This window comes from Bradyrhizobium sp. C-145 (assembly GCF_023375135.1).
Classification (GTDB): domain Bacteria; phylum Pseudomonadota; class Alphaproteobacteria; order Rhizobiales; family Xanthobacteraceae; genus Bradyrhizobium; species Bradyrhizobium zhanjiangense.
The window spans coordinates 6,550,774-6,608,444 of sequence record NZ_CP088150.1 but is presented as its reverse complement, the minus strand read 5'-3'; the positions used below and the strand labels follow the sequence as shown (position 1 = coordinate 6,608,444).

General features: G+C 58.4%; 45 protein-coding genes and 9 pseudogenes (2 of these 54 only partly in view). 21 read left to right on the top strand and 33 right to left on the bottom strand.

Annotated elements, in window-relative coordinates; all coding sequences use genetic code 11:
• Positions 1-282, bottom strand: a pseudogene (locus LRP30_RS31095) (IS110 family transposase) (it extends 780 nt beyond the left edge of the window).
• Positions 283-481: 199 nt separating this feature from the next.
• Here LRP30_RS31095 and LRP30_RS31090 point away from each other — a divergent pair.
• Positions 482-1,503: pseudogene (locus LRP30_RS31090) on the top strand (IS110 family transposase).
• Between the two features lie 679 nt (positions 1,504-2,182).
• On the opposite strand, the pseudogene LRP30_RS31085 reads toward LRP30_RS31090, so the two are convergent.
• Positions 2,183-2,617: pseudogene (locus tag LRP30_RS31085) on the bottom strand (hypothetical protein); the annotation flags it as partial.
• A gap of 29 nt (positions 2,618-2,646) precedes the next feature.
• Positions 2,647-3,015 carry an antibiotic biosynthesis monooxygenase family protein gene (locus LRP30_RS31080; RefSeq protein WP_249757258.1) on the bottom strand — a complete coding sequence of 123 codons (369 nt, stop codon included), beginning with the start codon at positions 3,013-3,015 and terminating at the stop codon, positions 2,647-2,649.
• Positions 3,016-3,112: 97 nt separating this feature from the next.
• Between LRP30_RS31080 and LRP30_RS31075 the strand changes: the two are divergent.
• The 3 genes and pseudogenes from LRP30_RS31075 to ltrA all read left to right on the top strand — a co-directional run bounded on the left by LRP30_RS31075 (position 3,113) and on the right by ltrA (position 6,260).
• Positions 3,113-3,585: pseudogene (locus LRP30_RS31075) on the top strand (MarR family winged helix-turn-helix transcriptional regulator).
• 66 nt (positions 3,586-3,651) lie between these two features.
• A protein-coding gene (locus LRP30_RS31070) for an IS5 family transposase (protein WP_249757257.1) occupies positions 3,652-4,471 on the top strand; the annotation gives its coding sequence in 2 pieces (ribosomal slippage) (positions 3,652-3,876 and positions 3,878-4,471; 819 coding nt in all).
• Positions 4,472-4,937: 466 nt separating this feature from the next.
• On the top strand, positions 4,938-6,260 hold the full coding sequence (gene ltrA / locus LRP30_RS31065) for a group II intron reverse transcriptase/maturase (protein ID WP_346016183.1): 1,323 nt from the start codon (positions 4,938-4,940) through the stop codon (positions 6,258-6,260).
• Between the two features lie 98 nt (positions 6,261-6,358).
• Here ltrA and LRP30_RS31060 read toward each other — a convergent pair.
• A pseudogene (locus LRP30_RS31060) lies at positions 6,359-7,707 on the bottom strand (IS701 family transposase).
• 1,715 nt (positions 7,708-9,422) lie between these two features.
• Here LRP30_RS31060 and LRP30_RS31050 point away from each other — a divergent pair.
• A protein-coding gene (locus LRP30_RS31050) for an IS630 family transposase (protein ID WP_249761866.1) occupies positions 9,423-10,542 on the top strand; the annotation gives its coding sequence in 2 pieces (ribosomal slippage) (positions 9,423-10,339 and positions 10,338-10,542; 1,122 coding nt in all).
• Between the two features lie 136 nt (positions 10,543-10,678).
• On the opposite strand, the gene LRP30_RS31045 is transcribed toward LRP30_RS31050, so the two are convergent.
• From LRP30_RS31045 to LRP30_RS30965, 16 genes and pseudogenes are all read right to left on the bottom strand, one after another.
• Complete coding sequence (locus tag LRP30_RS31045) at positions 10,679-11,428, bottom strand: NTP transferase domain-containing protein (protein ID WP_249757255.1); 750 nt, start codon at positions 11,426-11,428, stop codon at positions 10,679-10,681.
• Positions 11,425-12,138: an HAD-IA family hydrolase gene (locus tag LRP30_RS31040; RefSeq protein ID WP_249757254.1), complete on the bottom strand. Its 714-nt coding sequence runs from the start codon at positions 12,136-12,138 to the stop codon at positions 11,425-11,427. Before LRP30_RS31040 ends, LRP30_RS31045 begins: the two co-directional genes overlap by 4 nt.
• Positions 12,090-14,045, bottom strand: coding sequence for a 2-phospho-L-lactate transferase CofD family protein (locus LRP30_RS31035; RefSeq protein WP_249757253.1), 1,956 nt, complete (start codon positions 14,043-14,045; stop codon positions 12,090-12,092). Before LRP30_RS31035 ends, LRP30_RS31040 begins: the two co-directional genes overlap by 49 nt.
• On the bottom strand, positions 14,042-14,773 hold the full coding sequence (locus LRP30_RS31030) for a glycosyltransferase family 2 protein (protein ID WP_249757252.1): 732 nt from the start codon (positions 14,771-14,773) through the stop codon (positions 14,042-14,044). The genes LRP30_RS31035 and LRP30_RS31030 overlap by 4 nt, the downstream gene beginning before the upstream one ends.
• Positions 14,774-16,287: 1,514 nt before the next feature.
• Positions 16,288-17,208: an NAD(P)-dependent oxidoreductase gene (locus LRP30_RS31025; protein WP_249757251.1), complete on the bottom strand. Its 921-nt coding sequence runs from the start codon at positions 17,206-17,208 to the stop codon at positions 16,288-16,290.
• Between the two features lie 47 nt (positions 17,209-17,255).
• On the bottom strand, positions 17,256-17,627 hold the full coding sequence (locus tag LRP30_RS31020) for an EamA family transporter (protein ID WP_249757250.1): 372 nt from the start codon (positions 17,625-17,627) through the stop codon (positions 17,256-17,258).
• A gap of 286 nt (positions 17,628-17,913) precedes the next feature.
• Complete coding sequence (locus tag LRP30_RS31015; RefSeq protein WP_249757249.1) at positions 17,914-19,722, bottom strand: hypothetical protein; 1,809 nt, start codon at positions 19,720-19,722, stop codon at positions 17,914-17,916.
• 814 nt (positions 19,723-20,536) lie between these two features.
• Positions 20,537-21,291 (bottom strand): annotated as a pseudogene (locus tag LRP30_RS31010) (IS3 family transposase); the annotation flags it as partial.
• Positions 21,292-21,546: 255 nt separating this feature from the next.
• Positions 21,547-21,855, bottom strand: a complete 309-nt coding sequence (locus tag LRP30_RS31005; protein ID WP_249757248.1) for a hypothetical protein — start codon at positions 21,853-21,855, stop codon at positions 21,547-21,549.
• 269 nt (positions 21,856-22,124) lie between these two features.
• Positions 22,125-22,322: a hypothetical protein gene (locus LRP30_RS31000; protein WP_249757247.1), complete on the bottom strand. Its 198-nt coding sequence runs from the start codon at positions 22,320-22,322 to the stop codon at positions 22,125-22,127.
• A gap of 76 nt (positions 22,323-22,398) precedes the next feature.
• A pseudogene (locus tag LRP30_RS30995) lies at positions 22,399-22,787 on the bottom strand (transposase); the annotation flags it as partial.
• Between the two features lie 74 nt (positions 22,788-22,861).
• Positions 22,862-23,981, bottom strand: a protein-coding gene (locus LRP30_RS30990) for an IS630 family transposase (RefSeq protein WP_249761866.1) whose coding sequence is annotated in 2 segments (ribosomal slippage) — positions 22,862-23,066 and positions 23,065-23,981 — 1,122 coding nt in all. Because the reading frame shifts where the segments join, the coding sequence is not laid out codon by codon here.
• A gap of 378 nt (positions 23,982-24,359) precedes the next feature.
• Positions 24,360-25,331: a patatin-like phospholipase family protein gene (locus tag LRP30_RS30980; protein ID WP_249757245.1), complete on the bottom strand. Its 972-nt coding sequence runs from the start codon at positions 25,329-25,331 to the stop codon at positions 24,360-24,362.
• 48 nt (positions 25,332-25,379) lie between these two features.
• Positions 25,380-25,613 (bottom strand): DUF3551 domain-containing protein, encoded by a 234-nt coding sequence (locus tag LRP30_RS30975; RefSeq protein ID WP_249757244.1) that lies wholly within the window; start codon positions 25,611-25,613, stop codon positions 25,380-25,382.
• Positions 25,614-25,795: 182 nt separating this feature from the next.
• Positions 25,796-27,974 (bottom strand): annotated as a pseudogene (glgX, locus tag LRP30_RS30970) (glycogen debranching protein GlgX).
• A 12-nt stretch (positions 27,975-27,986) separates the two neighbouring features.
• Complete coding sequence (locus LRP30_RS30965) at positions 27,987-29,282, bottom strand: hypothetical protein (RefSeq protein WP_249757243.1); 1,296 nt, start codon at positions 29,280-29,282, stop codon at positions 27,987-27,989.
• Between the two features lie 88 nt (positions 29,283-29,370).
• Here LRP30_RS30965 and LRP30_RS30960 point away from each other — a divergent pair.
• A pseudogene (locus LRP30_RS30960) lies at positions 29,371-29,792 on the top strand (alpha-amylase family glycosyl hydrolase); the annotation flags it as partial.
• Between the two features lie 35 nt (positions 29,793-29,827).
• On the top strand, positions 29,828-30,223 hold the full coding sequence (locus LRP30_RS30955) for a hypothetical protein (protein WP_249757242.1): 396 nt from the start codon (positions 29,828-29,830) through the stop codon (positions 30,221-30,223).
• A 382-nt stretch (positions 30,224-30,605) separates the two neighbouring features.
• On the opposite strand, the gene LRP30_RS30950 is transcribed toward LRP30_RS30955, so the two are convergent.
• Positions 30,606-30,869, bottom strand: a complete 264-nt coding sequence (locus LRP30_RS30950; RefSeq protein ID WP_249757241.1) for a GlsB/YeaQ/YmgE family stress response membrane protein — start codon at positions 30,867-30,869, stop codon at positions 30,606-30,608.
• Positions 30,870-30,908: 39 nt separating this feature from the next.
• Positions 30,909-31,364 (bottom strand): YidB family protein, encoded by a 456-nt coding sequence (locus tag LRP30_RS30945; protein ID WP_249757240.1) that lies wholly within the window; start codon positions 31,362-31,364, stop codon positions 30,909-30,911.
• A gap of 1,041 nt (positions 31,365-32,405) precedes the next feature.
• Here LRP30_RS30945 and LRP30_RS30940 point away from each other — a divergent pair.
• From LRP30_RS30940 to LRP30_RS30905, 8 genes are all read left to right on the top strand, one after another.
• Positions 32,406-34,928 carry an MBL fold metallo-hydrolase gene (locus LRP30_RS30940; protein ID WP_249757239.1) on the top strand — a complete coding sequence of 841 codons (2,523 nt, stop codon included), beginning with the start codon at positions 32,406-32,408 and terminating at the stop codon, positions 34,926-34,928.
• 45 nt (positions 34,929-34,973) lie between these two features.
• Positions 34,974-35,258 (top strand): hypothetical protein, encoded by a 285-nt coding sequence (locus LRP30_RS30935; protein ID WP_249757238.1) that lies wholly within the window; start codon positions 34,974-34,976, stop codon positions 35,256-35,258.
• 390 nt (positions 35,259-35,648) lie between these two features.
• Positions 35,649-36,014, top strand: a complete 366-nt coding sequence (locus tag LRP30_RS30930) for a hypothetical protein (RefSeq protein ID WP_249757237.1) — start codon at positions 35,649-35,651, stop codon at positions 36,012-36,014.
• 15 nt (positions 36,015-36,029) lie between these two features.
• Positions 36,030-36,428, top strand: a complete 399-nt coding sequence (locus LRP30_RS30925; RefSeq protein WP_249757236.1) for a helix-turn-helix transcriptional regulator — start codon at positions 36,030-36,032, stop codon at positions 36,426-36,428.
• A gap of 918 nt (positions 36,429-37,346) precedes the next feature.
• A complete protein-coding gene (locus tag LRP30_RS30920) occupies positions 37,347-37,862 on the top strand; it encodes a hypothetical protein (protein WP_249757235.1) in 516 nt (171 codons plus the stop codon).
• Entirely contained in the window at positions 37,862-38,533 is a 672-nt protein-coding gene (locus LRP30_RS30915) for a restriction endonuclease (RefSeq protein WP_249757234.1), read from the top strand. The genes LRP30_RS30920 and LRP30_RS30915 overlap by 1 nt, the downstream gene beginning before the upstream one ends.
• 342 nt (positions 38,534-38,875) lie before the next feature.
• Entirely contained in the window at positions 38,876-39,385 is a 510-nt protein-coding gene (locus LRP30_RS30910; RefSeq protein ID WP_249757233.1) for a HEAT repeat domain-containing protein, read from the top strand.
• Positions 39,325-39,573 carry a HEAT repeat domain-containing protein gene (locus LRP30_RS30905; protein ID WP_249757232.1) on the top strand — a complete coding sequence of 83 codons (249 nt, stop codon included), beginning with the start codon at positions 39,325-39,327 and terminating at the stop codon, positions 39,571-39,573. The genes LRP30_RS30910 and LRP30_RS30905 overlap by 61 nt, the downstream gene beginning before the upstream one ends.
• A 265-nt stretch (positions 39,574-39,838) precedes the next feature.
• Here LRP30_RS30905 and LRP30_RS30900 read toward each other — a convergent pair whose 3' ends face one another.
• From LRP30_RS30900 to LRP30_RS30885, 4 genes are all read right to left on the bottom strand, one after another.
• Positions 39,839-41,575 (bottom strand): ATP-binding protein, encoded by a 1,737-nt coding sequence (locus tag LRP30_RS30900; RefSeq protein ID WP_249757231.1) that lies wholly within the window; start codon positions 41,573-41,575, stop codon positions 39,839-39,841.
• Entirely contained in the window at positions 41,572-42,621 is a 1,050-nt protein-coding gene (locus LRP30_RS30895; protein ID WP_249757230.1) for an SIR2 family protein, read from the bottom strand. Before LRP30_RS30895 ends, LRP30_RS30900 begins: the two co-directional genes overlap by 4 nt.
• 62 nt (positions 42,622-42,683) lie before the next feature.
• Positions 42,684-45,320, bottom strand: a complete 2,637-nt coding sequence (locus tag LRP30_RS30890; protein ID WP_249757229.1) for an AAA family ATPase — start codon at positions 45,318-45,320, stop codon at positions 42,684-42,686.
• Positions 45,314-46,438: a DNA repair exonuclease gene (locus tag LRP30_RS30885; protein WP_249757228.1), complete on the bottom strand. Its 1,125-nt coding sequence runs from the start codon at positions 46,436-46,438 to the stop codon at positions 45,314-45,316. The genes LRP30_RS30890 and LRP30_RS30885 overlap by 7 nt, the downstream gene beginning before the upstream one ends.
• 224 nt (positions 46,439-46,662) lie before the next feature.
• On the opposite strand from LRP30_RS30885, the gene LRP30_RS30880 reads away from it, so the two are divergent.
• Positions 46,663-46,971, top strand: a complete 309-nt coding sequence (locus LRP30_RS30880; RefSeq protein WP_249757227.1) for a hypothetical protein — start codon at positions 46,663-46,665, stop codon at positions 46,969-46,971.
• Here LRP30_RS30880 and LRP30_RS30875 read toward each other — a convergent pair.
• A complete protein-coding gene (locus LRP30_RS30875) occupies positions 46,928-47,293 on the bottom strand; it encodes a hypothetical protein (RefSeq protein ID WP_249757226.1) in 366 nt (121 codons plus the stop codon). The genes LRP30_RS30880 and LRP30_RS30875 overlap by 44 nt on opposite strands.
• Before the next feature lie 21 nt (positions 47,294-47,314).
• On the opposite strand from LRP30_RS30875, the gene LRP30_RS45045 reads away from it, so the two are divergent.
• Positions 47,315-47,437 (top strand): hypothetical protein, encoded by a 123-nt coding sequence (locus LRP30_RS45045; RefSeq protein ID WP_256477628.1) that lies wholly within the window; start codon positions 47,315-47,317, stop codon positions 47,435-47,437.
• Between the two features lie 239 nt (positions 47,438-47,676).
• Here LRP30_RS45045 and LRP30_RS30870 read toward each other — a convergent pair whose 3' ends face one another.
• The gene (locus LRP30_RS30870; protein ID WP_249757225.1) at positions 47,677-48,000 is read right to left on the bottom strand and encodes a hypothetical protein; all 324 of its coding nucleotides are present in this window, start codon (positions 47,998-48,000) and stop codon (positions 47,677-47,679) included.
• Positions 48,001-48,151: 151 nt separating this feature from the next.
• On the opposite strand from LRP30_RS30870, the gene LRP30_RS30865 reads away from it, so the two are divergent.
• On the top strand, positions 48,152-48,400 hold the full coding sequence (locus LRP30_RS30865; protein WP_249757224.1) for a hypothetical protein: 249 nt from the start codon (positions 48,152-48,154) through the stop codon (positions 48,398-48,400).
• On the top strand, positions 48,397-48,585 hold the full coding sequence (locus LRP30_RS30860) for a hypothetical protein (RefSeq protein ID WP_249757223.1): 189 nt from the start codon (positions 48,397-48,399) through the stop codon (positions 48,583-48,585). The genes LRP30_RS30865 and LRP30_RS30860 overlap by 4 nt, the downstream gene beginning before the upstream one ends.
• Positions 48,586-49,080: 495 nt before the next feature.
• On the opposite strand, the gene LRP30_RS45040 is transcribed toward LRP30_RS30860, so the two are convergent.
• Entirely contained in the window at positions 49,081-49,203 is a 123-nt protein-coding gene (locus LRP30_RS45040) for a hypothetical protein (RefSeq protein ID WP_256477627.1), read from the bottom strand.
• Between the two features lie 896 nt (positions 49,204-50,099).
• Positions 50,100-50,708: a hypothetical protein gene (locus tag LRP30_RS30855; protein WP_249757222.1), complete on the bottom strand. Its 609-nt coding sequence runs from the start codon at positions 50,706-50,708 to the stop codon at positions 50,100-50,102.
• 449 nt (positions 50,709-51,157) lie between these two features.
• Between LRP30_RS30855 and LRP30_RS30850 the strand changes: the two genes are divergently transcribed.
• Positions 51,158-51,484 carry a hypothetical protein gene (locus LRP30_RS30850; RefSeq protein ID WP_249757221.1) on the top strand — a complete coding sequence of 109 codons (327 nt, stop codon included), beginning with the start codon at positions 51,158-51,160 and terminating at the stop codon, positions 51,482-51,484.
• 1,584 nt (positions 51,485-53,068) lie between these two features.
• Here the strand turns inward: LRP30_RS30850 and LRP30_RS30845 are convergent.
• The 3 genes from LRP30_RS30845 to LRP30_RS30835 form a co-directional block, all read right to left on the bottom strand.
• Positions 53,069-54,739 (bottom strand): hypothetical protein, encoded by a 1,671-nt coding sequence (locus tag LRP30_RS30845; RefSeq protein ID WP_249757220.1) that lies wholly within the window; start codon positions 54,737-54,739, stop codon positions 53,069-53,071.
• 303 nt (positions 54,740-55,042) lie between these two features.
• On the bottom strand, positions 55,043-55,435 hold the full coding sequence (locus LRP30_RS30840; protein ID WP_249757219.1) for a hypothetical protein: 393 nt from the start codon (positions 55,433-55,435) through the stop codon (positions 55,043-55,045).
• Between the two features lie 164 nt (positions 55,436-55,599).
• Complete coding sequence (locus LRP30_RS30835) at positions 55,600-56,889, bottom strand: carbohydrate porin (protein ID WP_249757218.1); 1,290 nt, start codon at positions 56,887-56,889, stop codon at positions 55,600-55,602.
• Positions 56,890-57,482: 593 nt separating this feature from the next.
• Here LRP30_RS30835 and LRP30_RS30830 point away from each other — a divergent pair.
• Positions 57,483-57,671, top strand: the 5' portion of a protein-coding gene (locus LRP30_RS30830) for a hypothetical protein (protein WP_249757217.1). 12 nt of this gene lie beyond the right edge of the window; only the first 189 of its 201 coding nucleotides appear in the window; it begins with the start codon at positions 57,483-57,485; its stop codon lies beyond the right edge, outside the window.

The following is a 57,671-nucleotide window of genomic DNA, read 5'->3' as shown; positions in this document are numbered from 1 at the left end:
GCATCGATCGCATCGTTCTTTTGCCGCTTCACGAAACGGTTTTACATAGGCGGACGGGATCAGCCGAACTTCATGGCCAAGCTGGGTCAGCTGACGAGCCCAGTGATGTGCTCCACCACATGCCTCCAGCGCCACCGTGCAACTCGGCTGCGCCGCGAAGAAATCCAGCAGCTCTCCTCGGCTGATCCGCTTGCTGAACATCGCTCGACCCCGCCCATCCGCTCCGTGAACGTGAAAAACGTGCTTGGCGATATCCAGACCGATTTTGATAACTTCTGACACGGACGCCTCCCTTAAGTGGTGCTCAACACCTCCACTTTGGCACATCGATGCCGTCGGGCGGGGCGTCCACATGGGGTAATCGCAGGAGCGAGCTGCCCTACAACCAATCACGAGCCTTGGAGGGCGGCTGTTCCCCGATAGGATGGAAATACGGGCTCACGACTGGACGCCGGGCCCAAGCATCGAATGGAGAACAGCCATGGACGAGTATATTGGTCTCGACGTGTCGATGAAAGAGACGGCAGCCTCAATCCGTCGAGCGGGTGAACGAATCTGGCGCGGCAAGTGCGCATCGGATCCCAGAATGATCGCCGAACTCATCCGCAAGCGTGCGCCGGCCGTGAAACGAGTGGTGTTCGAGACCGGACCGGTGTCGGTATGGTTCTATCATTCTCTGCGCACTGAAGGATTGCCGGCGATCTGCATCGATGCGCGCCATGCTAAAGCGGCACTCGATATGGCGGCGAACAAGACGGACGAACGATGCCGATGGGCTGGCCCAGCTGGCGGAAGTCGGGTTCTTTCGTGAGGTGCGCGTGAAGGGATTCGACAGTATGCTGACCCGCACGCTTGTGGCGGCGCGCACGCGGCTCGTCCGAATCGCTACCGAGCTTTCCAACCAGATCCGCGGTGTCATGAAAAGCTTCGGTCTGGTCGTTCCAGCCGGAAAGGGAAGCACCTTCGAGAAGAACGTCCGGAGCCTTCTTGCCGATCAAGACGGACTTGCATCGATCGTGCTTCCGATGTTGGAAGCCTGGCGTGGCATTCGCATCCGCGCCGCCGAACTCGGACGCCAGTTGGTCGCGACGCGCGACAGAGCCAGGCTTGCCGCATCCTTATGTCCATTCCCGGCATCGGTGTGATCACGCAACCACCTTTGCCACGGCCATTGAGGAGCCGGACAACTTTAAGAAATCACGATCTGTTGGTGCGTGGATCGGCCTGACGACGCGCCGCTATCAATCCGGAGAAGTCGATTATGACGGCCATATATCCCGACGTGGCGACCGTCATTTGCGAGGGCTTCTGTACGAAGCAGCGACGGTCATTCTCACGCGCAGCTCAAGCGAAAGCACGTTGCGCACGTGGGGTTTGCAGCTCCGGGAAAGAATCGGCTTCAAAAGAGCTGCCGTGGCTGTGGCGCGCAAGCTGGCAGTGATAATGCATACAATGCTTAAGACTGGCGAGCTGTTCAATCCGACAGCCGGAGCCATCGCATGAATCCGATTAGCGTTATGAAGCTGAACGCTTGAGGTGTCCCTTGCCGGGACGTGAGCCGAGCCATTCCGCTGATGGGGTTGCACAGCTGACTCAGTAAAGTGCGTCGTCCACATTGAAGGCTCGTCCCGCGAAGCTCCATCATGCGGCGGCTACTGTCGACCGCGAAGACAACCGTGCACCTGGCAAGCACTTCAACAAGATTATATGCTTGACCTTTCAGCAGCGATTAGACAACCCCATCATAAACGGGATGGTGCGGGTCAGAGCGCGTTTAAGGATCAAGAGCGTCATCCTGCATCGGCGCTCGAAGTCGAACGATAATTTCGCCTGCTCGCTTACCGTCCTTAGCGATAGTACCAAGTGCTCGCCGGGCTTCTTCCAGATCTGGCGGTTGAGTGCCCAACCAGTTTAAGGCGGCCTCTGCATTGAGAATCGTGGCTGTGAGCGCGTCGACGACAGCAGCTGAGGTCTGCAATGGCGCTTCGCCCTTCGCCTTGCGCGGATTTCCTTTTGGTTCGCTGAACCGGCTGCGATGCACCTTGCGCCGCCTTAGGTGCAGAAGGGCGTTTGCAGCCTTGCGGATCAGATCGAGTACGAGGTCGGGCTGGGCCCGCTTGGGGACGCGGCGGCCGTCGATCTTAAAGACAGTCGAGCGTTTTGTGACAAGACATTGAAGGGCGCGGCGCAACCATCCCTTCATTTTGAGACCGTCCCGCATGTTGAGAGCAAGAAGCGTAATGTTTGTTGCGCCCGCGACGAGCTCGATCGCCTGCACAGCATAGAACGCGGCATCGAATTCTGCCGCCTGAGCCTTGGACGCAAGGAAGAGCGCAGACGGAATAAGAATCAGGATGCCGTTCCCTGCAATGAATGGCATGCGCTTGAATTTGGCCCCGATCAGTCCGGTCCGGCGCCCCTTTGCCAAGATGACACCTGTACCACCGGTCGCAGCGAGCGCCGGAATCAGCAACAAGAAACCCCACGGTATGGTGCTCTTAACCGCTGCAACTGTGGCATGGGACGCGAACAGCTCGCTGAGTACCGTCGATAGCCAAAATGTGCCGATCGTTGCGATAGCCAAGGCGCCAGCGACAGGATGGATCAACTTGATCATGAGTATCTTCCCTTCCTAAAAACGCAGGGCTAGGCAACGCAGATGCCGGGCACGGCAACTTTCTGGAACAGATGAGGGGAAGCTATCGCCGAGGCCGGATAGCTGGCGATTTTTGCTAGAAAGTCAGGATGGGTGAAGGCCGCGCGGAAGTGTGCGGTGGATTCCCAGACGGCGTAGTTCAGATAGGTCGAGCTGTCGCCGAGAGCTCTGTGCAGCTGAGTGGAAATGAAGCCCGGCTGTCGCTTCATGAACGCTGCGTCGTCCTGCCAGGTCTTGAGAAAAGCCGCCTCATCGGCTTTGTCGAGAGTGAATGGGTTCACCAGGACGACCGAATTTGCCTCGATAGCGTTCTGGCGGTCGATCGGGAATGAAGGGTCGAGTGGGCGTAGCAGCGACATGAGTGCCTCCATCGCTATTTAATATGTGATGCCTAATTGGTATTATGATTACATGACATATTGACACTATGATGTCAATATAAAACAATGGTGACAAATGAAAAGAGCCGAGCGAACCCCCGAGGGTGACGCCCTAACCGACCTTGTTCTCGATCTATTCAGGCTCGACAGCCTACTTCTGACGGCCGGCGACCGTCTGGTCGCCCCGCTTGGCCTAACAAGCGCACGCTGGCAGGTGCTTGGCGCCATTGTGTCCGCCGAACGTCCTCAACCGGTCGCTTGGCTCGCACGCGACCTCGGCGGCAATCGTCAAAACGTGCAGCGGATTATCAATGATCTGCACAGGGAGGGCCTCGTATCTTTTGAGGTCAACCCGCATCACCGACGGGCGCAGCTCGTCGTGCTCACTGAGAATGGACAGCGCGCCTTCGAAGCCGCAATGGAATTGCAGGCTCCCTGGATCAACGATCTTTCAGAAGGGCTGTCGGTCAAGGATATACGGATTGTCCATCGCGAGTCACGGCCTTGCGAGATAAGCTTGAGGGCAGCCGTGAGGACAAGTCGGCCTGACATGGCAAAAGCATTATGCTCGCCCCGGCGCCCGTGATTCAAGCTCCCAAACTGAGGCTTCGAATCATGCGCCATGAACTAACGGACTACGAATGGGCATCTATCAAGTCTATGCTACCAAACAAGCCGCGTGGAGTTCCTCGGGTAAACGACCGACGCGTCCTCAATGGCATCTTCTGGGTCCTGCGATCTGGGGCACCTTGGCGCGATTTGCCGGATCATTTTGGCCCTTACACTGCCTGCTATAATCGCTTTGTTCGCTGGCGCCGGGCCGGTGTCTGGAGCCGAATCCATAGATGCACTCGCCGCTGCTCACGATGCGGCGGTCCAGATGATCGACACCTCTATTGTCCGTGTTCATCAGCACGGAGCGTGCATCGCCAAGAACCAGAGGCAATCGATAGGACGGTCACGCGGCGGGTTCACCAGCAAGATTCATGCGCTTGTAGATGGCAATGGCCTGCCCGTACGGCTGGCACTGACGCCGGGTGAGCCCCATGACAATCGACTTGCCGGAAAACTTCTGTCTCGTCTGAAGCCTGGATCGATGCTGCTCGCCGATCGTGGTTACGACGCTGACTGGATCAGAGATCTTGCCATGAAGAAAGGTGCATGGGCAAACATCCCGCCAAAATGCAATCGCAATGATCCGATCTGCTTCAGCCCGTACCTTTACCGCGCTCGAAACCAGATCGAAAGATTCTTCAACAGGATCAAGCAATGTCGTCGGGTCGCAACGCGCTACGACAGGCTCGCCGCCAACTACCTTGCCTTCGTGCAACTCGCGTCAATCAGATTATGGCTGCGTCTTTATGAGTCCGCGTGCACTACTTTGGGTGCGCCGGGAGACCGGCAAGGAGTAGATGGTGAAAGTCCATTGCGATGAAGGTGTAGCGAACTACATCGGCCCCGAGCCGTGCGCAGGCCTCCGCGAGGGGGTCGGCGAAGCGTCGGTAGGGGAGCATGCAGGCCAGCCATTGAGCCGCGAAACAGTGTTATCCCGGGCGTCGACGCTGTCCAAAGAGCGGAAGGCAACATGGGCGAGTGCGCAAGCGCGAGCACCCGTCCAGCCCGGCGTGGTCGTAGACCCTGGCATGCATGGAAGCTCCTTGTACGGGAACCGGGATATCTCCGGGTCGGCCACCTTCCTCCTCCGAGGATATGGTCCGCAGCGGGAAGGCGAGGAGCCGTAGCCGCTGATGCACGACACGGAGAAGTCTGACTCTGGCATAGTAGCTGAGAAGCCGACGAACAAAGCCGGATTACCGGCGGCGGAGTGGGTGGAGCCAAGGCTGGGGACCAAGGGAAACGCGGAACAGCAGCGCATACACCGGACACAGGGCCGGGCTCGCATGACCCAGTCGCTGGACCGCGTACGGACAGCCGCAAGGCTGAGGAAGAAGGACCGGTTCACCGCGCTCCTTCACCACATCAATGTCGATACACTGCGGGCGGCGTTCTTTGCGCTCAGGCGCAGGGCCGCTCCCGGAGTGGATGGCATGACGTGGCAGGACTACGAGGAAGATCTCGAGCCCCAGCTCGCCGATCTGCACAAACGGGTCCAACGAGGAACGTACCGCCCGCAACCGTCTCGCCGGACGTACATACCAAAGGCAGACGGCAAGCAGCGGCCGTTAGCGATCGCGGCTCTCGAAGACAAAATCGTCCAGGGCGCCACCGTCATCGTGCTCAACGCCATCTACGAAGGAGACTTCTGTGGCTTTTCCTACGGGTTTCGGCCCGGCAGAGGGCCACATGATGCGTTGGACGCGCTCTGCACAGCGATCGAGACGCGGCAGGTGAACTGGATCGTTGACGCCGACATCCAAAATTTCTTTGGCGCAGTCAGTCAATCTTGGCTGGTGCGCTTCTTGGAACATAGGATCGGCGACAAGCGCATCATCCGCCTCATCCAGAAATGGCTGAAGGCAGGTATTCTCGAAGACGGCGTCGTAACCGCTGATGACAGGGGAACGGGTCAAGGTTCGGTGATTTCACCGCTCCTCGGCAACATCTACCTGCACTACGCTCTCGACCTGTGGGCCAAGCGCTGGCGACAACGCGAGGCCTCCGGCGGCATGATCATCGTGCGTTACGCGGACGATGTAGTGGTCGGCTTTGAGCGCGAGGACGACGCACGTCGTTTCCTCGATGCGATGCGCGCGAGACTGGAGGAGTTCGAGCTGACGCTCCATCCGGCCAAGACCCGCCTGATCGAGTTTGGTCGCCATGCGGCGGTTCAACGTAAGCAGCGCGGACTCGGAAAGCCGGAAACCTTTGCGTTCATGGGGTTCACATTCATCTGCGGCAAATCACGCCAAGGGCGCTTCCAGCTTCAACGGAAGACCCGTAGCGACCGCATGCGAACCAAACTCCGCGAGATCAAGGAGGAGCTGAGGCGCCGAATGCACTGGCCGATCCCTGCACAGGGGAGATGGCTCAGGCAGGTCGTGACCGGCCACTTTGCGTACTTTGCTGTCCCGACGAATGGCCGAGCGCTCAATGCGTTTCGGTTCTATCTGACCGACCTCTGGAGGCGTACGCTTCGGCGGCGCAGTCAGCGGAACTGTCTGACCTGGGATCGCATAACGCAGATCACCGACGACTGGCTCCCCAAGGCTCGCATCCTTCATCCATGGCCGAAGCTGCGCTTCGCCGTCAAACACCCGAGGTAGGAGCCCGGTGCCTTAATTGGGCTCGCCGGGATCTGCGCGGGGGGCGCCCAGTGATGGGTGTCCCTACCGCGAACATAATGTGTTTTCGCCACTGCTTTTCAAGGAGTTGCTTTCGGCAATATGGGCACTGCTGAGACCGCGGCCGAAGGATGAGATCGACGATGGCGTGACGTACGGCGGGCATGGTTGGTTGAGGCGGAGGCCCGTTGATTCTTTTTTTCCACCCCGCGTATGCGAGGCGACGATGTTGCAGGAAGGCGTAGGCAATCATTGTCATCAAGGCGTGGCGATGAAGACCTTGCCATGATCGTCCTTCGAAGTGATCAAGTCCAAGCTCCTCCTTCAACTGCTGATGCGCCCGCTCACAAATCCACCGTGCCTTGATGGTTGCGGCCAGCGTGCGCAGATCCGTCTCCGCCGGAAGATTGGCGAGATAGTATTTCTTCTCCCCGGAGGCACGTTGCTCGCCAATGAGCCAGGCTTCGTCGCCTGGGAGATGCTGCTGACCTTTGTCCCATATCCGCTGCGGAGGGCCGTCGGCGGTCCGGACACGGAGAGCAGCAAATTGGGCTTTGAGCCGACCTTTCGTCCCGCTACGCCAACTCACGGTTTTCCATTTGGCGCTGGCCAGCATTTGTTCTGCCGCAATCGATAAGATATCAGGGACGTGGTGCTTTCGTGGTTTCCCGCGGACTTTGGTAATCGGCCAAATGAGCTTCACATCGACCGGATACACTTTCAGTGCCGAGGGATGCCGACAGCCCAGGCCAGCCCGCGCTCTGTTAGACCTTGTCGAAACGGTGCGCTGAGGCCGTATCCTGCATCCGCCAGCACACATCCAAAGCGCAAGTTGGCTGCCATCGCGCGGTCAATCTCGGCCAAAGCAATTTCCGGCTTGGACCGTGGCGTTCGGTGTTCGACGGGCACGCGAGCGCGCTTCAAACGAGACACGTCGCTTGTCCAACTCTCAGGCAGAAAGAGACGCAGTGCGACCATCACTGGCACTTCGCCGCGCGCAAGCGTTAAAGACACCAGCGTTTGGCAATTTGCCGTTTTACCGAGAGCCGACGCGTATTGAGCCGCAACACCGACCGAACGCTCACCCTTCTTCGGCAGTGAGGTGTCATCAATAACCAGCACCGCATCGCTGCCGCCGACAAGTCGGTCCGCCTGGTTGAGCAGCTCTGTTTCCAGCGGCGTCGCGTCCCAGACACCGTCCGCAATGAAATGGTGCAATTGGTCGTAGTTGCTCGTGGCAAGGCGTTCCGCCATCGGCTGAACGCTCTTGCGATCGCCAGGACCGATCAATCCTGCAACATACAGAGGACACATCCGCTGCCGGGTCTTATGACCCAGCCGGTCCAAGAACGGCATCAGCCAGCGTTCGAGTTCGTCTTCCCATCCAGGCATTGGTCAGCCCTCCAAGAGCCGACCACCCATGAATCATTGAAAAATTGATTCGGGAATCCTAAAACGCGACAAAATCAACAATCTGCCAAAGTAGTGCTAGCTAGCTGTCCGGCTTCAGCCGCACGTAGATAACGGTCTCGGTCAAGATCGGCTCCGTCAGCTTCGCAGAAACCAAGCCAAAGCCGTAAGTAGATAACCTTGCCTCCTCAACCGACGTCTCGTTGCCGGCCCCGTTTGGTAACTCCAAGCTATGGCCCTACGTGAGTCGGGGGGATTCATGAAACGGGAGCGGTTGCAGAGCATGTCTGTGGAGGAGCTGTGGCAACTCCACACGCTAGTCAATGACATTCTCTCGCTGAGGCTCTTAGCGAAAAAAGAAGAGCTGTAACGACGGCTTGGGCTGCTTAACCGAGGCGAAAACATTTCCTTAACTCGGTTTGACCCGGAGGAGTGAGGTCGCAGAAGTGTTGCCTCCTAAACTAGATTGACAGCCGATTCCGTCGACTTCCGGCCACGGTGAGCAAGTGGACCGCGTCTCATTTGAAATCACGGCGCCTGCGCCGGGCCGCTGCTCGACGCCTTGCGGAAATGAGTGCCCTAATGGAATAGCCAGCGATGACGCCGATGGTGAATGCGGCCGCCACTATCAAAGGTAAAGAGAACCGCTCCATACCAGCGAATGCGGTACCAGGCTGCAGCGTTCCTACCTGGGCCACCGAACGGCTCGAATCGCCGAGGCTTAGTGCAAAACGCGAGCGGCTTCTGCTAGCCGGACCTTCTCTCTCTCAGCCCATCGAGGTGCTTCATTGCTTACGCGACCTCACCAGATCGGAGACCATGTGTACCAGACGGGGCTTTAGGACTCGAGACTTCTGATTCATCGCGAAACAGCTACTTGCCAGGGCCGCCGGAAGTAGGGGGGTCGGCAAGGACCGTGCCAGCGAAGTGCAACCAGTCACGCCAGAGAGCGCGGGAGGGCCGGCGGGGTCATCGCGTCGGCAGCCGGTCAACCATATTTGCCAAGACCTTCGGCGGCAGCCCAATCCCCGAGAGCTTCCTGCCGATCGAGCAGCTTACTACCTGCAATGGCTATGCGGGTTGCAATGTGCAGCGCTCCGCGACTTGTGCTTCTCTACGGACGCATTGATCTAGTCGTCCAACACAACGAAGCGCCGAAATACGTTCAACGTCCTTGCCCTAAGGAGCGGGCATCGGTTGCACAGCTCGGGTGCCAGGAGCCCTGAAAAAGTTAGCTACCGAAACTGAGACATCTTTTTGGTCAATTTTGTTCGAAGCCATATTGGGAAATGGGGCATTCACAACCATTGCCATCGACGGGTGGCATCGCTGCCGATGATGATCTCATGCGGTTTCTTGGGGATTTCCACCAACTCCTCGACCGAGAGAACTAGTGGCTCTGCACAGTGATTTTGACAGGTTGCGTCGGGCGATCAGATTAGCTCCGGCAGGAGTTTCGGATCAACGAGTACCTCGATGCTGCGAGGAGTTCTTGGCTGCCTCCTGATGAGGCCGGCTCGTTCGAGCGTCAGCACCATCTGGTGGACCGAAGGCGGGCTGACGCGGAAATATTCCTGCATGTCGGTTTCGGCCGGAGATCTGCGGTGGAGCCGCGTGTAGAGGTGGATAAAGGCCAAATACTGCCCCTGCGTGGGCGTGAAGGGTTTTGCCGAACGACTCACGCCGGCCATCCGATTCAGTTGTTTGTGCGTGCCTCGCACATGGAGGCACGCCATGAATGTACGCTATCGGGTCGATCTCAGCCAAATCGAGCGCACGGAACTCAGGGCGCTGCTCAGCAGCGGCAAGCATGCGTCGCGCAAGCTCAAGCGAGCACAGATCTTGCTGGCCGCCGATGCCGGTGCCGGCGACGAGGAGATCGCAAGGAACGTCGGCGTGGGCGGCTCGACTGTGTACCGGATCAAGCGCCGCTTCGTGGAGGGCAATCTGGAACGGGCGCTGAGCGACGAGCCGCGTCCCGGGGCGGAACGCAAACTCACGGTCAAGGAAGAAGCCCTGCTGGTAGCGACGGCCTGCGCCAGCCCCCCGGAAGGCCGCGCTCGCTGGACGCTCGAGCTGCTGGCAGGTGCGATGGTCAAGCTCACCGAACACAAGAGCCTGTCGCACGAGACCGTTCGGCGGCGCCTGGCCGAAAATGGCCTCAAGCCCTGGCGCCAGGACATGTGGTGCATTCCGCAGGTCGATGGCGAATACGTCGCCCGAATGGAGGACGTCCTCGACCTCTACGCCGAGGCGCCCGATCCCAAGCGGCCGGTGGTGTGCTTCGACGAAAGCCCGGTGCAGCTCATTGGCGAGGCGCGTCAGCCCATCCCGGCCAGGCCGGGTCAGCTCGAACGTTACGATTACGAGTATCGCCGCAATGGCACGGTCAATCTCTTCGTCCTCCTCGACGTGCATCGTCCCTGGCGCAAGGTCAAAGTCACCGAACGGCGAGCGGCGGAAGACTATGCCCGATGCATGCACGACCTCGTCGACATCCATTATCCCGATGCCGAGATCATCCGGGTCGTTCAGGACAATCTATCGACCCACTCCGCCGGCGCCCTGTATCAGGCGTTCCCGCCCGCCGAAGCCAGGCGGATTTTGCGACGGCTCCAATTCCACTACACTCCCAAGCACGCAAGCTGGCAACATGGTCGAGATCGAGATCGGCGTGCTGCGCGGCCAGTGCCTGGATCGCAGGATCGACGATCCCAAGCGACTGCGCCGCGAAATCGCCGCTTGGGAGCGGAAGCGAAATGCTGCCCGCTCCCGCATCAAATGGATGTTCACAACAGACAAGGCCCGCACCAAAATGGGCCGCGCCTATCCCGCGACTTCCAAAGAGTCATAATCACTGTGCAGAGCCACTAGTTCATCCCGGGACGCCTCCGCCGACATGGTCGGCTCCTATCACAGACTGGTAAACTGAGTCCAACACTCGAATGTCTTTGATTCGGCTTCACCAACGGGTCGGCCGGCTCTCAAATTTATCCCAACGGGATCGATCGAAAGAATATCAGATCGTCAATGGAATTGACTCCCCGTGCTTCGCGGGCATCCTTCACGATCAGACGCCGCACAGCCCAGCCATTACTGGCGAGGAACGGCAGGAACGGCAGGAAGTTTATCTCGCCAGTCGCCTCACCAGGTGATGCCCGTGGCAGATACGCATCCCACGCCTGTTTCAACGAGGTCACCGACAAGACAAATGTTCCGACGTCGTTCCAGCCACCCGACGCGCAGGTATCGCCTTCTCGGGATTGACGAACGGCGATCAGGCTGGCGTCGGCGTCAAAAACATGCTCGGCGTAGGGCTGGGCGACCGACGCAACAGGCAACACGACTGTTTTCGGTGATCCCCCGTGCAGCGATAGTGCACCGGACAGCGTTTGCGGCGAGACGAAAACCTGATCGCCCCAGATGACAAGAAGGCATTCTGCGATTGACCAGACATCATGGCAACCGAAGACAGCGTCGCCCATTCCGGTTGGCCTCGGTTGTACGCTGGTCGAAATGCGATCTTTTCCCGGGTCGTTGTTCAGGGCCGCGCGAAAGATCTCTTCGCCTTCGGGAGAAAGCACGACATGGACGCGATCAACAATGCTCATGAGCTTGCCCCGGAGCACCGACCAGATCGTCTCGTACTCGTTCAACCGTGTAAGAATCTTAGGATGATCCAGCCCGAGACGAGTGCCTCGCCCAGCCGCCGGAATGACAGCACACGATTTTGGCTTCACAAGACCTCCGCGTTCCTGTTTGCGATCGCCGCATGTAGCTTTCTCAAATCTGGGAAGAAATAATCGACGATAGGTTCAACTTCCCGATTGTTCACGCCGACGACCGCCAGGTTTGCGGCGCGCGCTGCGATCACTCCTGATTCCGCATCTTCGATCACGATCGATTCCGGCCCGCCCAGGCCATTTCGTTGCAGGCACATGAGGAATGGATCCGGAAAAGGCTTCCCCAATTTCACGTCGTCGGCGGTGACAACGTCGACAAAAACATCGAGGAGAGCCATTGCAGCCAAGGCTGCCCGAACCGTCGGACCCGATCCGGATGTGACAAGAAAGAGCCTGTAACCTGCGCTCGCGCCTTCTCGCAAAAGTTCGCGCGCGCCGGGCAGAAGAGATACGCGCCCCCTGTCGACGAACTCCCGATACTGCGCTCGTTTTTTTGCGCCGAGCTTCCGAACCTCGCCTTCATCAACAATTCCAAGCTGCCGAAAAGCATCAGCTGTGGTAAGTCCCTTCAAAGGCTCGTACGAGAAGCCGGAAAGAAGAGCGGGGCGCTCCTGTCGCAATACATCATAAAATGCCTCGGCGTGAAGTGGTGCCGAATCGGCAAGAGTGCCGTCGAAGTCGAACAGAAGATTACGGGCATGCGCTGGGTCGACCATTCTCAGCTCATCAGCCCGACCAGATTCAAAAATCCACGTTTCAGTCGCCATCGCGATTTGCTGAAGCCTTTGAATGTGCGATAGCGGACAGGGAGTTCTGCAATCTCGACGTAGTTTGCGATGAGTTGTTTCGATATCGATGCCGGCGTCAACCTGACGGAGTCCTTAAGCTGAGCAAGACATTCCACATGTTTGCGTCGGTAGACCCGGAATCCCGTCAGCGGATCGGAAAAGATCAGGCCAAATCGCATGACAAACAACACGGTCAATAAGAAGGCGCCGGTACGGCTCAACCAAAACAGCAGATTTTGTTCACCGTAAGCCGCTCTCAAGGACGAATTGAACTGACGTCGACTCTGCGTCCTGGAGCCATATACAGCGCCAAAGATGCTGTCCCGAAGGGCCGCAACACTTGTTTTAACATCGCCAAAGCGATATTCGCCGTCACCTATGAGGGTTACCAGGAAATCGGTATCACCGTCGTCGATCCAGCTCTTGACCTCGCTGACCTCTGGGAATGACCCGCGGTGATGCGTGGTCTCGATCGAGACGTTGGGTGGCAAGTTTCGTTTATCAACCGATATGACGTTGAAACGAAGGCAGACTTTGGAAAAGTCCGACCAGCTTATTTCAAGAAACTCCTCGATGAGCCCCTGCGCTGCGGAAGTGCGATTGAACAGGTCGACGAAGATGCGAAGTGAAGGTTTGTGTTTCACCGCACCATCATCTTCCCAGATATCCAGCAGTTTCTGAACCAGCGCATAGCCATTGTGGACCTTGTACGTATCACCGAGGCCGAACTCGTCCACTATCAGCGATGCGCCGCGATGTACCCCTGCTTTCGCAAGTGAATCATCCGAAAAGCGGAGCGCGTTAACGAGAGTGCCAGGGTTGTTGATGAGCACGTGCGTGATTGCCTGATGCCGGTTTTCGCTATCTCCGGCGTAGCGGAGTGCCTGGTCGACGAGAGACTCCACCGTCCATTGCTGGATGTCGTTGTCGGGCTCCAGATTCGTGACGAAAGCCTTCATCTTTGCTGGTGCTCGTCGCAGCGCATCGCTGGCGATCCGATAACTCGGGAGCAGGGAGGAATGTTGGGTTCCGGGTCCATAAACGATAATGTCAGCCTGCTCGATGGCGTACCTGGCTTCCGGTGAAAGCTGAATGGGTGCTTCTCGTTGCTTGAGCCATGATACTTTTTCAGACAAGGAGCGGTTTGATACTGCGTCCCATTCATGAGGAAGTATCGCTGATTCCAGAAAGAAGGTATCGACGATTGGAACCTCTGACTGTACACCGACAACGTCTGCTTCACGTGGCAGTAGCTGGCCGTCTGCCTTCAACCCAGCCAGAATCCTGTTTTCGCCATTGCTCACGTTCACGAGCACCGCCTGGGAGTCGACCAGCCTGCCTATCTCGCGCACAGCCGCATTGAAATTCCGGCCATTCTCAAGATACGCGCCGGCGAAAATCAGATTTCCTACTGAACAGTCGCGAAAATCGAATCGCTCCGGCGAACTCTGGGCATAATCCAGAAAAATCCCTAAATGCCGACGGAGCCCCGCTAGCGTCGGCGGATCGAGCTTTTTGACGAGCGCGACAAACTGCTCGTCTAGGTCTTCATGGCTCTCTGTCCTAACGAAGGTACGTAACGCGGCTTCGTCGGCCTTGCCGAACTCGGCCGACAGCCGTAACTCGACAAGAGATCTGAGAGCGTACTGCTGGTCAGAATACAGATCCAGTAAATAGGAGAGATTCTTGCGAAAGTCGGATGGTCCCAGCATTCCAGGAATAAACTTGCGCAGCGCTCCGGTTGAGAGTCCATCGTCATAGGCATTCACCAGCAAGGTTAGCTCGACGTCTGGCTGCCTGAGAAATTCCCGAATGATGGTTGCACTGCCGCGCCCTCCGCAGAACAGCGCGACCTTGACCTGTTTAGCGTGTGCTGCCGTTCTCATGGACATCCAGTCTGTTTCAAAGGTTGCTGCAGGATACCAAGCCGGATCAGTAGCCGGCGAAAAGCCAGGTAGCAGACAAAGAGCAGACGGTGGCTTGCATCCCTAACAAGCCTGATACTGCTGGTCCCGGACGTTCGTGGACGATGAAGTATCTCGACCTGCACGATGTCGATTTCGGCTTCAAGGAGCTTGCCGGTGATTTCGGTCGAAGAGTTCATCCCCTTGGCTTCGAAGTTTAAAGAGCGAAGCAGCGGCCCGCTGACGAGCTTGCAAGCCGAGTTGAAGTCCTTCAGTCGGGTGCCGTAGACCAGGTTACAGACTACCCCACTCGACCATGTGCCGAAGCGCCTGAATGTCGAATCCTTCTTCTTTCGAGTTCCGATCACGGCGGATGTTCCATCCCGGCGGAGTCCTGGCAGAAGTAGTGAGAGGTTCTCGATAGGAAATTGACCATCCGAGTCGATCAACATCACCCAATCCAGCAGCGTTGCCTTGATGGCGGCCGTTAAGGCGACGGCGGCTCCCTGATTCTGCTTGAAATCGACCAGCCGCAACTCGGGATTTGCATTGGCAAGTTCGCGGAGTATCTCTCCAGTGTTGTCATCACTGCCGTCGTTACACACGACGATTTCAAAGTCGTGGACATCTGATGACTTGCGAAGAAACCCTATCCACGAGTTCACCACCTCGCGGATACCAGCTTCCTCGTTGTAGGCCGGCGCCGCCACTGACAATCGAACTGGATCATTCCGCGATATCAGCAACAGGCGTCCTCCACATTGTTCACAATTCATCGATACAGATCGTCACGTGAGAAAGCTGAGAGTCCTAAGGGGACCGGTGCTCAAGACAGCAGCTGTATGTGCAGGTCACCGAATTCAGCAATCGCCAGATGCTCATCGGCATGCCTTGTCGCCATTCACCCTTCGCTGTCGCGTGCCCAGCAGGGCATGCTGATCCGCGTGTGGAGCGGCTCTTCGGGTTCGCGAGAGCTTCTCTCAACTGATTTCCTCCGGGCGGGACGGCTCGGCCGGGAGAAGCGCCTGAAGCGCTCGTATTGCGTGATCTGTCCATAAATTGGTCCGCACGCTTTGGAGGTCAGTACAGTCTCACTGCCCATGTTCTGCCTCGGATTGTCAGAGTTCCGCAAGCTCGGTGTAGTACCTGGCAACAGGCGTAGTCGTGCTGGCCGGTTCTGCGTTGCCGGGCATCAATCGCGAAAGCTTCATCGGCAGCTCTTCGAACCATCCTGATCGCTTTGGTGGCCTCCTTTCGTGTTCAGAGTCAGCAAAGGCAATCAGGCAAGTCGGACGTCGCTCCGCAGAGTGGTTATCTCCACGGGCGACTTCTGCCAGCCTCCTTGAGGGCGCGCCTGGGTTTAAACTTGAAAACTTCTAACCGATCTGCAGCCCGCGATCTCCTACAGGAACTGGTAGAGTGGTTATTGCTTTGCAGCGCGACCGCGCCTCGAGAAGGTCTCGACGATGCGGCAGGGGCAGTCGGTGTTATCGCGCTGCTGCGATCGGCTGCTCGCAGGTGATATGGAGCCTAGCTTTGTGGCAGCGGTGCTGGGACCGTGAAATGTTAGGGAGATGATGTCGAGGAGTCACTTCTTGGTACGTTGATCAAGGCCTGGCATCCCTTAAAAACGCCAGACCGAAAGCCATGACACCTGATCTGTGCGGGTTATGGCCGAACGGTTGGACTCGGACTTTCCGAGAGGATCAGGAAGCTGACTTCAGTGCTGAACTCGGAAAACGTGGGTTCGAAAGCGGAATGACACGGGCGGCAGCGCAGCAGGTAGCGCTCCGGTTTCTCCTTCTCCCTGGGATGATCCGACCCAGCGCTCTTGGCGGGCGACTTCCGCGTTGCGAGTGACGAGGTCGTGGATCGGTGCCCCTCTGTTTGGCAAAGATACGTTCCAGCCAGCACCGCGCCGCGGCGGATCGCCGGGCGAAGGCCTCGTCTCGATCAGGATGAGAGGGAAGTAAGTAACCGCGTAGCAGCGCGGCTTGGCCCCGCGGATGAGGAGCGTCAGTGGTTATACTTGAGGTCGCAGGGCGCATTAGTTCCGGCGGTATCTTGGGCGGAAACTGCTGACGGGCTAATTGCTACGCGCCGGTCGACGCACAAGGGCGCAGGAGACACATCTGCCCTTGAGTTCATCCGGAAGTGCACGGGAGCAGGCTGGCGGGCTTCTTCTGTGCTAGCCGAACTGCACGCGACATCGCGGTATGGCCCGTCAGGACCTCAAAAATTCCGTGTAGGCCTCGAAAATGATATCCGTATCGTTCTTCAACGGTTTCCACCCCAGACACTCAGTCACGCTTTCGGTGCTGAGAACATAATCAATATTCGCAACAGTAAACTGCTCCGGATAGAGTAATGTCATACCTGCTCTGTCGAGCAACCAGAGTGCAGGTTGTAGAACAAGGGCAGGTATAGGAAGAAGAATCGATTTTGAACCGGCTCGCCTGATCAATTCTCCGAGCAGATCTTTGACTATTGGTGGATCATCAGAGCCGAGATTAAATGGCCCAAGTGGGCAATGCGCGTCTACGGCAGCTAGCGCAGCAGCGACACAGTCCTCAACCGCGACCAGCTGATAACGATTTTTTCCTGCCCCGATCAGGGGAATCGGCAGCCCTGCTCTGATTAGTCGAAAGAGCTTTGTCAGCACTCCAAGTCGCCCGCTACCAGCAATAAGCCTTGGACGGAATATGCTGGCATGCAGGCCAAACTCTCTGCGGGCCTGCACCAGGAGCCGCTCTGCTTCAACCTTGCTCCGACCGTACGGTCCGAGAGGGCGTTGCCTGTCGGTGGGATGGACTGGCACGTGATCGGGTTTTCCGTAGGTCATGTCCGTGGAAAAAAAGACAATCCGGTGTGTGGATCCTGCCGACATTGCTTCCAGCACACGCCGAGTGCCGCTCACATTGACGTCAGCAAACCATTCGTCCCGATTTCGATACGGTACCGGGCCGCGAAGTTGACGAGCTGCAAGATGATAGACCACGTCATCGCGATCGAGATGAAGTTTCGCTAGGTCACCTTCTTGCCGCACGTCACCTCTTACGAAGTCTACCGCGTGATCGGTTGGAATCGGCTCATCGAGATCGAATACGAGAACCTTTTCTCCCCTGGTGGCGAGGGCTGATGCCAAGTATCTTCCGGTAAAGCCAGCCCCCCCAGTTATGATGTGTCGCATGACTACGCTGTCCTGCCAATCAAAACGACACCAGCGCAGATCAAGGCTATGCCAGCCAGTCTTGCAGGCGGTATGGTCTCACCGAGTATGAGAAAGCCAAATATGGCCGCGATCACATACCCGATCGAGAGCATGGGATAAGCAACGCTAACCTGATGCATTGAGAGAACAGCTAGCCAGGAAAGAATACTTATCGCACAACAGACAAGACCGCCCCACAAATAGACATTGCTGACCAATGTCCAGGCGAATGCTTTTGGCTCGCCGATCGATGGTATCCTGCCGATGGTCAGCATGGCCTTGCGCAAGGCAATCTGGGCGAAGGCATTCGTGCATACACTGATAGCGATCAGTGCGAACGATGAAGCGGTCAAGGCGTGCTCCCGGTCGAGCCATGCGCATAGTGATGTTCTATTCTGTAGCTGGAGATCCGCCCTAGCCCGGTGCCGGGCACCTGGCCGCTGGATGATGTCCACTGGGGATCCGTTTCCTCGATCAGATAGCGCGGTGCACGGCAGATGACGAAACATCCGATGCCATCGTGCGGGTAGATTTTGAGGGCGTCGGACAGAACTTGCCTAGCGCAAATGTCGATCCAGGGCTTGAACGCGGGATCCCGTAGATTCGGATTCCGGGTCCAGCCGGGAGGAATCAAAGGCTTCACCATTGGTTCGCCTTCTGGCTAAGCGGCCGCTGTCGCCTGATTTCGCGGCAGGACTGCTCCGCCAGCGCCGCGGAGCGTAATGGCTTGAGCAGAAGCTGCCTGGCCGCATTCGAATACTCGCCTTCAAAGACAGGGGGGGCGAACGTAGCGACGGCGACATAGTTCTCCTGCGCGGCTCCAAAGGAAGCCATGACACTGGCCTGGTCAAGATGACGCTCGCCCTCTGGCTCTATCAATACCCAAGCTATGGCCAGATCGGCGCAGTTCTCGCTTCCGAGCGTTTCCACCGCAACTGCGTTGCTGCCGGGATGTCCTCCGGCCAGCCATGGTAGACCGAGTGCTCGCGTCTCGAGGACGTACAGCAGGCTTGACGCGCGGCCAGTGAGACAGATCAGCGGGAGTCCGGCCTCGAGACCGGCCGTACGAGCCTGGGCTCTGGCCGTGGAGAGATGGTCGTGGAAGGACTTCGACAGCACCAGTTTTCCACTGCGTGGCATCGAAATCACCTTAGAATAGGTGCGAAGATCTTTCACCTGCGCGAACGGCTTGATAACGGCATCACTTACGACGGGTGCAACGAGCAGCTGCGCCAATACTGACAGCGGCAGCAGGGTCGCGACGCCGCAGCCCTGTTGCGCGAGAGGGCTCAGGAACGCAACGACCGCGAGCATCCAGAACAGGACCTCCATCGAACCAACGGACCAATAATTGAGACGGGAGCCCAATGCGAACACTAGCGGCAAGACAAAAAAGGTTAGCGTCAGGGCGGTGCTGGAGGGGGTCTGGATGCGCACAATCAGCCCCCTGCGATAGAACATCGCGCCAAGGCATGCGAAGGCCGGCGCCAGGAACAGGAGCGAGGGCTCGACGCTGATCGGATCGATCTGCAGCAACGCAATTGCCAGTGTTATGATCAACGCCGCAATGAGAGCTATCGAAATGAGCAACTTCTGCGTATCTCCGATGAGGACGCCAAGCAGAAGGCCTACCGCCATGATAACCGCCATGGCGACTTGGGAGCGACTGGTGGCGAGAGCGTCGATGCGAAGAATTCCACTCATGTCGTGGCCAGAACCCAACGTGGCTTCCAGCTTAACGCTGTTGACCATGCGGCTCACCAGCCCGATGATGCCGCCATCAAGCAGGTAGGCAGTACTGACCAGCAGAGTAAAAGCGACCAGCGCAGCGCCAAGCATGTGCAGCAGCGACTTTCGCCGCAAAATGACAACATAGAGAATAACGACGAGGGCAATGGCCGCAGCGGTGGTCGGCTTGGCCATGAAGCAGCACCAGCCGCTAACGCCGACCAGGATTGCCCCCAGGACCTGGCTAGCGGTCTCTTGCCGCTCGGCGAGCAGCAAGCCGATCATCACCAGCATGAGAGATTGAGACGCTAGTGAGTAGTGGTTGGGGGTGAGCCCCCAGCTCAGCCGAAAGTGGTACAATGCCAAGCTGGCGATCCCAGCCGATAGCACCGCAGCATGCGGCCAGTCTGCTTTCCAGAGGCGCCGGATCACAAGGAAACCAAGAATCCAGCCTAGCGCCGTAGTAAGCACCACGTTCGCCATCCGAAGCACTGCGATGTCGCCACCCACCCACTGATACGGCCAGTGATAGACGAAGCCGAAAAGGGACGCGGAATTATTCATCGCGTAGGGGAACGGGTTCGCGATGAAGTTGAGGTAGAAACCTTCATCGCCGAGGTTGAGACCGTAACCGCAGTAATATAGCAGCCGAGCGAAAAGGATTGCTGTAGTCACGACGGAGAGAGCAAGCAAAGCCCAATAAAGCAAGGCTGACAACATTCTGCCATTCGCGGCGTGGTTGTTTGGTGGCATAGGCCCTTCCTGCCAGCCTCGTAGTGCAGGTCCATTCCAATGGATTTCAGTCTCGAGGAGCTTTTAGCTAAGCTGAGCCTCGCATTCTCCTCCAAGAAATGGTAGAGCCACCTCGTGCAGCGAAACCGAACTTTGGGCGATGATGCCGAAGGTCCAGCGCGCAAAACCAGCACCGGATGGTCGGTAAGGCGATCCCAGCTTGCGAGGCGGGAGGCAAACAGGCGATGTTGACACGGCTGCTGCCGGGAACGCGGTGTCATCTTTGATGTCTTCGCCAGTGTCCAGGGATAGCAGCTGTGTGGCAGTCGCGTGTCGCATCGCGAGTGCCTGTGGCGCGGCGGCCGCGCGACCCGAGTCTTGAGGCTAAGTCGACGATAAGTGCGGAGGGCTACAGGGATGACGTGCCGTTCAAGCGTTGTCGATAACAGGTCTATCCGCAGTGCCGTTGGTCGCAAGCAAACCCAATTGAGTGAGATAGCTTCCGTCGGCAGGCTGGATACTCCGAAAGCCATTTAGAAGATCGAACCATGCGACATGCGCATATCCAGCTGCTTTTGAACGTCCGGTAGCGGCGCTACGGTCACCTCACCCCGGACGACCTCGTGCATCTAAAGGTCGCGGGTACTGCCGGAGAGCACGAATTGGCTACGCAGACGCAGAAAGCGCAGCAAATCGCGGAACGATCTGGCTCTTTCCACCGAACTATCAGGCACTCTCCGAATTGAGCACGAGAGTGCCGTGTGTGCCAACTACAGTAGTGGGGGAGGCTGCTGGTTTTTGTATCCCGCGCCACCCGGGCGCCCGAGAGCGAGGTATCGGCCACCAGCGCCAGACACTCGCGGGTGCAATCGTCGACCACGGTCAGAATGCGGAAGCGACGGCCGTCGGTCAGCTGATCCGACACGAAGTCGAGCGACCAACGATCGTTGGGAGCCATCTGCGCCATCATCGGTGCCCTGGTCCCAATTGCCCGCTTGCGGCCACCACGGCGGCGTACCGCGAGCCTCTCTTCCCGGTAGAGCCGGAAGAGCTTCTTATGGTTGACCAGATAACCCTCCCGCTTGAGCAGCACGTGCAGGCGTCGGTAACCGAAACGGCGACGTTCCTGGGCGATCGCCCTCATGCGCTGGCGAAGGCCGGCATCATCTGCGCGGGTCGCCTTGTATCTCATCGTCATGCGGCAGCAGCCGATGGCTTTACACGCCCGCCGTTCGCTCATTCCGTAGACGTCCACGAGATGGGCGACAGCTTTCCGCTTGGCAGCGGGCATCACCATTTCTTTCCCAGGAGATCTTTCAAGGCCACATTGTCCAGCATGGCGTCGGCCAAGAGCCGCTTCAGTCGTGTGTTCTCGTCCTCCAGGGTCTTCAGCCGCTTGGCCTCCGACACCTCCATCCCGCCGAATTTTGCCTTCCATTTGTAGATGCTGGCGTCACTGACGCCATGCTTGCGGCACAGATCGGCGACCGAAACGCCAGCTTCGTGCTCCTTCAAAATCCCGATGATCTGCTCTTCCGCAAAGCGACTGCGCTTCATGCTCTGGTCCTTATGTGGGCCAGAGCGAACTTCAAACTGGATTAAGCCCGTGGGGCAAGGTCACTGCAGGCGCGCGCCAAAACTATGGGCGTATCGATCGCGCTCTCAGTCCACACGACGGTGGGCGAGCCAATCACACTCAGGAATGTTCGGTCTAGGTGCCTGCCGATCACATAGACGCTACCGCTTGAAATAACGGCGAACTCAGTACATCGCCGTTTTGTGGGCAGCTGTCAGGCGCTAAATTGCGCTTGTTTAAATTTGACGCTCATTTTCGCTAACGTGCAAGGAAAAATTGCGCGCCGTGATCGCCGCTTCACCATACTGAATTACCCGGAAGGGATTGTCGTTTGATCCAAAGAACGTGAGTGCCAAGGCAGCTGCATCAAACAGGCCCGCCCGGCAATCTTCGCTCATCCAAGGTTTGCGAGGTGGCGGAGCGTATTGCTCGAAAGCCGGAATTTGATTCGCAATCAGCTTTGCAAGGCTCTGCTTGTTCGGGCATCCATAGCTCTCGAATTTTCCCGACTCGTTCGCGCGAATATGCAAAAACGGAAATGCCACTGCCTTTCGCGAGCGTAGCGATAGACGCATTAAGGCGGGTTATCAACCGAGCACGTTAGGTGCCCTTGTCGGAGGTGTCCTGGATGACAAGAGCGTCAGGAGCCTAGCAGTCGAGGATTTGCGAGATGCGTGGCAGGCATGTTTCTCGCTTCCGAGGCTCTCGCGCCTCGCGTATTCCCCAATCGTATGGCGACAGATATCCCTCGAATAGAGTGAAGGAGAAACCGCGGGTGTTTACGTAAATCGACAGGGCAAACGTGTTCCGTCGATCATATTTCGGGCGCGACGCGATTTTCTTCAACTCGCTCCAACAGCCGCTCCAAGAAGTCGAGCTTCAGGCGCGTTGTGTTCGACGGATCCCCTTGAAGGAGTTCGTACAGCTCACTGCCACGTTCGCGTATACCGCGATGAAACTCGGACATGAGCCCCGGAAACAGCTCCAATGCTGGTATGTTGAAGATCATCATGCATATGAATGCCGCGTCGATCTCAACGACATCAAACTTCGCGAGCACTTCCGGCCTGTAGCGCCAATATGCCTGGAGGGCGGCTGGAGTTATAGCGGATCATCTTCCGGTCCGCGCCGACGATTGAGCAGGTCTGCCGCTCCGACAGGCTCATGACGGCCTGCAGATGCGCGACGGCAGCGCGCTTGGCGGCGGGCCCTACCATTGTTTTGAAAGCAGCTCGCGAAGGGCGGCCGCGTCGAGCATCTCCTCCGCCAGAAGCTTCTTCAGCTTCGCATTCTCCTCCTCCAACGCCTTCAGTCGCTTGGCCTCGGAGACGTCCATGCCGCCGAATTTGGCTTTCCAGTTGTAGATCGTCGCTTCGGAGATCCCATGCTTGCGAGCCAGGTCGGCTATCTTCGCCCCAGCCTCATGCTCCTTCAACACAGCAATAATCTGCTCTTCCGTGAACCTTGCTCGCTTCATCTGTCCGTCCTTCTTCAGGCCGGACTCTAACTCGATCTGGAGGCCGGCTCTGCACTAGTGGCTCTGCACAGTGATTATGACTCTTTGGAAGTCGCGGGATAGGCGCGGCCCATTTTGGTGCGGGCCTTGTCTGTTGTGAACATCCATTTGATGCGGGAGCGGGCAGCATTTCGCTTCCGCTCCCAAGCGGCGATTTCGCGGCGCAGTCGCTTGGGATCGTCGATCCTGCGATCCAGGCACTGGCCGCGCAGCACGCCGATCTCGATCTCGACCATGTTGCCAGCTTGCGTGCTTGGGAGTGTAGTGGAATTGGAGCCGTCGCAAAATCCGCCTGGCTTCGGCGGGCGGGAACGCCTGATACAGGGCGCCGGCGGAGTGGGTCGATAGATTGTCCTGAACGACCCGGATGATCTCGGCATCGGGATAATGGATGTCGACGAGGTCGTGCATGCATCGGGCATAGTCTTCCGCCGCTCGCCGTTCGGTGACTTTGACCTTGCGCCAGGGACGATGCACGTCGAGGAGGACGAAGAGATTGACCGTGCCATTGCGGCGATACTCGTAATCGTAACGTTCGAGCTGACCCGGCCTGGCCGGGATGGGCTGACGCGCCTCGCCAATGAGCTGCACCGGGCTTTCGTCGAAGCACACCACCGGCCGCTTGGGATCGGGCGCCTCGGCGTAGAGGTCGAGGACGTCCTCCATTCGGGCGACGTATTCGCCATCGACCTGCGGAATGCACCACATGTCCTGGCGCCAGGGCTTGAGGCCATTTTCGGCCAGGCGCCGCCGAACGGTCTCGTGCGACAGGCTCTTGTGTTCGGTGAGCTTGACCATCGCACCTGCCAGCAGCTCGAGCGTCCAGCGAGCGCGGCCTTCCGGGGGGCTGGCGCAGGCCGTCGCTACCAGCAGGGCTTCTTCCTTGACCGTGAGTTTGCGTTCCGCCCCGGGACGCGGCTCGTCGCTCAGCGCCCGTTCCAGATTGCCCTCCACGAAGCGGCGCTTGATCCGGTACACAGTCGAGCCGCCCACGCCGACGTTCCTTGCGATCTCCTCGTCGCCGGCACCGGCATCGGCGGCCAGCAAGATCTGTGCTCGCTTGAGCTTGCGCGACGCATGCTTGCCGCTGCTGAGCAGCGCCCTGAGTTCCGTGCGCTCGATTTGGCTGAGATCGACCCGATAGCGTACATTCATGGCGTGCCTCCATGTGCGAGGCACGCACAAACAACTGAATCGGATGGCCGGCGTGAGTCGTTCGGCAAAACCCTTCACGCCCACGCAGGGGCAGTATTTGGCCTTTATCCACCTCTACACGCGGCTCCACCGCAGATCTCCGGCCGAAACCGACATGCAGGAATATTTCCGCGTCAGCCCGCCTTCGGTCCACCAGATGGTGCTGACGCTCGAACGAGCCGGCCTCATCAGGAGGCAGCCAAGAACTCCTCGCAGCATCGAGGTACTCGTTGATCCGAAACTCCTGCCGGAGCTAATCTGATCGCCCGACGCAACCTGTCAAAATCACTGTGCAGAGCCACTAGAGGGGGTTCGCTTGCTGGGTGTACAGGAACGTTGCTATCGCCGCACGCTGCAGATCTCATTCCGGACGGGAGGCCGGCTTGCAGCATGCTGCATGTCCAGAAACCCGGCGCGCCATCGTTGCGCCATAGCAGCTTCCGACAAATCGAAGGATTTTTCGGGGCCGGCTTCTTCGCGGCCCGGCCGGTAGCTCAAGAGATAAACCCGGTCGTTGTGATCCAGGCTCTGAAGCTCGGCGCGAAGCTGGCGCGCTTCTAAGGCGTGGCCAAGGCGCTGGAAGGTTTGGTTGCCGTAGGGCAGATCGCTTTTGCGCTCGGCCGCAGCCTCGAATCCGTCAGGCACCTGACCGTCACGCGCGAAGAGATCGACGACGTAGAGCCGGAGCGAGGCAGGAGTCTCGAGAATCGGATCAAATGGCGCGTTCAGCGAGAACCCGCCATCGCCAAGCCACCGGCCGGCAATCTGCATCGGAGCGAATTCAGGGATGAATCCGCAACTCGCCAGAATATGATCGATTTCGATCCGATCCGACGCAGAATCGAACATCACGGCGTCGCCGCTTTCGAGGTCCGTGGCGCAGATCGTGATGCGGGGATCACTGTCATTCAGACGGCCGAAATCGATCAACTGGCGAAGGCGTTCTCGTGTAGGGCTGAGATCATACAGGCCGCTGAAGTGAGATGCCGGAACGGGCAGCCGGGGCTGGAAGAACCCGCTATGGCCGAACAGGCGCGTATTGATCGAGCTCAGCCAAGCGAAAAGATGGCGACTTTCGTTCGTCCTTGCGGACGGACCGTCTGCATGCCAGTAGCTGCGCAAATTCCGCAGTCGATCGGCACTTGGGCTCCCCGCGATCAGTGCGGCCGTGATCGCACCCGCCGATGAACCGCTCACCCAGTCGATCGGCAGCGCGAGACCGGTCAAGGCTTCGAACACTCCGCCATGATAAGCACCAAGGCCCAGACCGCCGGAGAAGACAACGGCCGTAAGGCATCGCTCCGAGTTCATGATGCGGCTCGGCTTAGTGGAGTAATGCAGCTAGGACAGCTACAGCTCCTACCGGTATCCTCTATAACGGCGTGCATAATAACGCGGATTGACCCCGCAATAGGCGTTCGTTCCAGATGCGCTCGCCATGCACTGAGCATAACTCGCAAATTGGCAATTACCGGGATAGCCCCAAATCCGGCCCTGAAGGCAATAGCGATCCTGTGCGACGGCATCCGTCGAAGCGCCGAAGCTCGCCACGACCGCAGCGGCGGCGGTAGCCATGAGTAAACGATTTTTCATCCGAACCTCCAATTTCGACATTGAACGCCGGCTTTGAAGCGGCGTTCCAAATGCTCCTCAACCCGCATATGGAGTTCCTTGGCAAGGGGCATCTGCTTGCCGAGCTCTCGGCGATCCTGGGGGGCTCGACATCGTGTCCGGCCGAGGTGGATCGCTGATCGGCGGTGTCGAGATTGGTCTATCTAGCCAGACAGAGGTGAGTCTGCGACATCCAACAGTGCGCCAAGACCCTGCCGGAGGCGGCGCGTCGCGATGTTATCGTTGGCAAGCCCAAACACCAAGAGGGATCGCCCGGTCACCACGTAGGCATGCCCGAACTCGAACTCGACCATCCGCGCGTCCGGCTGGTTGGTGTCGATCAGGCCCAACCAACTAAGGCCGTCGGCCACGGCGGGCAAGGTAAAGGTCACAATGTCATGGTGCGCGTTGTACACCAGGGAGCATCCCGAAGCACTTGGTATTACCGTCCTGCCATTGCTCCGTCGTCATCTCCTCGCCGGATGGTGATAGCCAGGTCACGTCCTTGACGTCGAGCTCCTCATTGTGCGAGCCAAACAGGAAGCGACTGCGGTACAGAATGGGGAATGCTTTGCGTGTCGCGATGAGCTTTCGCGCAGATTCGCGGAGGTTGCGGCCGTTCGCGGTGATGCGCATCCAATCGAGCCAGGTCGTGTCGTTGTCCTGGGCGTATGCGTTGTTGTTGCCCTTCTGGGTGTGCCCGAATTCGTCCCCGGCCAGCAGCACGGGTGTGCCATGGGAGAGCAGCATCGTCGCGAGCAGATTCCGTTTCTGGCGCTCGCGCAAGGCCGTGAATTCGGGATCGTCGGTCGGACCCTCGACGCCGCAATTCCAAGAATAGTTGTTGCTGTGACCGTCGCGATTGTCCTCGCCATTCGCCTCGTTGTGCTTGTCGTTGTACGAGACGAGATCATTCAGATTGAAGCCATCATGCGCAGTGACGAAGTTGACGCTGGCCCACGGCCGGCGTCCGCGCTTGTTGAAAAGATCACCCGACCCCGAAATGCGTTTGGCAATGTCGGCGATCGTGCCGGGATCGCCCTTCCAGAAGGCGCGCACGGTGTCCCTGAACTTGTCGTTCCACTCCGCCCATCCCGGCGGAAACTGGCCGACCTGATAGCCGCCCGGGCCGATGTCCCAGGGCTCGGCGATCAGCTTCACGCTGGAGAGCACGGGATCCTGGCGGCAGGCATCGAGAAAGCCGCCGCCTTCGTCGAAGCCGTAAGGCTCCCGCGCCAGGATGGTTGCGAGGTCGAAACGAAAGCCGTCGACCCGCATCTCGGTGGCCCAATAGCGCAAGGAGTCGGCGACCAGCTGGAGCACGCGCTGATGCGAGAGGTTCACGGTGTTACCGGTGCCGGTATCGTTGATGTAGTAGCGCCTTTCGTCCGGCAGCAGGCGGTAATAGCTGGCGTTGTCGATGCCCTTGAATGATAGAGTTGGGCCGAGTTCGTTTCCTTCCGCGGTGTGATTGTAGACGACGTCGAGAATGATCTCGATGCCATGGGCATGGAACTGGTTGACCATGGTCTTGAACTCGTTCGCAAACGGCGTCTTCAGGTAACGCGGCTCCGGTGCAAAGAAGGCGATGGAATTGTAACCCCAGTAGTTGCGCCGGCCTTTCTCGACCAGATAGCTGTCATCGACGAATGCATGGATCGGCAATAGCTCCGCACTGGTAATGCCGAGCGAGCGCAGATAAGTGGGAACCTCCGAATGCGCGAGGCCCGAGAACGTGCCCCGGTCTGCTTCCGGAACGAGCGGATGCAATTGGGTAAACCCCTTGACGTGCATTTCGTAGATGATCGTTCGATCCCAAGGCACTTCCGGCTTGCGCGCTGCGCCCCAGGTGAAGGCGGGGTCGATGACCCGGCACTTCTGCATCAAAGGCGCGCTGTCGCGCTCGTCGTAGGAGAGGTCCTTCTCGGTATGGTCGAGCTGGTAACCGAACAGCTCTGGCCCCCAATGCAGATGCCCGACCAGCTGCTTGGCATAGGGATCAAGCACGAGCTTGTTGGGATTGAACCGGTGTCCCGCATCGGGTTCGTACGGACCATGGACGCGGTAGCCGTAGACGGTGCCCGGACGGGCAGAGGGCAGATAGCCGTGCCAAACTTCGTCGGTATATTCGGGGAGTTCGATCCGCTCCAGCTCGGTCTCGCCTGTGTCGTCGAACAGGCAGAGCTCAACTTTGGTGGCATGGGCCGAAAACAGTGCGAAGTTGACGCCTAACCCATCCCAAGTGGCGCCGAGCGGAAACGGCTTGCCTTCGGTGATCCGGGAGCGGCGCAGGCTTGAGGCCGCCCGTGTCAGGGCGTGGTCTGAATGTACTGGTTGATCCATCTTCCCCCCGAACTAGTCCGTCAGAATGTCGGCGCGGTCGCCGCGACCTCGGTCCGTTGCCGGCTCGCTGGCGGCCGCCGAGGCGATCACCGGGGCGGGAGGCACCTTGGCCGGCTTGGGCAGCGCGGATGCTCTTTGCAGCGCGGCCTCTTTGCTGATAGCTGAAATCGAGTTGCCGATCCGCCCGACGATACTGGTCAGCTCCGCGTCGGATAGTCTGAGACGCTTTTTGACGAGGCGCACCTGGGCGCGGTCGGTCAAGTCGAGTTTGTTGCGGATCGGTTGCGGTTTCGGGCGGCGCATGCGACAGCTCCTGTCCATGACGTAACAGTCGCGCCTCTGATTCCGTTCCTCCTCGTGCTGCAAATCCTCGGCTCCGCACCCAGGAGGAACGAACGCGCACAGCTCCGCTTTGTCGTCCCCTCGGTCTGCCAGCGGACAACCAGGCCGCCCAAGCGTGCACCCTCGCCCAGCAACTTTCGTTGAGACGAAACGAAACCGCGCTTGATCAGCGGCACGATTTTTTTCGCGACGAATCTTCAAGAGTTGGACTGTCAGCACTCGAAACTCGGTGCTGGCTGGAGTCCGATCAATCCGCGTCCAGTCAAGCTTCGATGCCTGGAAGGTTTTCTCGTCACAAGGGTCAGGTATCCGGGCGCGCATCTCTGGTGTCGAGAAAGCCTTGAAATGGGCAAACTCCTTACGCCGTCCCTCGCGTGTCAGTTCGGCAGCCTCCCCGCCCCAGTCCGCGAAGAACAGGAACGGTGTGTCCGCCGCCGCTTCTTCGCCCATGAAAAGCAAAGGAATATGCGGACTCAGCAGCACTAGCGCCAATGTTTGGGAGAGCTTCTCCGGACTGACCAGTTTGGACAGCCGTTCCCCGAAAGCACGGTTGCCGATCTGATCGTGGTTCTGGGCGAAGACGATGGTGGCCTCCGGCGGCAGATGAGCGCTCGGCTCGCCGCGCGGCTTGCCGTGGAGCGGAAAGACCTCGCCCTGATAGGCAAAGCCTTCTGTCAAGGATCGCGCGAGATGTTCGAGAGGCTTATCTGCGAAGGCGCGATAATAGCCTTCATCCTCGCCCGTGAGCAGAACGTGGAGCGCGTTGTGAAAGTCGTCATCCCATTGCGCATCGTAGTATTTCGCGCGCCCCTGTGAGCGCTCGAGCACATGCACCTGATTGGCCTCGTTCTCCAGCATCAGATGCACGTTCTGGCCAGAAAGCTTGTTGCGAACGGTCTCGGCAAGCTCGATTAGGAAGTGCCGCTCGGAATCATCCTTCAGGGCGTGGACTGCGTCGAAACGCAAGCCGTCGAAGCCATAGTCGCGCAGTCACATCGGGGCGTTCTCGATCAGGAACTCGCGTACGAATGCGCCGTTCTGTCCCTCGAGTTTCGTTCCTGATCCCGCCTCGTTCTTCCAGCCCGACGAAGTCGGCGCGCCGAGCGAGGTCGTCGACATGGCAACACTCCACGACTCAGTGCTCTATCGCGGCCGTCCGTGGGCGGAAGCGGTGATCTACGAGCTGCACGTTGGCACGTTGAGCGAGGAGGGCACTTATGCGGGCGTCGAGAGGAAGCTGCCCTATCTGCGCGAGTTGGGCCATCACCGCGATCGAACTGATGCCGCTCAATGACCTCCCTGGCCGTCATAATTGGGGCTATGACGGCGTGCTTCTGAATGCGCCAAACGCCCGCTACGGGAGACCAGAGGACCTCAAACGGCTCCTGCGTGCCGCGCATGCCCTCGACATCATGGTCTATTTCGATGTCGTCTATAATCATTTCGGACCACAGCTGCTATCTGCATAGCTACGCGCCATACCACCCGCTGGGGACCTCCCGTCACATGGGGTGTCGTTCAACCTGTGGGCGCCGACGGCCCGATCGGTCGAGCTGCTCGAGCTCGACCAGCCGCCCCGCAGCATGCCGCGCGATGATGATGGTTGGTATCAGTTACTGAGCCAAACGGCGCGCGCTGGCACACGTTATCAGTTCAGGATCAACCAAGATCTCATCGGATGGAGATGCTTTGCAGATCGTGGCCAATTTCGCCGATCGGGAACTCCCCATGCCGGCGGGGGGACGGCGAAACCCTGTGGCGATTGCACCCACCTGGCACCGAGGGACTATTGCCGGGCGACATTACCGTGCGGCTGGGGCAGCAGGCGTGACAGGCCGGCAAGGAGCGCTTGCGGTGTCTTTCCGTTGAGGTGGCAATTTACTGCCGTCTCGCCGGAAAGAAGGTGAACATCACCGGGAGCTACAGCGGCACGGCCGCGCGGTGGCGATCGCCTATGCCCGGGAGGCGCGGATATCGTCATCTTCTATTTGAGCGAGGACGCGGATTGCGGAAGAGGTCAAGGCGGTGGTGCCGCGAGAAGGGGCGCAAAGCCGTCTTGATGCTAGGTGACATCCGCAATCCCGACGCCGGTCCATCGTCGCGTAGCTTGGTGACATAGACAGGGCATCGATCTCAATGCGGCTGGCGCCCGTGAGCGGGCGCCCTTGCTCTGATTGCAGTCTGACAGTTGAAAGGCCCAAGTCCGGGGAAAACTTGGGCCTCTGCCCCTTTGCTTGAACTTGATCGCGCAGTGCGTCCCTTGCGGGACAAAGCCAGGTCTTCTGCTCTTCAAATCGCGCGCCGTTGTCGTCCGGCGACGAGACCATACACCAAGAGCACGATGATGGCGCCGACCACCGCACCGATGAGTCCGGCACCTTCTCCCGGACGGTACCAGCCAAGGGCTTGGCCAAGGTAAGTGGCAACGAAGGCGCCGACGATCCCGAGGATCGTCGTCAGGATGAACCCGGAAGGTTCGTTGTCACCTGGCATGATGAATTTTGCGATCACCCCCGCGAGAAAGCCGATGATGATGGTCCAAATAATGCTCATTCTCCGCTCCTCCTGAATAAAAACAGCCCAGTTTGAAGGCTATGAGGTCGGTAAACGCTCCTCGGGTGTGTACTTGTCGATCGCCTGTTGAAGCTCGCGCGATAAACTTGCGAGAATCTCCACCTGAGAAAGCCCGGTTTCCTTCTCAAGCTTGTCCAACACGTCGGGGCCGATTGCTTCCCGCAGCTGCGGGGGCGATATGTCCTTGTTCGGCCCCGAGCTGACCCAAGACCGAGCCTCGTCCCCATGGCCGTTTTGGTTGAATTTCTCCAGTAGCTCGCCAATTCCTCCCTGGAGTAGTCCTCCGACACCCGCCCCGCTGCGCATGCCTGTGAGATTGCCGAGCAGACCTCCTAGCGGTTGTTGGGCATTGGCCGGCTCTAAAGATCCGGATCCCGGACCTCTCAGCAATTCCGCCAGCTTGTCTCGATTCTGATAGCCCGCAATAGCGAGCAGCCCAAGAAGCGCAGTCATGGACGGCATTCCGCGGCTCATCGCGTAGCTCCCTGACAAGGTTCGACAGCTCGAACTCGGACTGTCCACTTCTGTTCCTACGATTGTTGTCCGTCAGTTGAATTTGGGTCTGTGTCGATTGCCTCTGGTGCGAGTGGACGGCACGATACTCCACGAACACTGGGCGATAGAGGAGCGACACATGGGGGAGGGGATCTTCCTGGCCAACCAGAAGCTTTGATGCCGGGCTCTCAAGGGTCGATCACGATGGCCGAAAGACCCAAGAGCCGTTCCCGAAAAGTTCAACGAGTGGCCGCCGCTCTGAGGAGGGGCGACGTCTCTAAAGAACGCTCACCGGCCTTGCACTCACTAGGGCTCGAGAAGTCCCAGAAGGCGCTGCCGGTCTCGTTCAAGAACGCCCTCAAGCTCTGCTTGGGGCGCCCCGTCTCCTGTTTACTTCGCTTGAGTTCAACAATACGCGCTTCGCACACGGCCAATCGCCCTCTCCTTCAATGACCTGGCGTTCGACGCGTCTCAGTTGATCTGAAAGCGCCGCTTTAAACGTGCGACGCTGCGTTGCCGCGGAAACGCCTCCTGACCAAATACATGATCCCGAAAACGCCAAACAGCGTTTCACTGAACGCTCGTCTTAAAATAAGTACGGAATGTACGAAGCGGCGGCCGTTCTTGATCCGCTTCCTCGGTCATCTCTCTAGCGCTTGCTTGAAGTCAGCCGTCCGAACTGAGCGACAATTGCGGTTGTGAAACATGCGTTGCGTCTCTCTCGCGGCGAAGAAGATTGCCGCGGGCTTGACGAATGAAATGCAACAATGACTTGAAGTAAGTAGCAGTTATATTACGATACAACCATCGCCGCCGGCTCGCAAGTGTGCTGACTGCGCTATCATCCGTCTCGTGATGAGCTTGCTAGGCGGATTTAGGTTAGACAGTGAGCGGGGCGAGAGGCACGCGTCACGAAACTGTCTTGAGCAACATTGTATCGAGATTTGAAGCTGAAAGTACTTCCAGATGGCTGAGGCACTGGCCGCCTCAACATCATGGTGTTTGCGAGGGGAGCATTTGATGAAGCTGTACCTGCTGGATATGGGTTCGAAAATCTATGGAGACTGCATTCTTGCCGTAGAGGGCGATCGAAGCATTCTCATAGACGGAGCGCATCCGGGAGATTGGAATTCGAGCGGAGATACTCCGTCTATCCCGGATCAGATTTCTAAAGTGCTCGGTAAGTCTCCGTTCAATGTCGACCTGCTGGTCGTCACTCATTGCCATTCAGACCACATCGGATGCCTGCCGAAATTAGTACAGGACGGGACAATCACCTTCGAGCAAGCGCTGGTGGCCGATGGGAACCTCGGTTTTCCAACCGATGGCGAGGATGCCCCGATGGATGCCGAAACGGCAAAGGTCGTGGCTGCAATCGTCGAGGAGCCCCAACCCGAACTGGACGGTCCAGCATTGGACCAATTCCTCGCAGATGCCGCGAACCTTTCGGCGAACTATTCGGCGATGCTCACGAAACTGAAGACCGATCGGACAAAGATCGTACGCTACACCGGCCCATCAGCCAAGGTGACTCAGATCGAGAAAGACTTCGCGGATTTCAATTTGAAAATTCTCGGGCCGAGCGCCAAACACCTCAAGATTTGCAGCGACGAGCTCAGGAGGCTGAAAAACAAAGCTCGACATGCGAGCGACGCTTTGAGACATACCGACGCCGCCCTGCAGGCTGCGGATATTTACAAGAAATTGCTCTCCGCCTCCGGCGCGAAGGGAGCCGACGCTGCTGTCGACGACATCCAGGAGTATTTGGACAGAGTCGGCCCAGGCGCTGCCTTAAACGATCAGAGCATCGTCCTCAGTCTCGGAAAGACCGGGCAGAGGATCCTGCTCACCGGCGACATGCAGCTCGCAGTGCCTGAGGTCCCCGGGCTGGACGAAGAAATGGCCTCCATGATTGAGGAGATCAAGAAGGGCGGGCCATACCAGTTCGTCAAGTTGCCGCATCACGCGTCATATAATGGCTTTGACGAGGAGGTCCTGAAAGCCTTTGAAGAGGCCCAAGCCTTCGGAATTTCGACGGGCAGGGGAGACCCTGGCCACCCGGACCCCGGCGTGCTGAAGCTGCTCGAAAGCATCAGCGATAAGTATCACTGGGCAAGAACTGACAAAAACGGGGTCATAACCGTTTCCTTCGTGCGCACCAAACTTAACGTCGGCATTTCCGAGGGCGACCTCGACGATCCGGCTCCCAACGCAAGGGATGTCGCCCCAACGGAGCAGGAGCAAAATGAAGAGCCGGGCGGGCCTCAACCCCCGCCACCTGCCAAGCCCGTCCTTTCCGAACCTGCTCAACCCCCAGCGAAACGCGGCGAGGCCGTCGTGCGCCGGATCGTGGGTGAGGAAGTGGAAGTCATCGCAAGGATCCCGCACACCAAGACAAAGGTGACGATCACGGTTGAGATCGACCCAGCCGATTCAGGCGCCGCACCAGGTGCGGGACAACACGACTTTGGAAAAAAAAAGATTCCTCCCAACCTGCCGCCCCTTCTGTTCGTAACAAATTCAGAGCGTCTGACTGAGAACATCGGCAAGGCGGAGGCAGCTGGAATTCTCAGTGCGATCGCCCCGGCGCAGCCGATGGTGGACTTGGCACAGGAATCCGATGCGTTCGCTGCGATCCAGCGGGAAGCTCGCAATGCCTCTGTGAAGGGGGTCGTCATTGTCGGAGGCTATGACGTCGTTCCATCCGAGCGATACGACACGCTCCCTCCAAGCTTGCGCGGCAGTATCGGACCAAGCGCTCGCAACGATCCTGATAACTTCATTGTCTGGAGTGACCAGAGCTATGGAGACCTGGATGGTGACCATTTGGCTGACGTGCCGGTCTCCAGAATCCCCGACGGTCACACGGCCCGCGTTGTGGAGGCAGCGTTCAAACCCGGCGCATCGCCGCCAACGAGCCGCTTCGGCTTGCGGAATTTCGTGCGCCCGTTTGCTGACCAGATCTATTCAGGCGTTCTGGGCGCCGAACAGATGCTTACATCCGAACAAGTACATTCGACGGCAATCCCCGGTAATCTATCGGCAAAGCTCATCTACCTCATGCTTCACGGCTCAGACACCGACACCTCGCGTTTTTGGGGCGAGACGCAAGGCGACATGCTTGAGGCGATGACGGTCAACAACGTTCCTGACCCCTGCGGAGCCATCATATTCGCCGGATGCTGCTGGGGTGCGTTGACCGTACGCACGCGGGCAGCGGTATATAGGGCCGGCGATCCGATCCAAGTGGTCACCCCGGCCCAGTCCGTCGCGCTCTCTTTCCTGGCGGCGGGGGCTAATGCTTTCGTGGGGTGTACCGGCGCGCACTACTCGCCAATGGACGGGGACCTCAACTTCTTCGGTGCCCCCATGCATTCAGCGTTCTGGAAGCACGTCAACGCGGGAAAGCGGCCCGCAGAAGCGCTCTTTCAAGCCAAGATCGATTACATAAAAGGCATGCCTCACGGGCGAACGAAAATCGAGGAAATCGCGATCGAAAACAAGATTCTGAGACAATTTACCTGTCTTGGACTAGGCTGGTGAACGAATATATGATGGCAACGAACCCCGTTTCGCAAAGGTGACATCATGGCGGGAAAATCAGACCTTTTCAGTGGCCCGCTCGAAGATTGGGAACCCTTGGATTCACCCCCAAAGGGGCTTGATTCCAATGCTCCGCCCCCCAAGCCAGACCGAGTGGCTCAGGAATGGAGTAAAGTTGCTCGGAAGTATGCCGCAGATTCCGGCGGCTCCGGTTCGCCGTCTGAACACTCCACCCTGGTGCGGGCGAAGAAGAAGGGATCCCGGGATACCGACGTGAACGCCAAAACCTTCGTCTTGTCTGGAAACAAGATCGTCGGCTCACAGGGCTAATTGCTGCAATGCAGCATTATGACCGTCGCCGGTAGCAGGCGGCGGCTTTTTCGTACCGAGTTTCCGGTCTCGGTTTCGCGTCTCTTCAAGTGACGCTTTCCGGATGACCGCGCTCGCGGAAAACTTTGTCAACAGACTGAATCCCAATCAAGTTTGAGCGGCGCCGTTCAGCGAATCTGCTGAGTTTGCGCGGGAGCTCGGCGGTTCCGGCCGGTTCATGTGGATCAACGAGCCCTTATCACAAGATATGATAGTACGGCTCGACCGGGTATCCGGTGTCTGAAGCGCCCTATAGTTGCACCCTATGGGGCGTGTATTTTCTGGTTCCTTTCTGTCTCACGCTGAACTGGCAGTGCCGATGGGCTTGACAAAATATAAGGAATTCCTTATATGCTTGTTTCATTCGAAGATCCCCAATTGGGAGACGCGGCTGATGAGTTGGAGCAGCTTGGGCACGATTTCGCCTGCGAGGTCCTGCTGTACCTCCAGAAAATTCATAGCGGAGCGGTGGACGCCAGAGATCTGTCGCCCTTCTATACGTATAGGGGCATTGAGATGTTCCATGCGGTCGGAGCGACCAAGTTTGCAATCTTCGCTATCGAAATTGATGATGATGGCGACGTGGCGGTGACGCTGATGCTCGCGGCTGAGCATGGCGTGCCGATGTATGCTGGAGGGGCCTCCTGGAATGGCAACGACTATAGTGCATTGAAGACCGGAATACTGAATGCGCGAGCTTCAGTTTGGTTTGTATGAAGAGTGGAGGCTGCAATGGTCAAACTCAAAGTCGAAAAAAGCCACGAACGTAGACCGCAAGCCGTTGCTGAGGTCAGCAGCAAGGGGCGCGGTCGCCCGCTCGCCGACCTTGTGGAAAAAATCGAACATGCTGATCCAGGCCTTGCAACTGAAAAGAAACTATCGAGCGCGGCGATGCGTGCTGGTGAGTTGGTTCGAGCCATGCGCAAGGATGCCGGACTCTCACAGTCTCAATTGGCAGAAAAGCTGGACGTAAGCCAAGCTCGGGTTAGCGAAATTGAATCGGGAGTCGGAATCCAAGGACCAACTTGGGATTTGATGGAACGAATTTCAGTTGCATGCGGCAAAACGCTTGGGGTTGCTGCGTCCAGTGATGATCTAGAACTCGCGGCTCACATGCCTATGGCTATGTAGTCTGGGTCTGTCGATGAGAACCTGAAGTAGATGGGGTACTCTTGGTGGGACGCACTCAAAGATTTTCTGGGCGCCGCGAGTCCAATATTCATTGCAGTGCCGTGGCTGAGAGATTTCTGGCTGCGTCATCGGAAGTCGCAGGTCGAACAAGTCGAAGCAACCGGGCGCCTCGGTCGGTTAAAAGTATCGATCGAAGGTGCAATCCGGCAAAAAATCGAATCGCCGAAAGTCGCAGACTTCGTGTGGACCATCCTTGGTCTCGCGCTGATACTCGCGAGCTTTTTAATCGCGTTTGTTCGAGGTCTCAGTGATCTCCTCGGACCCAGCTAAGTCTCGCGATGGTGCCTCGCATTGAGGCGGTGTAAGTCGTCGGTACCTTCCGGCAATGTCTATGACAGCTGATTGCGGAAAGCGGTTTGTGGACTCGTCCGATCGAGCGGGGCAATTCGCAAATCCAGGCGAAAGCTTCCCTACCTGTTTTCGGTAAACCCGCGGACGCCTGATGATTGGGCCGCATGTACGTCGTTGACATCGATACCGCACCAGGATTGGTGCCGCGCGCGCTTTCGAGAACCGCACGATAGGAACATCGTCGCGCAAGCTCGAACCATCCATAAACGCCTGCAGTGTGGTCATTCGCCCCTTGATTGAGCGGAATCGAACCTCGATCGGCGTCTGCATCGAGGATACCGTTCGCGCCCCAAAGTTCTGTTCCCCAGACGCTCGCCGATCAGCCCGTGTTAGCGATGGCGCACGCGGCGATTCGCGCGGGACTGGATGTGGATTATGTGTGCTCCTCAGCCCGCCAAAATGTAATATCGAGACGGTCACGAGCGTATCAGCCGCCTCTCGGCGCGCTAGAGTTGCCCGTGTGATTTTTGAGAATGTGATGCGATAAGTTGAATTGGGGGCAACGCAATGAAAAAACCTACTCTTTACGATGCGCTCGAACAGTTCGAGGCAATAGAAGCAAATCTCGCGAAGCTTGAAAGACTTTGCGGCGATGTTGAGAGCTTGATTCCAACCGGAATTTCATTTGGTTCGGACCCAGCCTATGAAGACAAATGCCGTGCAGCGGCTGCAATTCTCGAGCACATGCCCGCTATCGACGGCTGGCAGCTCAAGCTTGAGTTCTTCGATCTGGACGAGATTGCGCAGATCAGGTTTGATTTGGCGGAAATTATGGAGCCCGCCGCCGAAGCGAGTTTTGAAAATAGCCTACAGGAGCCTTCCCGGCAACTTCGCGAATATCGGTTCAGGTTCAACCGCAAGCGCCGGCAACTAATAAGACACGCCCTTGACGACGCAATCGATCAAGTCGATCGCCTAATCCGGGCGACTCGTCCTGCCATCGAAGCAATGGAACCGCGCGATTCGATCCCGAAGCCGCACTTGCCGAGCTGCGCACCCATTTCAAGGAAATCACCACGCTAATGGGCAGCAGTATGCCGCGTCCCGATCGTTGGAATGAAATGGGCCGCCATCTGCATTTCGGGCAGGCTTGTGACTTCGATGATGTCGAACGTGTTGACTGGCCGGCCGCCAAGGCGAGCCTACGAAAGAGCCTTTATGGTCAGGATGACCCGATAGCCGTTAACGTCGGCGATCTCCGGGAGTTGATAGCGAGCAAGCCGTCTGGACCGATACCGACGAAGCTCAACTGGGCGAAGCTGACCGAAGAACAGTTCGAACGGCTGATTTTCTCGTTAATTGCATGCGAGCCTGGCTACGAGAATCCGGAATGGCTGACGCAGACCCGCGCCGCCGACAAGGGGCGGGATCTGTCCGTCACCCGCGTGGCCAAGGATGGGCTATCTGGCCATTTACGCGCGCGGGTCATTATCCAATGCAAGCACTGGCTGGAGCGCAGCATTTCGCCAACTGATGTCGCTCTCCTTAAGGAGCAGATGGCCCTATGGGAGCCGCCGCGCGTCGATGTACTCACTATCGCAACAAGCGGCCGCTTTACGACGGACGCAGTGGCGGCCATCGAAAAGCAGGGGCAAGCGGACCGGGCGCTCAGGATCGAAATGTGGCCGGAAAGTCATCTAGAGATGCTCTTGGCGGCGCGTCCGGCCTTGATTGCTGAGTTTGGACTTCGATAGCGCGAACATGATGTCCTTCGCTGAAAGCCCTAATCGGCGCCGATTGGGAAGGTCTCAATTCGTAATTCATCAAAGCCTCGTTGTACAACCTTGGCAGCCTCCGCACTGATTGAGGCTCTTTCGAACTATCTTGCCATCGCTCGATGGGCCGGAGGCTGCCGGTTTGCGTCGATGTCTGCCCGCTCGACGTGCTCAGGATCAGCGATCTCACCGGCAAAGCCCCGGATGACGCCGATGCGGGGTCCGGCTGCAAGCCGCGCGTGCGCTGGGGGACTTTGATGCCGTCGACATCGCCAAGGCGCTGACCGGCATTCTTGTCGATCCCGACCCTGGATCGCGCAGGTGGCTGCGGACATTCTGGGTGAGCTTCGCGACCCTGCGGCAAGTGCGATCCTGCTGCCACTGGTGGTGCATTCGTCCAGCTTCGTTCGGGCGGCGATCCTCCGCGCTTTGAAAGCGCTCCAGGTCGGCGCATCGCTTGGACCGGCCATTGCGGCACTCGGTGACGATCACCCTGCGGTGCGCGCGCAGGCGGTCGGCGTGATCGGCTACCTCAAGCTTACCGAAGCGCTGCCTTCTCTGATCCATGCGACTAGGGACGGACATCCCAACGTTAGGCTTGCCGCGATCGATGCGCTCTCATTTGCACGCAACGACGCCGCTGCCCAGGCGGCCGCCGACGCGCTTTCAGACCCTGAATGGCAGGTGAGGGCAGTCGCCGCCGAGACGGTCGGGCGGATCGGTCAAGCCTCAGTGGCCAAAGTGTTTATCGCCGCGTTGAACGACAGTTATTGGCTGGTTCGTCAAAAGGCGGTACAAGGCCTGGGCAAGCTCCGGTTCGAGAGGCCGTAGGCTCCATTATACCATTCCTCGATCATCAGCTGCCCTCGCTCCGGAAGGACGCCGCTGCCGCGCTTGGCGAGATCGCCGATCCCTCAGCTCGCGACGCGCTAGTCGCACGTTCGCGCGATGACGATCCGGATGTGCGCAAGACCGTGAGCTGGGCGCTGGGACAGATCCGGGCGCGAGTTAGTCCGTGATCGGCAAGTATCGAAAATCGGGAGCATTTTCCGAATGGCATGACTTGGGGATCGAGTCGCGATCAATAAACTCAGTGCTGTGTGCTCGGAGTGCCAAGCGCCGCAGAATCAAACTTTCCGAGCGGCGCCGAAAGCTGTCGTCGGACTTCGGTGATGTGATGCGGTTATGACAGATGACGACACTCAGGTGCCCCCGAAGCATCAGAGGGTCGTGGTGGGTCGATAGTCGCATGCGCCGCCTTCACGGATCAGTGCATGACAATTGCTATTTGACGAGCGTCTGACGACGCCAACTCTCGACGGCCTTGTCGAGCGCGGCTGCAGCCCCTGAACCGGCCCAGCGATCCCAAAATTCGATCGTGCCGCTGAGCGGCTCGTTGACCGGCTTGGCGATCCGAATACGCGTGGGCAACAAAATAGCATCGCCCACCACCAGAGCCTCGCCAGTGTCGAGTACTGGCAGCAGATCACCGAACCCACCAAGGCTGTCGGGCAACAGACGGCGCACCACTGCCTGATCGTCCCCATTGGTAAGCCGCATGGCAATCAGATTGTTGCACTGACTGACGACGGTACGATTCACCTCGGCAGGCCGCTGGCTAATCACAACGAGGCCAACGCCGTATTTTCGGCCCTCCTTGGCGATGCGCTCGAAGGTTGCGATCGCATTCTCAGCAGCGCCGGAGGTGGCATCCTGGGGAATGTAGAGGTGCGCCTCGTCGCAGAACAACGCCACGGGATGGCGGGCGCCCTGCGCGCTCCATTGCTGCACATGAAAGGCCATGCGCGCGACCATGCCAACGATCAGCGGCAAGATGTCCGAGGGCACCTCTGAAAAGTCGATCACTTTCACCCCGCCGTGACCACCCTTGGCGGCGCGTCCGCCCAGTAAGAACGTCACGGCTTCGTCTAGCCACTTATAGTTATCGGCAACGCCCGCGGCCGGAAACAGGAACCCAAGTCGGCGGTCTGTGCGCTTGCCTTCGAGGCGCTGGATCAGGCGGCTGAGCTTGCCGTGAAAGTCGCCTTGCTTCTCGGTTCTAGCGCCTGGGACCATTTCCGTGTTCAGGCGATTGAGCTCAGCAAGTACCGACGCCATCGCGAACGGGACGGGACTGTCGATCGTGAAATTGGCGAGGACTTCGCTATGGCCTCCGGCAGTCAGAAATTTGGTCTTCGCATCAACGATCGCGCGGGACATGACCATGGCCTGATTTGGCGCGTTCTGGTCGCTGCGGTCGACGAACATCGAGACGAGCGCCTCGTAGCTCATTAACCAGTAGGGAAGATGAAGCACGCCGTCGGCGAGACCCTTGCCCGCGTCAATATCGCCCGGACCCGCGACACGAAGGTGTACGAAACCTTTGCCGGCCATGGATGCATATTCGCCGTGCATGTCGAACACTATCGCATTGGCGCTCTCAAGCTCGGCCACTTGTTCGAGGAGACGTGCGGTCGTCCATGATTTACCAGAGCCAGTACTGCCCACGACCAGGGCGTGGCGCTGGAAAAGCTTGTTGCCGTTGACGTAAGCCTCGGCGTTGGGATCGAGAGTATAGGCGCCAAGCGACAGACGCTGGGCTCCCCCAGTCACCTCGGAGATGACGCCCATGAAGCGGGTCAGCCGTTCGCCCTCAAGCGCGAAACAGCATGCATCGATTTCCGGAACCGTTTCGAGCGTGCGCCGGAATACGTTGGCGCGTGTTCCGTCCCGGTCGAGCAGTGTGCCAATCAACGTGATACGGACCAGATTGACCTCGGGATGGGCCTCGTCGGCACCTTCCACGTCCGCTACTTTTGCTTCCTCGAGCGCGGTGCGCGTGATCTTGTGGATGACGCCGATCAGCTTGTGGCCTGCCATGCTGCTCTGGAGTGCGACCAGCCGATTGACCTGTAGTGCGCGCAACGCCTCTATGTCGTCGACACGAACAATCACGGTTGCGGTGTCGACCGATTGGACGCGACCGAGCGCCTCTTCATCAGCAAAGTTGAGGATGCTCATGGGCGTGTTCCTGTTACGTGATCTAGAAATTGATCGAGACGCCAAAGTGGCTTGTCCAGGTCGAAACCTGCCGGCGCATCGTGCATATACGCGCGCGCCCCAGCGGCACCGTCTTCAATGGCGAGATAGCGCCTGCAACGGCCGCCGGTCAGAAAGGCCTTGGCGGTGGTCGTCAACTCTTTCGTGATTACGACGAGGGGTATGGAATCGCGGTTGCAGCGTTCGATAAGTTTGGTCTGGAGATGCTCGTCATTGAAGCCGTAGCCGACGCAGAAATAGGAGCGAGCAGTTTCCAGCGCTTTGTCGCTGCAGCTGAGGATTGTGCGGAACGGCTCGACATGGGTCAGGCGATACTTGTCAATGCCGGGCGTGATCATGAGCGGAGCGTAGCTCGCCGGGATAGTGAGCGCACTTCTCACGCCGACGATCTGGTTGGCGGCGTCCTGAAACCAATCGAGTGACCCATGGACCTTCCAGATGGCCACCGTCCGTGATGGTCGCCCGTTTACGGTCACGCGGGTGTTGGGGGTCCGTGCCCGGGTCTGAAGATAACCATAATTGAAGCCTGTGAACGTGCTCACACCGACCGCGTCGGCGGCATACTCCGCGAGCCGGTCATAATTGGGCGTGACGACATGAATAGTCGTGTGCGTGCTGTCGAACACGTGCCGATAGAGCCTGGTGAGCGGCAGGGCGTGCCGATCGACCAATAGCGACTCAAGAACGGCCAGATCGAAAGGCAGCAGAAACTCCCGGGTCGCGCCTGCGATGAACTGCGTTTGACGTTCGGTAGGGCGGACTGCCTGCAGCGCAGTTTCAAGGTCAACGCCGGCTTTGAGTCGCCCAAGGAAAGATGTCCATTCCGCATTCTCTTCGCCTGTCCATCCAGGAGGAAGCGCAGCCGCAGACAAATGCGCCGCCAAGGCCCACATACCCGGCACACCATGCGCCGCCGAAGCGCCGCTTCCGAGGATGATCACGGGGGCGGTGCTCAGCGAATTCTGCGCAAATTCCTGCGCGATCTCGGCCCTGCTCTTGGCCGCCATGCGTTTCTTCCTTGATTAGGCTGATTGGAGCTAGGCGATTCGCCGTGATGAGCTTCGCGCCGTCATGCAAGCGTGATCCGGCTAGCCTCAAGACCGCGATAGGCACTAGTGCGGCAGCTCAAGACGATGACTTGCATGCGCTCGGCGGCTTCAGCCAATATCTCGAGCATCACGTCGAAACGATCATCGTCCGCAAACACCAGCGCGTCGTCGAGCACAAGTGAAGCCGGTTTCCCCTTCTCGATGAGCAGGTCTGCGAAGGCGATACGCGTGAGGACGGCGAGCTGCTCCTGAGTCCCCTTGCTGAGATCGTCGGTAGCTTCCTCGCGTCCACCACGCAGCAGCAGCGTCGGGCGGAGATCCTCCGCGAAGGTGATCGACGCATTGGGCAAGAGCCGTCCTATGAAGGGGGCGACGCGCTGCGTGATGGGAGCCACGAACCGACGGGCGGCCGCGCGTTGCGCTTCGCGAATGGCCTCCACCAGCATTGCCAGCATTTCTGCTTCTTCCTTCAGCCTGGCATGTGCTGCCGCTGCGGCATCCGCGAGCTCGACGGCGGCTGCCACCCGACTGGCCGGTCCGATGCCGCCAAGCGTCTTGGCACGTTCTTCGAGCTGGGCAATGTCGCTTACAAGACCCAGCCTGTCATTAGCGAGTCGCGCTCGTCGCTTGCGCAGATTATCGCGACGCTGCACCAACACAATCTCATCGAGCCCCTCAACGGCCCGCCGCGCTTCGTCGCGGGCAACGATCGCATGCGCTTCAGCTGCCTTTGCGTCGGCCAACGCGGCGCCGAGTGCAGAATCGTCCAAGGCTTCGAGCTCGGTCGCGAGCTGGTCGTCGAGCCGCGAAACCTCGGCTGCGGCGCGCTCGAGCCGGCCAGCCAAGCGAACATTCGAAAGCTGTGCCTCCTGCAGCGTCTCGAGCGCAGCCTGTCGGCGCCCCTCAGCTTCGTGTTCGGCGGTGCGTGCGGCCTGCCAAGCCTCATCGATATTGCCGTCAATTCGATCAGTGCCATCCCCGGTGATCTCGGATGGCCGTTCTTCGGCGGCAAGCGCTCCGCGCAGAGGATCAAGGCCTGCAGCAATACGAAGCTCTAAATCCTCGGGGCAGGATGCCACCAGCTGAGCCGACAGCAGAGAGGCTGCTTGGGCCGCCTCCTCACGCACTCGCGCCGCTTTCCTGGCGGTCATTGTATCGGCACAGCCGACATCGGCGAGAAATGCGGCGAGATCCTGCTCTGCGGCACGAAGCCGGGCTTGCGCAGGCGCTCCGGACGCAGGCGGCAAAACTGCCACGCTTCCAATCCCGTCGAACTCGAGGGTTTGGATGTCGGTCACGAACACGCGCGCGCTGCCCTCAACCACAGCGCCGTTCAGGCGCACTTGCGGCGCAAATTGCAGCAAATCGACCTCGAGAACGGCCGCGCCGGCGGTGGCGGCCGCCTTAGCCTCGGCCAGGGCCTGCTCGAGCCCCTGCAACTGCGCGCTCGCTTCCGGCGTCATCCGGGCAGCCGCGACTTCGTCGCGACGCGCCTGCAGCTCGACCGCTATCTTTTCGGCGGCTTCGAGCCGGGCAAAGGCGGCGGCAAGCGCGCGCTGACGTATCCGCGCAGTTTTAGCTTGCTGTGCTGAAAGCCGGTGCTCCTCGGCCGAGCGCAGCGCGGCCCGAGCGATCTCGAGCGCTACGGTCGCCTCGCCTTCGGCCTTCCGGGCCGAATCCAAGACCGCGTCATGATCCGCGGCCGCCTGGCGTGACGTCGCCGCAGCTTTCCCTGCGCGCTCCAATTGGTCGCGCAGCTCGCGCCGAGATATTTCACGGGCTTCCAACCGCGCGCGCTCGCCGGCAGCTTCGCGCAGCAATGCTTCCGCGGTGCGCAGTGCTTGTCCAGCTGACCTGGCGCGATCGATGTCGGATTCCAGCTTGACGAGCCGTTCGCTCTGTTCGAGATCCTCGAGTTCGCGAACCAGCCGCCGTCGCTCGCCGCGCTTCGAATCGAGTCGATCCAGCACGCTGTCGAACTGCTCCAACTCGGCTTTCGCGAGGCGCGCCTCCTCGGCGGCAGCGGTTGCTGTTTCCTGGGCCTCAAGAAGGCGGCGGGCAGGGCGGCCCGTCGGGGTCTGAAAATCAGCGAGATTTCGTTCGACGGCCTGCAGCACCGTAGTCGTGCGCTGCCCGCCGGTCACGGCGCCGACTTCGCCGGCCAAGACTTCTTCGAGCGTCCGACGGGCACCTTGCCCCGGGGGGCCAAGCACGAAGGATTGGCCTTGCTCTACCCATAGCAAACCAAGCGCCCCGCGACTGTCATCGTCGGCGCCGCGATTGCTGGCGCGGCTGAAACCGAGCAGTGCTTGCAGGCGTTCTTCTGCTTCGTCGCCTGTCGCGCGCCCATTGGGGCCCTCAAGCTCCACAGAAGCGTTCTGAAGGAAGCGTTTGCGCAGCTTCCAGACCTTGCCACCAATCTCGAAGGTCAGCTCGACGGTGGGCGCCACGTCATCGCCATGCGGCCGAAACGATCGAATGCGATCGCTTCGTGATCCATGCCGTTCGAACAATACGGCTCGCAACGCCTCAAGTGCTGTCGACTTGCCTGCCTCATTCTGGTCGCACACCAGATTCAAGCCATGCTCAAAGCCGGCTAGGCGAATTGGCCGGCGGAACTTGCGGAAATTCTCGATGGCGAGTTCCCGGATCAGCATCGGCGCGCCTCCACGCGGTCGGCCCGGTGCTGCTCCACATAGAGGCGTTCGAGCGCGGCAGCAGCGCGCTTGCCGAGCACACCACCTTCCGCCGCCAACGCCTGCAGACGTTCAGCAGCCCCGCGCAGCACTCCATTGGCATCGATGTCCGCGAACTCTGCATCGGTCGGACGCGCATGAAGATCATCGAGATTGAGGTCGAGCCAGCGCACTTCGTGTGCTAACTCGCTTTCGATCCGGTCGCGTAGAACGACCCGATCTGTGAGCGTAATCAGGCCGGATAGTCTGAGGCGCAGGACAAGGTTTTGGCGTTCGCCGGCGCCGGCGAGGCCAGCGAGCAACCCCTCGAGGTCGGCCCCGCTGCTAAGCGACCAGCTTTCCGCTGTCCACTGGTAGCGTCCGATCGGCAAGTCCGCCACCCTCGGAGTTTCGGCCCGTAGGTCAACGCAAAGCGCGACACCGCTCACTTCGCGGTCAAAATCGTCGGGTTCAGGCGTGCCCGAATAATAGGTATTGGGATCGATCTCGCGTCGGCTGTGCCAGTCGCCGAGTGCAAGATAGGTCAGGCCGGACCGGCGCGCTCGATCTGCCGCAATCAGGTTAGCAGCCATTTCCCCGGAACCGAAATCACGGATCGGGCCATGTGCAAGGCCGATGCGCTTGGCGCCGGCTGGAATCTCCGCATGATCGAACCAGGCAGTTGGATCGTCGAGCGCCCGCTTGAACTGCAGCGGTGCAGGAAGGAGCCAGAATCCTTCTATGAGTTCGAAGGGCTGCGGCTCGAGGCACACGGTCACGTTCTCGGGCGCCTCGCCAACGAGGCGGCTCCAGAGACCATAGGCACGCGCCGGATCGTGGTTGCCCGGCAACAGCACCCAACGGATGTCTGAGGCGGCCTTCATACGCGTAAGCGCCTGACGATAGACGCGGTCACCTGGTTCCGGACTATCGAACACATCGCCGGCCACCAGTACGATTTTCGCACCTTCGCGCCGTGCCGCGGCGGCAAGCGTGTCAATCGCATCGAGACGCGCTTCGAAAAGAGCAGCACGAGCCTGGTCAGGCACTCGGCCAAACGGCTTGCCGAGCTGCCAGTCCGACGTGTGTATGAAGCGCATTAACTTCCCCTACCCAAGCCTAAGCATGCGCTATAGCGCGTCGAGTGAATAGTATGAAATGTCATCCCTCCCGATTTTCTGTTGAAAGGGAGCATTCCGATCGTGATCTCAGTACTGCTTTTTAGTTGCGAGCACCAGGAAGCAACTAGCCCACAGCAGGCATGTGCTCCTACATAGACGCCATCGGTCCGGTCGGTTGAAATGCGTCGAAGAAGGGCATCGAAATGAAGAATTTCACCGTCAATGCGCGGATCATTGCATCAATTTGGATCCAAGAGGACCGCCGCCAAAACGCTGGTGGCGCTGACTTGGCGGCGGGCTCGGATGCGGGCTTGCGCAAGGAGCGCGACCCGACTCTGGTGCACCACATATATGATCTCCACGAAACCGGCTGGCACTACGATACGGCTAAAGTCGCCGCACTCACGCATGACGTGATAGAGGCGGATGCGCAATCGCGGGATATGCGGAATCCCAGCGCGAAATGGTTCATGATGACAAGCCGGATTGCGACACAGCGGTGGGATCGCTGAGTTCATGGCGCGATAAACTCGCGGGTCTTTTTGATTTAACAGAACCCGAAATGGCCCGCTTCATCGCCTGCACGGAGATGCCTACCGGCGAGCCGGAGTGACGCACCTTTGGCTCGTCCTTCACCCAGTTCTGCGCAACGCGGCCGAAATCGGAGATCGGCGCGCCGGTGACCGCGTCGTTCGCGCGCAACGGCAAATGGCTATAGTTCTTCAGCTCGGCATCGTAGTCATGTTCGGCCTGCGAGAAGGCGGCCCGGATGCACTTGTCCGTTACGAACTGGTTGATGTCGAGATCGGTGTCGGCGGGCTTGAGCAGCTTCAAGGTCCTTATCGAAGCGGCTCCATGCGCCAATGGGTAACGATGATGCTCAAGCGCTTTCAGACCAAGCACATCATCAGCATCGAGGGCAGTGTAATCCGCATCAGACGGTTCGATCTGCTCGAGAGACTTCTGTTCAAGGATTAGCTCGCGCCCCGATCTCTCCCAGCGACCAGCTCACGGCTTGTGCACATCTGATCGTAATCGCGCACGTACGACTTGCGCGTCGCGACCGGCTGGATCGTCGATCTCTAAGCGCGGCCGTGTATCGCGCGGCGAATGCGCGACTGCGCTTGGACGGTTCTAAGCAATCATCAGTTTACGTATCTCAGGTAATCGGCGGTCACTGATTTCCCCTGAGCTACATGTATCTGACCTCCAGACTCTCAAGCTGATGTCGCGACCGCGCTAAGTGCCTTATCAAGAGAGAACCTGGTTACGGAGCCATCCTGAAATCGCACTCCAAAACATTTCGTTGTATATCCTTTTGCCCTCTCATGAGTGGCATAGAATGCAGCGGGCGCCGCTGGCACTGGCCAGTTCGTTCTTTTGCAATACTCTTCATATAGATACTTCAATGCTTGGAATTGGTCGGCGGGGACATCTGCGTCCAGAGGGGCGTCCTTTAGCATTGCGCCGAAGTAGGACTTGGCCGAGGAAATGCTGTCGAATTCGAGGTTTGGACCCAGGTCGATTGCTTTGCGAGCCATGCACGGTCTCCAGTAGGGGATTGAGAAGTGCCGTCCACAACTATAGACTGTACTAGGCAACGGCTACCAAGAACTGCCAATGTAGCAGTGTCGTTCTACCGTGCATAGACGTGCTAAAATGCTCGATCAGCGAATCAGGGAGCGTTGCTTAATGTTTTTGAAGATTGGAAGGGACTACATTAACACGGCGCAGATTCGACGCATCCGTCCGTTCATAAAGGAAAATGATGCTGGACATTATGTCTCGGTAGAGATGCTTGATGCGAAAAGATCGAAGGTCACTGCCACGAAGACAGTATTGCAGCGCTCACGCGACACTATCTGCCGGCACCTGCTGGATTCGAGGTTACAAGCTGGGCTGGCAATCCTGACAAGCATCAATCGATCGGAGAGCCATTGAAGGAGATGTTGGTCGGCTTCGCTTACGATGGCTTTGATGAGTTGTGTCCGGTCACCGTCGAATCCGGTGTGGTGGAATCACCTTACAGTTTGAAATTTCCAAATGGGCGTGTCCGGGCGTCTTGGGGCCAGGAGTTCGAGTCCGAAGCCAAGACGATGGAGGCTGCCCAGAAGCGATTGGGGTAGCCTGCCACCGCAACTTCACGAAATTCGGGGAACGCCTCTCGTGAACCTGAGCGGTGGACGGAGGAATCCGGATAGGACTGAGCCACCCCACGTCAGGCGCACTTTTCATCAATTCTCGCGCGGAAGCTTCGCTATTGCTCTACAGCTCTACACGGCCTGATTTCGATGCACCGAGCGCAGATCGGTTCGCCTTCGCCAAGTGGCGGCGCGAGAACCGCAACACTGGCAAGTACTTTTCTTCGCGGTAATCACAGCGAACGCTTCGGCGTAGAACTGAGTGGGTGTAGCGCTTGCGCCTACAATTTCGACCTCATACCAAAAAACAGCGGCTTCCCACATCGGCGCGGCGCAAACGGACAGCCCATTTCGACCTCCTTCCGTAGCAGCCGACTTTGACAAGGGCTCTTCGATGTATTCGGTGGAGCAGGATCGGTCCGCCGGCGGAGAGCCAATTCCAACACTGTGTAGCCGGCCAGTTCTGCGAGGCCTGTGAACTCATACACGAACCAGGAATAGACGATGCATTGCGGGCAGTACTGAATTCGCGCCTATCTCTTCCGGTAGCGCATCAGACAACTGGATCGGCTCGATCATCGCCTGCAGATCGGCAATAGTCATCGAGCGGGCCCCACTCACGTCTGCCTGATTGCGAAACCGAGTATCGGCTGATGGATCGATGAAATGGATTTAAGCATGCTCCGTCCATCGGCACGTCGTTACGGCGTGAACCGCTTTTTGCGGCGGCCCAATTGGAATCGGCTGCCATCCGACGCAGAATACTCGAATGGGCATCGAAACCGAAATTGAAACCCATATTGCCGCTATCGAAGAGGTTTTAGGGGTTGCATGTCGAAAGCCCGAAGTTCCCTCTCAACTTCGGACTGCCCGTGCCTCGCGCTCTATTGTGCTAGAGCGTACCTTTTTCGCGAGATCGCTTCGACGCCTCGAAATCTCGCCGAAAGGTTTTGTACTCGTAGATCAAGCGCCATGTTGCCGTAGAGCTATCACTGGCCGTGAGGCCGAGTTGAATGAAAAGGTTGGAAGTCTCGAAGTTCGTAAACCACCTGGATTGACCGCCGCGTATACCTGCAACGAAGTAACCCGATTGAGCGTATATCGATTCACCGAGCCTGTGAACTTGAGGGCCTTTTCCGTATTTGTCGGACAGTAGACTAGCTAGCTCAGTGTAGCGAGCGACCGCCGCACTACCTGTCGGGTCCTCGCCGAACGGACGGCTGGTTATTAGGACACGCCAAAGCTTGTCGTTAAACCCAAATGACAACAGGGCGGCGCTCTGGTCGGCTAGCGCCTTCTCCATTTTCGATGCGAGTAAGTCTTTCCGAAGTCGGTTCCTTCAATTTCGTTGAGTTCAATCCCTTTAGCTTGGACCTCGGCGGAGGAGCTTCCCCAAACGAGACCAATCGGTGCGTCTGTTACCGACACTTGCGCTTGTGCGAGCGAGGTGACGCATGATGCTACCAGTGTCGCGGCGGAGAACAGGCTCAGAGCATACTTCATAATGCGTCACGATCCTTTACGTCCTTGCCGGGTGGTTGAACAAGCTTGTTGGAATTCTCGGCAAGATTCGGGAGCGGCATTGGGATTCCATGCTTCGCAGAGTAAAATTTCAACCGGAGTTGCGATACGCTTAATTGGTCAGTTTCTGCCTTTAGAAGAGACATCGCTTGAACCAGCCCTCCGGAGTACCTGGCGGCCTCAAGCTTAGAGGCTGCGGCCTTCTTCTCTGCCTGCGATATCTCTTCAATGATCATGTTGAGTTCTTGGTCGGATGCGCCATGAACCGGCCGGCCGTCCAACCTATAATCCAGCGCGATACGTCTGATGTAAGAAGCTCGTTTTTGGTCGAGCATGGCCAGCGTATTGCGCGCGATTGCTAGCCGAACCTCGATTAGAGATTTGAGGAGTCCCGTTCCGTATTTTTCACTCTCCGTTTGCGTGGCCGATATCTGTGCGGCGAGAGCGGCCCTGTCTCGATCGATTTCGATTGTCGAGACCTGTGTCTCTTGAAGTACGACCCCGAGGGTGGCGCTCAAGACGACGCTTACGATTGTCAAAATGGCTATTAAGAATTTTTGCACGTTTGCCCCGGGGTCGCAGATCATCCCGCAACTTATGGGAGTGCACAATAAAAAAAAGCAACAGGCTCGACTTTGGTCGGGGTGTTCTCTTCCCGTGTAGCGCGCATTCATAATCGCATCGCGACCGCTGTACCGAAAACTGCTACAGAATACTCCGACAGCGTTCGATATTGTAGCAATCGTTACATTTTTTTTGCGACTATCACATTGAAGAGTGTCGCCCGTTTCCCGCGCCCTATCACACATAATGCTCAAAATACTGCAAATCTCCCCGAAAATCGCCTGATGCGAACCCGGGCGCCGGTCTAATCTTCCCGCAGGGGCGCTCGCCTCCAGATATCCACGACGCGCTCGTTCGTCGGAGCTTCCGCTGAGGCTGGAGTTGGCAGCCAGGAAATTCACGGTCCGCGCAGCCTGAACCTGACAGAACCGCTTTCGCGAACCCGAGACAGCAACCAATGGGGAGAAACACTGTGGACGGATCAACGGGCATCGTTGAGACCTCGTCCGGCTCTGCGGGCACAAATATCATCATCTTTCCGTTCCGCGAGGCGAGAGGGCATATCTTAGAGACGAGAAGACACTGCGAAACGCTGCGGCAAAGCATTGAGACGCTGCGCGACTCTCTCACGACTATTGAGAAAATCATTGAGAATGTCGACGACCTCCGGGTACGCGAGCGACTTCAATGCCAGATCGCCCGGCTGAATGAGCTACTGCTGCTCAGGCTGGGTCAAGTCGCAGGGATCGATCGCTTGCTGCAGGAGACGGTTCGCAGTTCTTCGCCTCGGGACCGGTGAATGGCGAGACGCGTCTCGTTTCTGCCGCCGAGGCTTCACAGCCAGCAATTACTGGGTGCCTTCACTCCACCCGACAACGTGCCTCCGGCCGCTGTGCGCAGCCGTCGAGTTTTTGGACCTTCGGACGACATACCGCCGTGCACCGCGCGGGCCCGCACCTACTTGATTGAGCAGCCGCAGATAGTCATGCCTCGGTACCGCTGTTGCCCGTACTGGAGCGCGGACGAGAAGGGGCCGATACTTTTCCGATCACATCGGCTCTTCGATCGCGGGCTGACTTAGTTCCTGGAGAACCTGCGTATCCAAGGCGCTGCCGTTTTGCATGCGCTGCGTGGCCAGTCATCTTGCACAAGCAGGCTTTCGATGCGTCCTATCTACCGACGCGAATCATCGAGCCGAGCCGCCTAGAGTAGATGCTTTGGCCGATCACATGCGCGCGCCATTGGCAGTTCGAGACGGATGAAATCAATAACCAGAGCCGTTCGGCGAATGCGCACAGTTCCAAGGCCGTACTTATTCGTCGGGCCGTCGGTTCAGCGTGTCGCCGCTACTGGAGATGATGGCCCAACTTTGCTCTCGGATTGTGCTGAACGACTTGTCGCCGAACTACTGAGAACAATTGACACGGCGGGCTTCAGCACGTCAAGGAACCGCGCCTTGTCGCCTTCGTCGACGACCATGCTCGATTTCGTCAGCTATTTCGCGCCATCGCTCTCCGCTTCCTCAATCTTCTGGCTTTAGGCGATGATCGCCTTGCCCACTGCGTCGTTACTCAGCTTGCTCCAGCTCGCCGCGGCGTTCGCCGGTTGAAACCGAGATATTCGCCACCGGAAACGGCTTCGCGGTGAGAATATCCGACAGCGGATTTCCCAGCCCATCAACTACAACGCCCCTTTGAAGCACAGTGGAGGTTTCTGCCAGAGGATGGGGGGAGGACCTGCACCGAGCTGGCTCGGCCCAGTACTGCCTGGCTCAGCATCCTCAATGAGGCGCCCTGACCAACGGCAGCGGTGGCGCCGGGACGCAACGCAATGGTGATTGCGCGGCACAGGGGCGCATCAGCGTCACGTTCCTGGTAGTCGCCTTTAATCAACTAAAGGAAAATAGCGTCTAAGGTTCGAACAGACATCTCATTGTAGCCTGTTCTCAGCTTCCTCTTCCATTGTTGTCACCATCGAGAGATTGCGAAGATGTTCGATGCTACCACACTGCGCTTCTACGGTCGGTCCCTAACGAAGTCTGCGTGAGCCTTTCCCGCTACGAGACAGGCGCTCGCACCCATGTGGCTTCACAGATTCTGGAAGCCGCCAGCACGGGTGAGACAATGCCCGGCTCGCGTCCGGCACAACCTCTCTCATCAATCCAGAAACGTCTAAAGCTCATGTTGCCAGCTTTCGCTTCATGCACGAATTGCTATGAACTGCATCTAAACCACGAGCGCGTTGCAGCGTCCCGAAATCACGCTTAACAATGTGCTCCTTACGGATTTCGATCTGGTCGAGCTCGTGGACGCACAGACCCAATTCTTCTGGATCAATGGAGACCGAAGGGGCGAAGTGATCGTCCCCTAGTCCGTGAAGCGCGTCATGCAAGCTTTTCCATTTGCTGAAGCTCCTCTGGAGGGACGGAGACTGGCGAGGGGCTGGGTTGATCATCAAGATGATCCGGTACTCGAAGATCTGCCTGAGGGAGCTGCTCCGAATCGGATGCGACTTGCTCCTGGATGAAAGCAGACGTGCCGGGTTGATCAGCTCGCCCTTCAACAAGCTCCTGTGCGTTTTGATCCTCGAGCAGTCGCCGAAGCTCCCCTGGAGAGAGCTGCTCCGGACTGAAAGTAAGCTCTTCCAGATCAATCGGGAACGACAAGACAGGCTGATTGTCCTGTAATCCATGGAGCTCGTCATGCAATTGTTTTTCCAGCCGTTGAAGGTCCTCTGAGGAGACAGAGACTGGCGAGGGGGTGGGCTGATCATCCAGATAATCTAGAACTCGCCGCAGCTGCTCTGAAGGCAGCTGCTCCGGATCGGACGCAACGAGCTCTTGGACAAAAGCCGATCGCGCGCTTTGATCACCCTGATCTTCCTGAAGCTCCTCTGGCGGACTATGGCCTTCGTGCGATGCCTTGTGCGGCGCGGCCTCACCCTCCATGCGGCTCGGTCCAACCAGTGCCGGGCCTTGGGCGCCGAGGATAGTAACGTTCTGGCTGGGAGGGCTGCGCCTCGTGAAAGCGCGTCGTGGGTGCACGATAGCTGCGCCTGAGTTCCGAAAAGTCCGCAGGTGCTCCAATGCTGCAAGTAGTATCTTCTTATGACGATCTTGAGTGAACTCGTGTATGTCACCGCCGTCGCTCAGCGACTTACTGTCCAGCCGAGCAACAATGCCCGGTCTGTTTTTCGCGAACAGCCAACGGCTAAAGCCAATAAGTTTGTTTACATGCTGCTTCGCCGATGTAGCGGTCATGCCACCCTGAATGAGGGTCTCCTCAAGCCTCAGGATATCGGCAGCATCCTCGGGATAAAGAGGCCGCCTATCCCACTGCCCCCGGATTAGGACGCCTGCTGAGGGGACCCGCGTTGCTCCGCTACTTCCTCCTGAACCGGCGTTTGCGCTTGGCTGCCGGTATACCACCACCTCTTCCAGATCGTTCAGCGTCCTCGGTCTCTTCGCTGCTCTCGATTGAGCGATGTCATGCTCATGATTGATGAGGACCTCTTCACTTGCCAGGAGATTGCTCCTGGCACGTGCATCCATCACCGGGGATTTCTGGCTATCGTTAGATGTGTTTTTCGCTGAGGGGAGCGCGCGCGGCCGCCCGCGAGAAACTAAATGGTCGGGTTCATGATACGCACGAAGAATGCTTACGCCTGTCTTCATGGCCGTGTCTTTTAGAAAGTAAGCATTTGCGTGAGCAAGCAAGGACGCGTGGTTCTCTAAATCAGTCGTTTGGCCACGAGCGCGCAGATCATTCGCCAGTCGACGAAGTGCCTGAGTATAGAAACTGACCGTGCTCGGTTGCAGGTTTTTCTGAGCCGCATATTGAGCAATCGCCCTGTCGATAAGGTCCCGGTCTTCTGTAGATAAATGGGGATAGTGGTCGCGAGCGCCGGCGGGAGCGGGATCTGCCTGCCTTGCCTCGGCCAAGTGCTGCTCAAAGCCATCTTGTGCGGCCGGGCTCGTCTGCGGCGCTTCCGAGACGGCGTGCTGCCCCTGCGGCCAAGCTGGTACGTCAAATGGGTCAAAATCTTGCAGGTCCACGCTAACCTCACCTCCAGGATCACCTGAACAGGTCTCCGTAGTCGGGCAAGCTTTCGAGAACCTGACCTCGCCATGGTTCCGAACGGGAATTATTCGCGCTGGCCAACCTCGAAATGACTGCGCTCGGGACCAGCCTCTCCTCAGCAATCAGCCCGATCCTCCCTGGAGAACTAACGACATCCTTTTCCGTAATCTCTTCCAGCTGGCGTCCCGTAACATCCGACTTAACGGCCTCTTCTAGCGGAGATGCAGGCTGATCCTTCGTAAACGGTACGAGAGGGCCACGGACTTGGTGCGGACGGCCTACGCACCGCGCTTGAAGCGTATAGGCATCCAGAACTGGCGCAGGGCCTCGACGGTTGCTGGAATGTCGCGCCAGGCGTTTTGGACAATGGGCTGCGTTCCCAGCGTGCGCCGGGCCGGAGGTAGCAAGGGCCGACCGGCGTCGTCGATGCAATGGACCAAGATCGGCCGCAGCATAAGGTGTTCGGTTCCGTTCGGGGAGAGAAGCCGCGACCAGACGAAAAGCCGAAGCTTCATGACGGCGTAGAAGCCCATGCACCAGGGCTGCGGGTCGACTTCGCCGTCCGGTGATCGCACGAACAGCGGCTCGAAGCTCTCCGGTCTCCCCGTGATCATCTCGATCCGCTGATAGGAGGCGGCATCATGCCTGTCTTGATGTCTGTCTTGATGCATGGAATGAGCGTCCCTCGCGTTGTCAAATCCACGCGCGAGTCTCGCTCATCCCGTCCACCTAAACGAGGTGGGGTCGTCGTACCGCTATCGATCCTTCAAAGAGATCGCGAAGCTCAGGTCCCATGCGTCACGAGAAGGCGGGAACAGAACGGCGCTTGCGATGATCAGAAGAATATCAATGTAGACACCAACAGATTGAGCGCGTGTTCCGTTTCGGGCGTATGTGTGATGCTTGTCGGGTTATGAATGTAAGACAGTCCGACGCTTGCATATATCCCCGGAGCGAGATGCGCGGTGTATGTTCCCGTGATTGCTGTGGTCTCGCGGTGCGCAAGCTGGCCTTTAGCCAGAGCAGCATCCACTGCAAGCTTGCTCCAGGCCGTGTTGGTCGCAACGAGAGCAATCAGATCACTGGGCCGACTATCAAAAGCTCCCTTCGCATAAAGACGCAGTTCGTAATACCGGCTGATCCTGTTGAGGTCAGGTGGAGCTCCCATGACGGAGAAGCCGCCGTAGATGCCGCGAGACGGCGACCCAAGGGCGTCACTCTGCCAGAGCTGCCTGTCCGCAGCGATGTAGTGAAAATTATTTCCGCTCTCCCTTTGTTGCTTGGAATCCGCCAAATTCGTGTAGCGGCTACTGTTCAAACCAACGCCCGCCCGCAGCCACGTGTCGGGTACGCCGGGAGCAGCCTTGCTCTTGTAGCCGGCTTCGTCAACGAGAAGGATGCCTGCATTGGCCGTGCTCCAGTTCAAGCCGGTGGGATTCTCCGTTATCTGGGCATAGGGACCATCTGGACTGATTGAGCGCTGGACCGAGACCTTGTTGTACAAGCGATCGTCAAAATTGTACTTCAAGTTGACCGCCGGCGTGGGCGCGGCATTGGTGCTCATCCCTGCCTGGAACAAAGCAGACATGTTCGATCCTGTAATCCCTCCGAACAATGTGCCGGTGAACTCATTTTGGTTTCTGAGGTAGCCAAGTTTGAGTTCTAGTGTCCTGTCGAAGAAAGTCTGATAGTAGGCGAGCGTATTGATTCCCACTCGATCTGGCCCCGGGCGATCCCACGTCCAGTATTGCTGCTCGGCTCCTACGACAATCTGTCCGTCGGCAATGCCAACCCGGCTGAGATCGTAAGTGACGATCATGAAGTTTGCCGACGCGAAGGTCGGATTTTGGCCCATATAGAGCTGGTTTGCGATAGTGCTTCTGGCTGCGTTCGGCAGCTGGTTGTTTGCAAAGGTGTTGTGTGTCCAGCCGATGTAGCCGATGCCGACATCTGCCAGCGCCGATCTAACGCCGTCCCTGTCCTGATCAATCGTGTCCGCAGGGCCAGGTATGTTGAGCCACAACCCTTTTTCACGCAGATTGTCGTACCTTGCGAAGGGATCGATCGTCTGTTGCGTTCTCGTCTGCCCAGCTCTGTCCGCATTGCCGCGCTTCTCGAAAGCCACTCCGGGACCTGCTGCTGGCGCCGGGGCAGGAGGGTGGATTGCTTGACGGATCAGGTCGATCGGGAGCTTTGCGGCCCGATCGGAAGCCTTTCGTCTTTTGCTGGCCTGATCCACAGGGTGGCTACTAGAATCAAGCCCCCTCGCGGTTTGTGCCAGTACGGAATTGCCGACCAGACAAGCAGCTAGCGAAAGTGCGATAACAAGCCCACTTTGCTTTCCTCTTGGTCTAAAATTGAAACAAAGTGCCGCCGTAGCTGAGTACGTCCGACGTGAGGTTGTCGCAAGAAAGCAATCACGCATGGCGCACTTCGGGTCCATGTCTGTCGGCCATGAGTAGATTGAACTGCGGCCTGATTGGCCCAGAGTGAGCTCCCGGCGTTTCGCATCCGAGGGCGAGGGGGACGAGCAAGAACTCGAGCTATCCGAAGAGAACCACTTAGGCTTCCCGAACCTCTCAGCTCGCGATGCGATGATGATCTGGTCCGAAACTTTGCTTGTGCATGACGCCGGTGCGCCGAGAGCCGGCGGCGAGCGCTGGCTCGGCAAAATGCTCACGACAAGCGCGCGGAGCCTCGCTGTCCTGGCCATTGCGAATGTCCACCTTGCTCACTATGAGTCAGGCGATTCTGGCGGTGCCGCGCATCTGCATCGAAGGCGCTTTTCTCGACGAAACGGTAGCTACCAGAAGGCAAGGCTCGCCGGGCAAGGTGCTTGGCTTCACGAAGCGCTTCATTGGTATCGCTGTCACCAAAAGACGAGACAATTGCCAGGCGCGAAGGCCG

Bases quoted from the DNA above. Each gene is read 5' to 3' on its own strand.
- LRP30_RS30925 (WP_249757236.1), top strand. From the start codon at position 36,030: ATGGTCAAACTCAAAGTCGAAAAAAGCCACGAACGTAGACCGCAAGCC.
- LRP30_RS45045 (WP_256477628.1), top strand. From the start codon at position 47,315: ATGCGCCAATGGGTAACGATGATGCTCAAGCGCTTTCAGACCAAGCAC.
- LRP30_RS30900 (WP_249757231.1), bottom strand. From the start codon at position 41,575: ATGAGCATCCTCAACTTTGCTGATGAAGAGGCGCTCGGTCGCGTCCAA.
- LRP30_RS30915 (WP_249757234.1), top strand. From the start codon at position 37,862: ATGGGCAGCAGTATGCCGCGTCCCGATCGTTGGAATGAAATGGGCCGC.
- ltrA (WP_346016183.1), top strand. From the start codon at position 4,938: ATGACCCAGTCGCTGGACCGCGTACGGACAGCCGCAAGGCTGAGGAAG.
- LRP30_RS30980 (WP_249757245.1), bottom strand. From the start codon at position 25,331: ATGAACTCGGAGCGATGCCTTACGGCCGTTGTCTTCTCCGGCGGTCTG.
- LRP30_RS30945 (WP_249757240.1), bottom strand. From the start codon at position 31,364: ATGAGCCGCGGAATGCCGTCCATGACTGCGCTTCTTGGGCTGCTCGCT.
- LRP30_RS30975 (WP_249757244.1), bottom strand. From the start codon at position 25,613: ATGAAAAATCGTTTACTCATGGCTACCGCCGCCGCTGCGGTCGTGGCG.
- LRP30_RS45040 (WP_256477627.1), bottom strand. From the start codon at position 49,203: ATGACTATTGCCGATCTGCAGGCGATGATCGAGCCGATCCAGTTGTCT.
- LRP30_RS30855 (WP_249757222.1), bottom strand. From the start codon at position 50,708: ATGATCTGCGACCCCGGGGCAAACGTGCAAAAATTCTTAATAGCCATT.
- LRP30_RS31000 (WP_249757247.1), bottom strand. From the start codon at position 22,322: ATGATGATCTTCAACATACCAGCATTGGAGCTGTTTCCGGGGCTCATG.
- LRP30_RS30890 (WP_249757229.1), bottom strand. From the start codon at position 45,320: ATGCTGATCCGGGAACTCGCCATCGAGAATTTCCGCAAGTTCCGCCGG.
- LRP30_RS31035 (WP_249757253.1), bottom strand. From the start codon at position 14,045: ATGAGAACGGCAGCACACGCTAAACAGGTCAAGGTCGCGCTGTTCTGC.
- LRP30_RS30930 (WP_249757237.1), top strand. From the start codon at position 35,649: ATGCTTGTTTCATTCGAAGATCCCCAATTGGGAGACGCGGCTGATGAG.
- LRP30_RS30935 (WP_249757238.1), top strand. From the start codon at position 34,974: ATGGCGGGAAAATCAGACCTTTTCAGTGGCCCGCTCGAAGATTGGGAA.
- LRP30_RS30840 (WP_249757219.1), bottom strand. From the start codon at position 55,435: ATGCATCAAGACAGACATCAAGACAGGCATGATGCCGCCTCCTATCAG.
- LRP30_RS30940 (WP_249757239.1), top strand. From the start codon at position 32,406: ATGAAGCTGTACCTGCTGGATATGGGTTCGAAAATCTATGGAGACTGC.
- LRP30_RS31040 (WP_249757254.1), bottom strand. From the start codon at position 12,138: ATGGCGACTGAAACGTGGATTTTTGAATCTGGTCGGGCTGATGAGCTG.
- LRP30_RS30895 (WP_249757230.1), bottom strand. From the start codon at position 42,621: ATGGCGGCCAAGAGCAGGGCCGAGATCGCGCAGGAATTTGCGCAGAAT.
- LRP30_RS31080 (WP_249757258.1), bottom strand. From the start codon at position 3,015: ATGTCGCTGCTACGCCCACTCGACCCTTCATTCCCGATCGACCGCCAG.
- LRP30_RS30920 (WP_249757235.1), top strand. From the start codon at position 37,347: ATGAAAAAACCTACTCTTTACGATGCGCTCGAACAGTTCGAGGCAATA.
- LRP30_RS31015 (WP_249757249.1), bottom strand. From the start codon at position 19,722: ATGTTGTCAGCCTTGCTTTATTGGGCTTTGCTTGCTCTCTCCGTCGTG.
- LRP30_RS30885 (WP_249757228.1), bottom strand. From the start codon at position 46,438: ATGCGCTTCATACACACGTCGGACTGGCAGCTCGGCAAGCCGTTTGGC.
- LRP30_RS30870 (WP_249757225.1), bottom strand. From the start codon at position 48,000: ATGGCTCGCAAAGCAATCGACCTGGGTCCAAACCTCGAATTCGACAGC.
- LRP30_RS30880 (WP_249757227.1), top strand. From the start codon at position 46,663: ATGAAGAATTTCACCGTCAATGCGCGGATCATTGCATCAATTTGGATC.
- LRP30_RS30950 (WP_249757241.1), bottom strand. From the start codon at position 30,869: ATGAGCATTATTTGGACCATCATCATCGGCTTTCTCGCGGGGGTGATC.
- LRP30_RS30865 (WP_249757224.1), top strand. From the start codon at position 48,152: ATGTTTTTGAAGATTGGAAGGGACTACATTAACACGGCGCAGATTCGA.